This is a genomic window from Proteus hauseri (assembly GCF_040139125.1).
Classification (GTDB): Bacteria; Pseudomonadota; Gammaproteobacteria; order Enterobacterales; family Enterobacteriaceae; genus Proteus; species Proteus hauseri_B.
The window spans coordinates 115,343-173,013 of record NZ_JBEEUB010000009.1 but is presented as its reverse complement, the minus strand read 5'-3'; the positions used below and the strand labels follow the sequence as shown (position 1 = coordinate 173,013).

Sequence of the window (57,671 nt, the reverse complement as noted above, 5' to 3'; positions counted from 1 at the left end):
AATTGCTCTAATGAACCTGTTTGAGCTTGAGTGGGTACTAAAGATTCAACTCGCACTTGCTCTGGTTCAATATCGTAACCCGCTTCTCGCGCCAGAATAATCAATTTGCGCATCACATCTTGCCCAGATAAATCGATGCGGGGATCGGGTTCTGTTAATCCTTGCTGCCATGCTTGTTCAACAAGTTCGCTAAAAGGTACAGAGCCATCAAATTGTAAAAATAACCAAGATAATGTACCGGAGAATATACCGCTAATGGATAAAATCGTATCGCCACTTTCACGTAGATCTCGCACAGTATGATTAATCGGTAACCCTGCGCCCACCGTTGCATTATATAACCAATGACGACCCGTTTTTGAAAAAGCATCTCGTGTTGCACGATAACGTAAACTCGACGCTGAACCGGCTATTTTATTGGCGCTAATAACATGGAAACCATAACCCGCAAAATCTTCATAAGATGCGGCAAGTGACTCATTAGCCGTAATATCAACGACCACTAAATCATCAAAAGGGTGAGCTCTCATCCAAAGATAAAGCGCTTCTTCATCAAGCTCCATTGCTTCTTCATCAAAAAAAGCGAGAGCACGACTAGGATTAATGCCTTGGTAATCTAATAAACTACGGCGACTATCCACAACACCCGCAAGAATAAATTCAAAATCGCTACGCGCTGATAATGGCTCTTGCTCACGAGCAAATAACTCTAACCACCGAGAACCAATATTTCCTTTACCAAATAGCACTAAACCAATCTGTTTTTCTGCTCTAAATAAGGTTTGATGTAAACCTTGCAGCAAGTGCTCGGTATAATTACGCAATACTGCCACTAAGCTGATGTTATCTTCTGCATGCCAAATAAATTCTACGGGTTGATCTTTTAATTGCTGATAAAAACGGTGGCAATGCAGTGGATTTTTACATACACCAGCACCCACTAATGCCACTAATGAAAAACCTTCACGTAAGTGTAACTTACCCGGTAATCCTGCATCTTGTAGAACATCTAATGCACTATTAGCCACTTCACTGGTATAGCAAAGTTGTAAAAGATGGCTATCGCGATCAACACCTGTTGCTAATGGGCGGATCTGTGCACGTTTTAGGAGTTCATCGACTTCTTTAGCTCGGTGTTCAAAATTTTCATGCGTCGCTAACTGAAGCTCAATTAGGCAAACATCATCATGACTAGTGACTATTTTAGCGCCCGTTCCTGATGCTAAAACGCGTTCTATTCGTGTAGAACCTTGTTCTGGCTGATAACTACAACGAAGCTGCAAATCAATATTACTACCAGATACGGGCTGTAATGTACGTGTATGTAAAACAGGTGCCGCTAATCGCGCTAATTCACTGGCTTCATCTAACCGCAATAGTGGCAATAAACACGCATCTTTTACTTTACGAGGGTCGGCACTGTAAACCCCAGCAACATCACTCCAAATAGTGACTTTACCGACATCAGCTAACGCCCCTACTTGCGTTGCAGAATAGTCACTACCATTGCGCCCTAATAATACCGTTTCACCTTGCTGATTACGGCTAATAAAACCCGTTACCACAAAGCGGCTTTCAGGATGTTTGGCTAATAATATTTGTAATAAAGGGCGAGATAAAGCTTCACTTACCTGCGGTTGCGCCGCTCGTTCTGCACATAAAAACTCTCGAGCATCAAGCCAAACACTTGGTAAACCTTGTTCTGTTAATAAATTTGCCATTAAGCGTGCAGACCAAATTTCACCATGCCCAACAACCTCTGCATAAGTCGCATCAGTAATTGGCTTATCTAGCAAGTAACTTAGTCTTTCGAGATCAGCCACAAAAGCTTGAGAAAGTTGTTCTGCATTCTCTTTTGATAACAAGCCTTCAATTAAAGACAACTGATAACGTCGTAACGTTTGCTGAACTTGATGTGCAGAGATACGATCACTTTGACTCAGTTTAAGCCAACTAATTAGCTGATTGGTTGTTGAACCTGCCGCAGAAACCACCATTAAATCATTTGGCTGACTATAATTTGTCATGATATTCACGACTCGTTGATAACATTTTATGTCTGCAAGACTGCTACCACCGAACTTATGTAACTGACGGCAAATTGGTTCCGCCTGTTGTTTAATCGCTACTACACTCATGATCTACGGTTACCTTTTGGTTGCTGCATCAAACGCAATTTGCAAATCGTTAATTAAATCCTGGCTATCTTCAATACCGACAGAGATGCGAAGCAATGAGGCGCTGATCCCAGCTGTTTTTCTTGCCTCTTGTGACATTCCTGCATGAGTCATGGTTGCAGGATGACAAATCAACGTTTCCACCCCACCTAAAGATTCAGCCAGCGTAAAAAGGGTTAAGTGAGATAAAAAGGTTTTTATGACGGACTCTGCACCTTTTAACTCAAAACTTAACATTGCACCGAAACCTTGCTGCTGTTTTTTCGCTATGTTATGACCAGCATGATTTTCCAGTGCAGGATAATAAATTTTTTCGACTAAAGATTGGGTTTGTAAATAATCCACCAGCGCTTGCGCATTTTCTTGCTGAAGTCGAATGCGAGGAACCAGTGTTCTTATTCCTCTCAGTAATAAATAACTGTCAAATGCACCAGATGTGACGCCAATATTATTTGCCCACCAGCTTAAATCCTCAAGTTGTTTCCTGCACTGACAGATAACAACACCCGCAACAATATCAGAGTGCCCATTGAGATATTTTGTACATGAATGCACAACAATATCAGCACCTAATGTCAGCGGTTTTTGTAATACAGGGCTCATAAAAGTGTTATCAGCGACAACCAGCGCCCCAACTTGATGAGCAAGTTGAGTTATTTTTTGAATATCAGTGATCCGCAATAATGGATTACTGGGTGTTTCAATAAAAACAATTTTGGGATTTTGCGCTAATGCCTTCTGTAATGCAGTCTCATCATTTTGATCAACAAAAATAACCCGATAAGCACCGCGCTCCTGTTGACTATTAAATAAGCGATAACTTCCACCGTAGCAATCGTGAGGGGCAACAATAACATCCCCAGGCTGAAGAAAAACCGTACAAATTAAATGGATTGCAGACATTCCACTACTTGTGACGACCGCACCAATGCCACCTTCTAACTCAGCTAACGCTTTTTGTACCATATCTCGCGTGGGATTGCCTCGGCGCGAGTAATCATGTTCGCGTGGTTGATTAAATTCTGGAAAATTATAGGTGCTGGAGAGATAGATAGGCGGTACAACACAACCGAATTGAGTATCATCATTCAGCCCATTATGGATGGCAATTGTGGCGGTTTTCTTTGTCATACAGGACACCTTGTGACTACGATAAAAGGATAAGTCACCGACAGCATATCTAATTAGACACTAAGACGTCAATACATCTAGACATCTAAACTCCTTTACGGATAGATTAAGTAATGGAATAATATTGTACTTAACAGTATCGCCAGTGACCTATTGCTTTTTCTCACACCTTCAGCCAGAAGAGTCGGTGGTTTTAGAAAAGTCATGATAAACTGGCATGGCTCATCAGAATATAGATTCAGCTCTATTCTGACTTCAACTAAATATTTTTAATTAAGGTAATCCATGGCTGAATGGAATGGTGAATATATCAGCCCTTACGCTGAGCATGGTAAAAAGAGTGAGCAAGTCAAAAAAATAACAGTTTCAATCCCATTGAAAGTGTTGAAAATTTTGACTGATGAACGCACTCGCCGTCAGGTTAATAACCTAAGACATGCAACCAATAGTGAATTATTGTGTGAAGCCTTTTTGCACGCATTTACCGGACAGCCTCTGCCAAATGATGAAGACTTACGTAAAGAACGTAACGATGAAATCCCTGAAGAGGCAAAAGAAATCATGCGTCAGCGGGGTGTTGATCCCGATACGTGGGAATATTAATCAAACACAAAATCTCACTTGATTTTTGATTAATACGAAACAAAAAAGCCCAAAGCAAAAACTTTGGGCTTTAGAATCATGCCCCCTTGATTTTAACGGGGGGAGTTCTTTAGACACATCGAATATTTTTCCATCAATCACATGCGCAAGAACCCGCGATACTTCATCTAGTTTGAGATGAGACAATCAGGCTAATGAGTCTATTTGTCATTATCCTAGGCGAGATATACGCGAACTTGCTTCATCAAGATGACTACGTAATGCTTTAAGGCATGGAGAAAAGTTGTCGGAAAAATAATTACAGTCATTAGCTAGAGTATAAAACTGTTCGGCTAACGCTAACATTTCCTGCCAAATTTTGCCGCTAATCCCATCGAGTAATATCACTGGACGAAGTGTATTTACTATTTCACCACCAGACTTAGGCGCAAACCCCATTGGTAAAATATCGTAGGCAGGTGCGAGTTCATATGGGCGACCATAACGACTAATAAACGATAAGTTGCCATGATGCATATCAGTATTTCCAATCAACGTACCAAATGCCCATCGGCGTGCTGTGCTAGTTGCGGCATCAGGATGAACATGTTTTTGCTTAATTAACTCATTAACTAACACGGACCAACAAGGCTCGGTTGCCCGTCCTATAAACTCAGCGTCTAGTGCTTGTAAAGAAAAAAGTCCTATACGACCGAGTAAACCCACACGGTCAAATCGTGGAATTTCAAGAAAGCGTTGCCCTTCAAAATCAAACACCTCTGTTTCAACGCCAAGCACTTTTAATGCAAGATGCTCAGCTTGAAGTAGATCACGCCAACGCTCACTGACCGCGTTATCGTCAGAAACCGTGAATTTAACGATAACATGACCTCGCTCTGTATAGGTGCAAAACTTTGGTTGCTCCCCACCAGCGGATGAGCCAGGATCCCCCCCTGAACTAACGGCTTGAGCTAATACAGGGTAAGCTTTAGTGCGATCAACAGGTTTCGGTGTTTCCATATCCAAAAATCGGTTTCTTGCCTGCTCGCCTATTAGCAGATTTCCCACTGCATCATGCCCGTAAGCAAGTAACGCTCTGATTATATCGGTATCAGACCAACGTTCTGGATTATGAGATAAACCAAGCTCAGCTGAATAGGCACAAGCATAAGCGCGCCCAAGATATCCTTGGGGGCGCATATCAAATAACCACCACGGTAAACCTTCACTATGCAAGCTCACATTATCAGCCTGCTCCATAACAAAGCCTTCTGGATAAACTGGCGTCAATTTACCTAGTGCCTTAACTTTACCTTCTTCATTTATGCGATAAATAGGAACAGAATTGAACCCACGGAAGCCATCACGCAAAGCATATTGAATAGAACGCCCCGAACCAATTCGAACAATATCATCACCCAACGTGTTTAATGCCCGTGACAACGTTGGCTGACTAATATTCATAATATTAGTAAGTTGCCTTGCTGACTCAGGTCCATTACGTAGTATTTTTCGTATCATCTCAGAGCGTATTGTCATGACATTAATTACTTATGAATAGGTAAATGAATAGATAAATGAATAGATAACTTATCAGTTGCAATCAGGCTTGTCACTATCTAAAAAGAGAAGACGTTACCCATAAACAAAAATGCCCAAAGCTTTCACTTTGGGCATTTTTTCAATTCCGAACTGTCTACAAGCATTCAGGCTAAGCTGAAAACCTGTGACAACAAATATCTTATTTGCTGCCTGGAATTTTGAAACGTTTGTTGAACAGATCAACACGACCACCGGTTGCAACATCACGTTGTTTACCAGTATAGAATGGGTGGCATTTATCACAAACGTCCAGATTCAGGTTGTGACCTGCAGTGGAGTTGATTTTCATAACGTTACCGCAAGAGCAAGATGCAGTAATTTCTTCGTATTTAGGGTGGATATCTTTTCTCATGGAAAACCTCTACTAAGGCCGTGTCGCCATTCAGCCCACAGCCGAACACCACACGTCGTGTTGATTGAAATTAATTGTTTGGTAATTTAACTACCAAAGGGGGCGGATCATACAGAATATCCACTAAACGCGCAATGAAATCTGAACACTTTTTGTGATATTCTTAAAGACATCTTTTTGCTAAAACCTTCGGAAACCCTGATATGACTATAGTTCAGGTAATATTACCTGTACCACTGTTTTCCTCCTTTGATTATCTGTTACCAGAAGGAATGGACACGCCAGTAATAGGTAGTCGAGTGATTGTCCCTTTTGGCAATAAACGCCGCTCTATTGGTATAGTCAAAGGATTAAGCTCACAGAGCGAATTTCCGATAGAAAAACTTAAACCCATAGACGAAGTTCTCGATAATGAGACCCTATTTCCCGGTGTCCTGTGGGATTTACTTAATTGGGCATCAGCTTATTACCACTACCCGTTAGGTGAAGTGCTTTTTCATGCTATGCCTATTTTACTCCGCCAAGGAAAACCCGCTGAGTTCACACCACTATGGCAATGGTATGCAACTGAAGAGGGGTTAAATGTCGATCTAAATAGTTTAAAGAGTGCTAAAAAACAGCAACAAGCCTTAGCCGCACTTCGTCGCACCCCATTATATCGCCATCAGCTAGAAGAGCATGACATCACCACTGCCATACTTAACAGCCTTAAAAAGAAACAGTTCGCCGATTTACGTCCTATTCAACCCGCCCCTATTCGCTGGCAAAACGAGTACGCGGTTCAAGGTGAGCGCTTTAAGCTAAATAGTGAACAAGCTATTGCTGTGGGTGCAATTACTGCACAATCGGATCAATTTTCACCTTGGCTATTACTGGGCATTACAGGCTCAGGCAAAACAGAAGTTTATCTTAGCGTATTAGAAAAAATTCTTGAGCAAGGTAAGCAAGCACTGGTGCTTGTGCCTGAAATTGGTTTAACACCCCAAACTATTCGCCGTTTTAAAGCCCGCTTTAATGCCCCTGTCGATGTTTTACATTCCGGGTTAAATGATACTGAACGATTAGCAGTATGGTTACGTGCTAAACGAGGTGACAATGCGATAGTGATTGGCACTCGCTCTGCATTGCTCACACCATTTCAAAATTTGGGCATTATTATTATTGATGAAGAGCATGACGGCTCTTATAAACAGCAAGATGGTTGGCGCTATCATGCTCGCGATTTAGCTGTTGTTCGGGCGAAACAGGAAGATATTCCTATCGTTATGGGAACAGCAACGCCTTCAATAGAAACGAGCTATAACGTTGAGCAGAAAAAATATCAGCAACTCACACTATCCCAACGAGCAGGAAATGCAAAACCTGCGACAGAGCATTTAATCGATTTAAAAGGGCAACCTTTAGTTACAGGTCTATCACCTATTTTAATTGGCGCAATTAAACAGCATCTTAATGCAGGTAATCAGGTGATGCTGTTTTTAAACAGAAGAGGATTTTCACCTACCTTACTCTGTCATGAATGTGGTTGGATAGCCGAATGCCCTCGTTGTGATCACTATTATACACTTCACCAAAAACACGGTATGTTGCGTTGCCACCAATGTGATAGCCAACGTCGCATTCCATCACAATGCCCACAATGTGGTTCAACAAACTTAATTCCGGTAGGATTAGGAACAGAGCAGCTAGAACAGAGCATTGGAACGCTATTCCCAGATACCCCAATAACCCGCATTGATAAAGATACCACTAGTCGAAAAGGCGCATTAGAACAGCAACTAGAAGATATCTATCAAGGGGGGTCACGCATTTTGATTGGTACACAGATGCTTGCAAAAGGGCACCATTTTCCTGATGTTACGCTGGTCGCGTTACTTGATGTTGATGGCGCACTATTTTCAAGTGATTTTCGTGCAGCAGAGCGCTTTGCTCAGCTTTATACGCAAGTTTCTGGTCGTGCAGGCAGAGCAGGTAAACAAGGTGCGGTGTATCTACAAACACACCAGCCTGAGCACCCTCTTTTATTAACACTGCTCGAAAAAGGCTATGACGCTTTTACTAAAGAAGCATTACAAGAGCGACAAGCGACTTTTTTGCCGCCTTATTCCAGCCATATCATGGTTCGCTCTGAAGATAATAATAATCAACGTGCACCACAATTTTTACGCCAACTAAAACAGTTTTTTGAACAACACCCAATGCGTGATGCTAATTTATGGGTAATGGGACCACTTCCGGCAATTCAAGCAAAACGCGGTGGTAATTACCGCTGGCAATTATTACTTCAGCATCCATCGCGAGGTTATTTACAAAAGCTAATGTCAGTGACTTACCCACAAATGGTTGCACTGCCAGAAAGTAAAAAAGTGAAATGGAATATCGATGTTGACCCAATAGATTGTTGATCATATTTATATTTAGAAATTGAATATTTTTTAATTAAAACCATCTCGATAATAAAATGGCTCGCAATGACTAGTTACGTAGTAAGACTATTTATCAATTTTGCGAACTAACTCATAAAAACGATTGGTATCACACTTTTTATGCAAACTAGGTAACAGTATCTATTTAAAAAGCGGGTAGAATAACAATTTAGAATATTTCTTGAATGAAAACCGTCGATATTTTCTTTTTTTGAACAGCGACGGTTTTTTTGCAATAAAAAAGCAATCGTTTAACCAAACCATCAGAAGGGAGGTATGGGGTTTGCAACAGAATAATAAAGATAATACGCAAGCAACAATGAAAGATGTTGCACTTGCAGCTGGCGTGTCAACAGCAACCGTTTCACGTACATTAATGAATCCGGAAAAAGTATCCTCACAGACGCGTCAGAAAGTTGAGCAAGCTGTTCTAGATGTTGGTTATTATCCTCATAACCTATCTAAGAACCTTAAACGTAATGAGTCAAAGACTATCTTAGTGATTGTCCCAAATATCAGTGATCCTTTTTTCACTGATGTTGTTTGTGGTATTGAAGAAACTGCCGCTCAACATGGCTATTTAGTCCTTATTGGCGACTGCAAGCATCAGCAAAAACACGAAAATGCCTTTATCAATTTAATTATTACTAAACAAATTGATGGCATGTTGCTTCTGGGTTCTCATATCCCTTTTGATGTATCCAAAGAAGAACAGAAAAATCTACCGCCAATGATTATGGCGAATGAGTTTGCTCCTGAACTTGAGTTGCCAACAGTACATATTGATAATTTAACGGCTTCTTTTAGAGCGACCCATTATTTACAACAAATGGGGCATAAACGGATTGCATGTATTACTGGTCCTGAAGATATGCCTTTATGTCGCTATCGCCTACAAGGTTATATTCAAGCAATGCGTAGAACAGGTGTACCCCTGCGCGAAGACTATATTATCAGGGGTGATTTTACGCATGAAAGTGGTGCAGAAAGTCTGAAAAAATTAATTTCTTTACCTGAGCCACCGACGGCTGTTTTTTGTCATAGTGATATCATGGCAATTGGTGTGATGTGGCAAGCGAAAAAACTAGGATTGCAGCTACCAGATGATCTCTCTGTTATTGGTTTCGATAACCTTGATATCACACGTTATAGCGAGCCAGCACTCACCACGATGGAGCAGCCTCGTTATCAAATTGGTCGTCAATCTATGTTGTTATTGCTTGATCAATTACAAGGGCGACCAGTACCGCCGGGTTCACGCTTATTAGATTGTGAGCTGATTGTAAGAGAGAGTGTCTGTCGGCTTAAAAGCTAGGCAAAACTCACTATGTTAAGTAACATATCGTTTGTGATACCCATTCCTTTAATTATCAGCGAATCGAACTGTGGCACAACGAGACTATGTGGGACGAGGGCAGACATCTGCTCGTCGTAAAAAGACAACGAAAAGTAAAGGTAAAAAGGCCGCTAAAGGGTTGCCTTTGACAACACTTATTGCGGCAATTGCGATTGTGGCGCTGTTTATCGGCGGCCTCTATTTTATTACACAAAATAAAAAAGAGTCAGTGCAAACAACGTCACCAGCAACTGGACAACATCCAGCAAACACCCTTCCACCAAAACCTGAAGAGCGCTGGCAATATATTAAAGAGCTAGAAAATCGTCAGGTCGGTACCCCTTTACAGCCAAATTTACCCTCTGCTGGTAGCCAGATTAATCCGAAATCTACGCTATCACCTGAGCAATTGAAATTTCTACAGCAAATTGAAGCAGATAAGCGTCAACCTGCTGTACAACTTCCTGAAGTACCTTATAACGGTGAAGTTCCTCGTTCTCAGGTTGCGGTAACACCACCTGTAACAATACCATCATCAATACCACCACAACCTGCTCCTGTCATTCAAGAGCAAGCACCTGCGATAGTTACCCCCGCGAAACCAATCACTGAAAGCCGTTTTTTAGTTCAGTGCGGCTCATTTAAAAATACAGAACAAGCAGAGTCTGTAAGAGCGACATTGGCATTTTCAGGGGTTGAAAGCAGAGTAACAAAAGGAAGTGATGGTTGGATCCGCGTATTATCAGGTCCTTACAATAAAGAACAAGCCAACACAGTTAGCAGACAAGCAGCAGGCGCTGGCGTATCAGGTTGTATTCTTCGCTCTTCTGGGGGTTGAAAAATAAAATTTATCCCCCACCTATAATTCTAATTCACATTACGGGTAGTGCTGGGTCATTAAATGCACTCTCCGTATTCTTTTTATTGATTAAACCAGGGGCTGACTCATGACTACAATCGTAAGTGTTCGCCGTAAGGGCCAAGTCGTAATCGGTGGTGATGGACAAGCGACGATGGGTAACACCGTCATGAAAGGCAATGTCCGCAAAGTACGCCGTCTTTATAACGATAAAGTCATTGCGGGATTCGCCGGCGGCACTGCTGATGCATTTACTCTTTTTGAACTATTTGAACGTAAATTAGAACTCCATCAAGGGCATTTAACTAAAGCAGCCGTTGAACTCGCCAAAGATTGGCGCACAGATAGAATGCTGCGCAAACTTGAAGCATTACTTGCTGTTGCAGATGAAAACACATCATTGATTATTACGGGTAATGGTGATGTTGTTCAGCCAGAAAACGATCTTATTGCGATAGGTTCTGGTGGTCCTTATGCACAAGCAGCTGCACGAGCAATGCTAGAAACAACAGATCTCAGCGCACGCGAAATTGCTGAAAGAGCACTTAATATTGCTGGAGATATCTGTATTTACACCAACCATAATGTCAACTTTGAAGAACTCTCTTCAAAAGAGTAAGGATCTGAGCGCATGTCCGAAATGACTCCTCGCGAAATTGCCAGCGAACTCGATAGATTTATTATCGGTCAAGATAAAGCAAAACGTGCTGTGGCGATAGCCCTACGTAACCGCTGGCGTCGTATGCAGCTTGATGAGGCGCTGCGTCACGAAGTTACCCCTAAAAATATTCTCATGATTGGACCTACAGGGGTAGGTAAAACCGAAATTGCTCGTCGTTTAGCAAAATTAGCTAACGCGCCTTTTATTAAGGTTGAAGCAACTAAATTCACCGAAGTGGGTTATGTGGGTAAAGAAGTTGATTCAATTATCCGCGATTTAACCGACTCGGCAGTTAAAATGGTTCGTAGCCAAGCGATTGAAAAAAATCGTTTCCGTGCTGAAGAAATGGCAGAAGAACGTATCCTTGATACCTTAATTCCACCAGCAAAAAATAACTGGGGTGTGGCAGAACAAGCTTCTGAGCCTTCAGCAGCACGCCAATCTTTCCGTAAAAAATTACGCGAAGGACAATTAGACGATAAAGAGATTGAAATTGAGTTATCAGCAACACCTATGGGTGTTGAAATCATGGCTCCTCCAGGAATGGAAGAGATGACTAACCAATTGCAATCGATGTTCCAAAATTTAGCGGGTCAAAAACAAAAAGCTCGCAAAATGAAGATCAAAGATGCGTTTAAGCTAATTGTTGAAGAAGAAGCCGCTAAATTAGTCAATCCTGAAGAGCTAAAACAGCAAGCGATTGATGCCGTTGAACAACACGGTATCGTATTTATCGATGAAGTTGATAAAATCTGTAAACGTGGTGGACAAAGTTCAGGTCCTGATGTTTCTCGTGAAGGTGTGCAGCGTGACCTCTTACCACTGGTTGAAGGTTGTACAGTTTCAACAAAACACGGTATGGTAAAAACCGACCATATTCTGTTTATTGCATCAGGTGCATTCCAAGTCTCTAGCCCATCAGATTTAATTCCTGAATTACAAGGGCGTCTGCCAATTCGTGTCGAACTTCAAGCACTGACAGCAGAAGATTTTGAGCGTATCCTGACCGAACCAAATGCATCACTGACTAAACAGTATGAAGCATTAATGGCAACAGAAGGCGTTTCTATCAGCTTTACACAAGACGGTATTCGCAAAATTGCTGAATCAGCATGGCGTGTAAACGAAACCACTGAAAACATTGGTGCTCGTCGTCTTCACACTGTATTAGAACGTTTGATGGAAGAAATTTCCTACGATGCGAGTGAACGCCAAGGGCAATCCGTGTTAATTGATGCGGAATATGTAAAAGAGCATCTTGATGAGCTTGTAGCAGATGAAGATCTGAGTCGATTTATTTTATAATCAACTTATGCGATCATTATCAGCAATATTTACGTGGGAGGCTTGCCTCCCATTCTTATTTTTATAATAACAACGAAGACGAGTATTGAATTTCAGCATGAGCTCTCTAAATTCCACCAGCCGGACTCAGGCCTGGCTTGAAAGTTTACGACCCAAAACATTGCCTTTAGGGTTAATCGCGATAGTGACTGGTTCTGCACTGGCTTACTGGATGGGTCACTTTGAGCTACCTATAGCACTGCTGGCAATTTTAACGGCAGGGACTTTACAAATCCTATCAAACCTCGCCAATGACTATGGTGATGCCGTAAAAGGAACTGACACAGAAGAGCGTTTAGGTCCACTACGTGGAATGCAAAAAGGTGTAATAACACCCGCGCAAATGAAAAAAGCGCTCATTTTAAATGTCATTATTTCCTGTATTGCAGGTATTGCGCTTATTATCGTCGCCTGTAAAAAACCTGAAGACGCCATTGGATTTCTAATGATGGGTTTGCTGGCAATTGTTGCAGCAATTACTTATACCGTTGGAAAACGCCCTTATGGTTATATGGGACTAGGCGATATTTCAGTATTAATCTTCTTTGGTTGGCTAAGTGTAATTGGCACTTATTACTTACAAGCAAACACCTTGGCTATTGTGACACTGCTTCCTGCAACTGCATGCGGATTACTTTCTGTCGCTGTTCTTAATATCAATAATATGCGCGATTTAGAAAGTGATATTCAAGCGGGCAAAAATACCTTAGCTGTTCGTTTAGGTGCTGCGGGCTCTCGTACTTATCATACCTGCGTTATTTTTCTCTCTATTGCCTGCCTTATTTTCTTCACACTACTTTATATGCACCGTTGGACTGCATGGCTATTTTTATTAGCCGTACCCATGTTACTACTGCATATTAAACGTGTTAATGCGAACCATACTGGTGAAGCAATGCGCCCACTACTTGAACATATGGTCAAAGCCGCACTACTTACCAATGTATTATTCTCTTTAGGTTTAGTTTTAGAATAATTTTAGCGGATTGTTGATTTGACTCACTGAATTACCAGTGAGTCTTTTGCCAACAGCCCCTGTTAAGAGATATACTGGCTTTTCCTGTGGCAACCTGACGTAAATCCTATGAATTATGATACTTCTGAACTCTGTGATATCTATCAAGAAGATATCAATGTCGTAGAACCGCTCTTTTCGAACTTTGGTGGTCGTAGCGCCTTTAGCGGACAAATCATCACCGTAAAATGTTTCGAAGACAATGGCCTGCTTTATGACTTACTAGAAGAAAACGGCAAAGGTCGCGTTCTTTTGGTCGATGGCGGTGGCTCTGTGCGTAAAGCCTTAGTTGATGCTGAGCTAGCACAACTTGCTGTTCTCAACGAATGGGAAGGTATGGTTATTTATGGCGCTGTACGCCAAGTGGATGCGCTATCTGAGCTTGATTTAGGTATTCAGGCAATGGCGGCGATACCAGCAGGTTGTCCTAGTGAAGGAATTGGCGAAAGTGATATTCGCGTTAACTTTGGTGGTGTAACGTTCTTCTCTGGTGATTATCTTTATGCAGATAATACTGGAATTGTTTTATCAGAAGAGCCCCTTGGCTTAGATGCCGATGACGGATCACTAGAAGTTTTATAATCCTTTACTGCGCTGCATCTTTACTTCTACACCTCTATTGCTCTTTTCAAGAGATATAAAAGCCACCCTAAAGTGGCTTTTATTTTAACTAACAACAAGGTTAAGCAATTACTGTACGTCTTCCATTTTGCCTAACAGTGCGCGTAAACGCTCTTGCCAACTTGATTGCTCTTGTTTTAGTTCATCATTTTCACGAACTAGCGCTTCTCTTGACTCTTTAGCACCTTCAACTTCTTGGCTCAGCGCGTCATTCTTCTCTTTTAACTCTTCAATTTCCATCTGTAATAACGTGATGGTATCGATAGCTTGTTGTACTTTTGATTCTAACTTCTCGAAAACTTCAAATGACATACTGTAATCCCCCATATAATCGATACTTCCGATTGTAAGTAGCCTATCAACAACTGTCTAGCATCTTCCGTGGAATTACATTTTTTTTTCATTTTATCAAAAACACTGGTCTGATCACATTACAAATGTCGAACAAGTCACTATTTAAGAGCGTTTTCACTCATTTTCTTGATGAGACACACAAAATTCAATTTCGCTTATTCTCGTTTACGCTCATTAACGATAAATTCACAGTTATCTTTTCAAATCGAAAAGAATACTAACAATAAATAACCCTCTTTCAGGATAGAATATATGAGCCAGACGAAAACCTCTCTTACGGGTCAATGTATTTCCGAGTTTATCGGAACCGCATTGCTAGTCTTCTTCGGTCTTGGTTGTGTAGCAGCAGCACGTATTGCTGGTGCTCAGCTAGGTCTTTGGGAGATAAGCATTATCTGGGGGCTAGGTGTTGCCTTAGCCGTTTATCTTACCGCTGGTACCTCCGGTGCTCACCTGAACCCGGCAGTGACTGTTGCATTTTGGTTATTTGCCTGTTTTGAGCGCAGAAAAGTATTACCTTATATCATTGCACAAATGTTAGGCGGCTTCTTTGCTGCACTTATTGTATACTTTATGTATTACAATTTATTTACCGACTATGAACAAGTAAACTCAATTATACGAGGCTCTCAAGAAAGTCTCTTTACCGCCGGTGTTTTCTCTACATACCCAGCAGCACAAATCTCTGTTGTACACGCATTTTTTATCGAAGTTATTATCGCCATCATTCTGGTTGGTCTTATCTTAGCACTTACTGATGATGGTAACGGTGTTCCTAAAGGTCCATTAGCCCCTTTACTGATTGGTATCTTAATCGCAGTTATTGGCGGTGCATTTGGTCCATTAACTGGTTTCGCCTTAAACCCTGCTCGTGACTTTGGTCCAAAATTAGTCGCTTACTTTGCTGGCTGGGGCGATATAGCACTCACTGGTGGACGTGATATTCCTTACTTTTTAGTACCTCTGATTGCGCCATTTATTGGCGGTATTATCGGTGCGCTTGCTTATCGTAAATTAATTGGCCGCCACTTACCTTGTGATACCTGCAAAATCGAAGACGACAAATAACAACTACATCAATATTGTTGATTATCAGAACGGATTATTATTATGACAACTGAAACAAACCAATTGAATACTGAGAAAAAATATATTGTCGCCCTTGATCAGGGAACAACCAGTTCACGCGCCGTGGTGATTGACCATGACGCCAATATTGTCAGTATTTCACAACGCGAGTTTACGCAAATTTATCCTAAACCAGGTTGGGTTGAACACGACCCAATGGAAATCTGGGCAACACAGAGTGCAACCTTAGTTGAAGTTTTAGCAAAAGCAGATATTCCATCCGATCACGTTGCCGGTATTGGTATTACAAACCAACGTGAAACTACCATTGTTTGGGACAAAGAGACCGGCAAGCCTGTTTATAATGCCATTGTATGGCAATGTCGCCGTACTGCGGATTTCTGTACCCGTTTAAAAGATAAAGAAGGCGTAGAAGAGTATATTCGCCAAAATACTGGATTAATGGTTGACCCGTATTTTTCAGGCACAAAACTCAAATGGATCCTCGACAATGTTGAAGGAGCGCGTGAAAGAGCAGAAAAAGGTGAACTACTCTTTGGTACTGTCGATACTTGGTTAGTGTGGAAAATGACACAAGGCCGTGTTCACGTCACTGATTTCACAAATGCTTCTCGTACTATGCTGTTTAATATCCACTCTTTAGAGTGGGATCAAAAAATCCTCGATTTACTCGAGATCCCACGCAATATGTTACCAAAAGTGGTGGCGTCTTCTGAAGTTTATGGTCAAACCAACATTGGTGGTAAAGGGGGTACTCGTATTCCTATCGCTGGTATGGCGGGTGACCAACAAGCGGCTCTGTATGGTCAATTATGTGTACAAAGTGGCATGGCAAAAAATACCTATGGTACAGGCTGTTTCTTGCTGATGAACACAGGTAAAGAAGCCGTGCGTTCTAATCACGGCTTGTTAACCACTATTTGCTGTGGTCCTCGTGGTGAAGTGAACTACGCATTAGAAGGTGCGGTATTCGTTGGTGGGGCATCTATTCAATGGTTACGCGATGAATTAAAACTTATTGATGAAGCAACGGATTCAGAATATTTCGCAACTAAAGTTAATGACACCAACGGTGTCTATGTTGTTCCTGCATTTACTGGTTTAGGTGCACCGTATTGGGACCCATATGCTCGCGGTGCAATTTTTGGCTTAACCCGTGGTGCTAATCGTAATCACATTATTCGTGCAACCTTAGAATCTATTGCTTATCAAACGCGTGATGTTCTTGATGCAATGCAAGCTGACTCTGGTGCTCGTCTACAATCACTGCGTGTTGATGGTGGTGCGGTTGCTAATAACTTCTTGATGCAATTCCAATCTGACATTTTAGGTACTCGTGTAGAGCGTCCTGTGGTACGTGAAAGTACTGCGTTAGGCGCGGCATTCCTTGCCGGTCTTGCTATTGGTTTCTGGAATGACTTAGATGAAGTGAAAAACAAGGCGGCGATTGATAAAGAGTTCCGCCCTGGTATTGAAACCACTGAACGTAACTATCGTTATAACGGTTGGAAAAAAGCCGTTGCACGTGCTCAAGAGTGGGAAGACCGCGGTTAATTACGACTAAATATTCTTTAAAAGAGTTAGAGAGAGAAGTAGCTTAGGCTACAAAACTAAAATGCCGATAGTTCAAATAAGCACTATCGGCATTTTTCTAAGATAAATATTAAGGCAATAAATCAGCCACCAAGATTATCTTAATAAAGATCTATTTCGCTAAACAGTATGCTCTTCATGACTAAAACGATGCGCCAACGGTAACCAACAGAGCACAATCGCGACAGACATAACAAACATAATCATCCCTAAGCTAAATTGGTTATGTTGTGGCAATAATGCCGAAAACCATGTTGCTATACCTGAACCTACATTTTGTAAGCCACCAACTAATGCCCCTGCAGAACCAGCTAAGTAAGGAAAAGGCTCCATCGCCCCTGTCGTTGCCAATGGGAATAGCATTCCTGCGCCAAAGAAAAACAGAGAGGCTGGCACTAACAGTGTCCAGATATTAATAATATTTAGCCAACCGGGGATCCACATTAAAATACCCGCAGTTAAACAACAAAATACAGAGTGCCACATCAATTGAACAAAGGTTTTACCTTCACGCCCTGCATACCAAGCACCAAAAAAAGCAGCAGGAATAGGCAGAATAAATAGGATACTAATCGTAATACTATTTAATCCTAATACTCCCCCCATTAACACACCACTACAAGCCTCGAAAACCGCGATCCCCGATAATGCACAAATCAACATAATCAAAAATGCACTAAATGTACTGTTAGATAACAGTAAGTAAAAAGAAGATAACATTTTGCGTTTTTCAGCTTGTACAGGACGTGTTTCTGGCATCCAACGATACATGCAAAATAGAACACTCGTGCCTAATAATAATAGGAAGATATAACAGGCATGCCAGCCAAAGAAGTGCGCCACCACGCCACCAATCATTGGTGCTAATAATGGACTAACAAGAACCCCCATATTTAGCAAACTATTGGCATAACGAAGTGCGGTTCCGGTATATAAATCACGAGGCTGGGTACGAGTCATTACACCGGCAACACCTGTTCCCATGCCTTGCAGTGTACTTGCGATAACTAATGTCGTTAGATTTTTTGAAAAAATCGCCACTAGCGTTGCTAAACAGAAAATTGTCATTCCGATCAAAATAACCGGGCGACGCCCTATTCTATCGGAAATAGGACCATAAATAAGTTGTGAAAATCCGTAAGAAAAAAGATAAGCACCCATTACTTGTTGTACAGCACCCGTTGGTTCACCAAAGTAAACTGCCATATCAGCAATAACGGGAACATAAATAGTTTGGGTCATTTGACCTACAGCGACTAGTGCAATAATCAATAACAACAGATTTGCATGTTCTAACTTTCTCATTTCTTTGCTCAAGAATTAACAATTAACAGATTAACGGACAGGAAAACACTTCAGAGAATTTATTTAAATAAACTCCGCAAATGTGTCTCTGCTAAGAATGAGACTAAGGTAACAAATTTAGAAAAATTTGCGAGATAGTCAGCAATTTTTGTATTGATGCTAATGTCAGAGAAATACACCATAATTGTCAATATAAATGTACATTTTATGTCAACAATTAACAAAATTTCAGATTAATAACATCACCACATCTTCTCGATAACTAAAAATCGCCTTCCTCTTTAGAATAAACAGGCGATATAAGCGCGTTTACAAGAAAGGAGATAACATAATATGGCAAACTGGGTCAGTGGAAAAGTTATCCAAGTTCATCATTGGACAGATGCATTAATGAGTCTGGTTGTACAGGCACCTGTTGATAAGTTTACAGCAGGACAATTTGCAAAATTGGCATTAGATATCGAAGGTGAACGAGTACAACGAGCCTACTCTTATGTAAATTCTCCTGAAGATCCTAATTTAGAATTTTATCTTGTTACTGTTCCTGAAGGAAAACTAAGCCCCAACTTATCCGCACTGACAAAGGGTGATGAAGTACTGGTGACACAACAAGCCAGCGGTTTTTTTGTATTAGAAGAAATCCCCGATACAACGACATTGTGGATGCTCTCAACAGGCACGGCTATTGGTCCTTTTTTATCTATTTTACAACTAGGTGAAGATCTAGAACGGTTTGAAAATATTGTCTTAGTTCACGCCGTTCGCTATGCCAATGATTTAAGTTACCTACCATTAATGGAAAAACTGGTTGAGCGTTATCAAGGTAAGTTACGCATACAGACTATTGTTAGTCGAGAAAATCACATTGGATCATTAACAGGTCGCATTCCTGCACTGATTGAAAGTGGTGCATTAGAAAAAACGGTAGGATTAACCATCACCCCAGAAGATAGCCATATTATGTTGTGTGGTAATCCACAAATGGTGAGAGATACCCAGCAACTTCTTAAAGAACAACGGGAAATGCGTAAACATTTACGACGCAAACCGGGACATATCACCAGTGAACAATATTGGTAACGGTAAAATTTATCGTCAAAAAGATAAACAATAAGGGCTGACTTTATTAAAGTGCAGCCCTTATCTTATTAATCTATAAATTTACTTAGTATAAAATTAGCGTAAGCGTTTATAGTCAACGTTTTCAGTCTGTTGCCCAAAATAATTTTCGCCATCAGTACCAACAAATACACCACAATCAAGCAATATCACCATGGTAATAAATAGAGGAAGAAACCGCCCTATTGCCCATTGCCAAAAAGAGTCTAAACCACTGGTGTCTGCTAATCCCAATATCATGGCGAAGATTAAGAGTAAAATCCAAATACCCCGTTTATTTCTATCATGTAATCTTTTCGTAAAAATAGCGCATGTCGGATAAAGAATAGCAAGCAAGACCACCCACATTACAATGGCGGGTAACCTATAATATTCATTAAAAAGTGAGAGCCCTAAAAAGAGCATCAAACAGACCCCAAAACCAGACCAAAAATCACGACGCCCAATTCGACCTTTGAATGAAAACGCCCAATGTTGTAATGTCATTAATATTTTCTCAATAATGTACTTATTTAGTGAGTTTACACTGTCCATTTAGCATCGAATAATACAGACTGAGTTTATTTTCGCCTATAGCAGAACAGACAAATGGAGAACAGATGATAAAAAAAAGCACTTATCTCACGTTAATCCCGATCATTATCAGCATTGCTCTTTGTTTGCCAACTTCAGTTTTCGCAACAGTGGTGGTATCTGTCGCACAAAAACAACCAAGTAAAGATGATATCTCTTACCTTAAACAAGATGCGCCTATTTTTGAAGTCACTATTCCTATATTGCGCGCAAAGTTTAACCAGCAGAACCCGTTACTATTTTTAAATGAATACAAAATTATTACTAATAACGACATTACCGTTCCACTGGTTAGAGCCGCAACGCGAATAACACCCTATTTGTATTCATCTGCGGTTTTAGAACGTGGTAGCGAAAAAATAAAAAGCCTACAACTTACGCTTATCCATACGCCTGAATCACCAGAAATAGAAAAACAGAATCGTGAAATGGCTATAAAATATATTATGTCATTCGTGGCACAATTTGATGTTTCTATTACCTCTGCTCAAATTCAAGAGGTACTAGATTTATTCGCTTTCAAAGATAATATTCCTGTTTATATTAGCCATAATGTGGGTGCTATTCGTTATATTATTACTAATGAAGGAACCCAATTAACCACCTTTGCAATTGAACCCATTAAGCTCTCACTAAATAGCAATATCGATTCAGCTATTCCGTGATAAAAAACAAAGCTATTCTATTCAATGTTCTCTATACTGTTGTGTATCAACATAATTGTATGTATTTATCAGCAAATTTAATTTAAACCACTCGGTTGGAGGAAAAGTTATGCGCCATCCATTAGTCATGGGTAACTGGAAGCTCAACGGCAGCATTAAAATGGTACACGAATTAATCGCTGCGTTACGTAAAGAAGTCAGTGGTGTTGCAGGTTGTGACGTTGCGATTGCACCACCAACAGTTTACCTATGCCAAGCTCGCCATGAAGTTGGTGGCAGCCGTATTGCACTAGGTGCTCAAGATACTGGTGTTAACCTATCTGGTGCTTTCACTGGTGAAACTTCTGCAGAAATGCTGAAAAATGTCGATGTTAAATACGTTATCATCGGTCACTCAGAGCGTCGTACTTACCATAAAGAATCTGATGAGTTTATCGCTCAAAAATTCGGTGTATTAAAAGAGTTAGGTTTAACACCAGTATTATGTATTGGTGAAACTGAAGCTGAAAACGAAGCAGGTAAAACACAAGAAGTGTGTGCTCGCCAAATCGATGCTGTTTTAAATGCACATGGCGCGCAAGCATTTAAAGGTGCCGTTATCGCCTATGAACCAATTTGGGCTATTGGTACTGGTAAATCAGCAACGCCAGCACAAGCTCAAGCTATTCATAAATTTATTCGTGACCATATCGCGAAAAAAGATGCGGCTATCGCTGAACAAGTTATCATCCAATATGGTGGTTCTGTTAACGATAAAAATGCTGCCGAACTGTTTGGTCAACCCGATATCGATGGTGCATTAGTTGGCGGAGCTTCCCTAAAAGCGGACGCATTTGCCGTTATCGTTAAAGCTGCAGCACAAGCAAAAGCGAAAAAATAATTTTTATCTTAATGGCTTATGTTGTTAATAGATAAAAAATAGAGAAAATCACCTTACTGAATTAAACAGAAGGTGATTTTTTTGTCTCTTGTGTTGCCATTTTTTATTAGCGACGGCTAATTTCATCAAACACACCACCCGTAGCAAAATGCGTTTTCTGCGCGGATTGCCAACCACCAAAAACCTCATCAACCGTAAATAACGTCAATTTAGGAAAATATTGTTGGTATTTTTCAGCTATCGCACCCTCTCTTGGGCGATAATAATTTCGAGCGGCTATTTCCTGCCCTTGAGGTGAGTAAAGATATTCTAAATAAGCGGTTGCGATTTCACGAGTACCTCGTTTATCAACCACTTTATCAACGACTGCAACGGTAGGCTCAGCTAAAATAGAAATCGAGGGTGTTACTATCTCAAACTTATCAGCCCCTAATTCATTAATAGCCAGCAGCGCTTCATTTTCCCAAGCAATCAATACATCACCAATTCCTCGCTCAACAAAAGTATTTGTTGCTCCTCTCGCGCCAGAATCGAGTACCTCAACATGTTGATAAAGTGCTTTCACAAACTGTTTGGCTTTTTCTTGATCTTGCTGATTGGCTTTTAAGCCATATCCCCATGCAGCAAGATAGTTCCATCTTGCGCCACCGGAAGTTTTAGGGTTTGGCGTAATGATAGAAACACCCGGTTGAATCAATGAGTCCCAATCTTGAATTTGTTTGGGATTTCCTTTTCTAACTAAAAATACGATGGTGGATGTGTAAGGTGCCGAGTTATCAGGTAAACGTGTTAACCACTGTTTATCTATACGCCCTCTTTGTGCAATCGCATCAATATCATAGGCAAGTGCTAATGTGACAACATCCGCCTCAATACCATTAATCACTGAAGTTGCTTGTTTTCCTGAGCCACCATGAGATTGACGAACAGTAACTTTATCACCCGTTTTCTGTTCCCACTGTTGGCTAAAGGCTTGGTTATATTGTTGATACAGTTCACGAGTGGGATCATAAGAGACATTCAGTAATTGGATCTCTTTTGCCCATAGTGAGTGAGAAAAAATCAGTGTAAATAAAATTGTTGATAAGGTGCTCCAATGTTTAAACATGACCATCCCCTATTATTGAGTTTCATAACAGGCTGACAGAAAGCGTTATAACGATGAAATAATAAAAAATAACTCGTTAGATAAAACAAGCATATAAGAGCAAATATAAGGGAGTAAGAGAGTTACTAGCGAAAAATCCGTGTGAAATTAGAAAACCAAATGAAATGTTTTCATCGAGAAGCTGCTCTGATGCACATCACATATATCAGAGCAGTTCACGAATAAGGATATCAGCTGAAAAAGGCTTATGCCTTAATACAGTTTTTTCGCTGTTTCATACCAATCAGCTTTAAAGACACGCTTCATATTCATCACCGCATCAATAATATCGTGATGAACTAATTTTTCGTTTTGGATCCCAACACAACGACCACCAAAACCTTCTAACAGCAGCTGCACTGAATAAGCCCCCATACGAGAAGCCAAAATTCTGTCGTAAGCCACTGGAGAGCCACCACGTTGAATATGACCTAATACCGTTGCACGCGTTTCATGTTTAGTTTCAGCTTCAATAAAACGAGCCAATTCATGGACATCACACACATGTTCCGTGATTGCCACGATAGCGTGACGCTTACCGCGTTCAATACCCGCTTTAATTTCTGCCAGCAGTTCATCACGGTTAAAGGGTAATTCAGCTTCAGGCAGAACAACAAATTCACAACCGCCAGCAATTGCCGCAGACAGTGTTAAATCACCACAGTAACGTCCCATCACTTCTACGATAGAGATACGTTTATGAGAAGTTGATGTATCGCGTAAGCGGTCAATTGCTTCAACAGCCGTTTCTAATGCAGTGAAATAACCGATGGTGTAGTCAGTACCAGCAACGTCATTATCGATTGTGCCCGGTAGACCAATACATGGGAAACCCGCTTCCGTTAATTTTTTTGCACCAAGATAAGAACCATCACCACCAATAACCACAAGTGCATCAAGCTCATTTTGTTTCATATTTTCGATGGCAACAGCACGCACATTGTCTTCACGGAATTCAGGGAAACGAGCAGAACCAAGGAATGTACCACCACGGTTGATCATGTCTGACACGCTAAAACGGTCAAGTTTTTTCATGCGATTTTCGTATAGCCCCATATAGCCATCCATAATCCCATAAACTTCTAAACCTTCACTTAGTGCAGCACGAACAACACCACGGATCGCGGCATTCATACCCGGAGCATCACCACCACTTGTTAAAACCCCAATTCTTTTGATCCCATTGACCATGATTACCTCTGATTCTTATTCGATGTAATTATTGCAAAATTGTCGGAATAACTTTTTATATCAATACTGGCTTATCTGGTGTAATTCGCCAATATTGCAAATGCTGAATTGATTCAACACCACCATTGTACGGATATTTTCCATCAGTTCATCATTATCGTACATTTTTTTTCATAAACTTGACGCGCATTAAACAAATCAGACAGCCTGTATAACAATTATGCGGATTAAAAATAGACCACTGGCTACGTTAACACTTTTTATACAGATACTTTACTGCCTTTTTGCATTCATCTCAAAAAAACGCTAATTATGCTAAAAATCATCATCGGCAGTTTTCAATAAAAATTGAATTTACTCTTTTAAACACCGTTTTCACTCTATTTTTTATATTTTGGCGTTCAACCATCTAAACTAAGATAGCCTTATAAAATAACGCTTATTTCCTTCTCATTTGTGACTAATAGCAACATTTGCGCTTTGTTTTACCGATTTTACTTCTAGACTGTTACAGTATAACTAACACAATCATAGGAGGTTTTATGTTTGATTTAACAGGTAAAATCGCTCTAGTTTCAGGTGGCGCAAAAGGTATTGGTAAAGGTATTGTCACTGCATTAAAAAATAGTGGTGCCAAGGTTATCATTGCGGATATTGATGATGTTGCAGGCAACAAAACAAAACAAGAATTGGATGTTGAGTTTATGCACCTTGATGTCACGAATCAATCAGCCTGTGAGCAAGTTATTGATAATGTAGTTAAACAGTATGGAAGACTCGATATTCTGTGCTCCAATACCGGTATTTTCCCTCAAGCAACCATTAAAGAGATGACGGAAGCTGATTGGGATAAAATGCACACCGTTAACCTAAAAGGTATGTTTTTCTTAGTTAAAGCTGCACTTCGCGTGATGGAAAAACAGAAACAAGGTCGTGTAATTATCACCTCTTCGATTACAGGGGCAATTACAGGTTATCCAGGTTGGAGCCACTATGGTGCAAGTAAGGCAGGACAATTGGGCTTTATGCGCAGTGCGGCTCTTGAATATGCACGTCATGGTATTACGATTAACGCTGTAATGCCGGGAAATATTTTAACTGAAGGCTTACAAGCCCAAGGCGAAGCGTATTTAAATCAAATGAAAGCTTCAATTCCTACTCACACCTTAGGTGAACCAGAAGATATCGGCTACGCCGCCGCATTTTTCGCCTCAAATGAAGCAAAATATATTACCGGACAAACCATTATCGTTGATGGTGGACAGATTTTACCTGAATCGCCAGAGGCGCTGTTGTAGGTTATCTAAGGATAGTATGCTTAATTCTATCCTTATTAACTGAGAATAAATTGTATTAGATTCTTTGATTTATCACTAATTACTAGTGTGATAGAATTTTCTTATATAAGAAGATATATAGGTTTAGCATCATGAGAATACTACATTTAATTAATTTACAAGGGTTTGGTGGTGCAGAACGTTTGTTTATTGAATATTTAAAAAACAGTTCATTTAATAATGAAATATTATGTGTTAGTAACAACATAAATAAAAACATAGAACCAGAGTTAGCTAGATTTAAAATTAACTTTGTAAACAAATTTGCTTTTACATCTATAAAATATCCTTCTTTTTTAAGAAAATTCATTCTTAAAAAGAAAATAGAAAAAAGTAAATCTGACATTACAATTGTTTGGGACTTTGTTCCTAGAATATCTTACAAACCTAAAAATACAACTTTAGTTTATTATGACCATGGTTGTTCTTGGCAATTTCAAAATAACAATAAAACTCAATATTTCTTTAGTATTTTAGACTCTGCCATAGCTGTTTCTAATGCATCAAAAAGAGTAATGGAGTTAAGATTTAATCCCAAATTTAACATCAATGTAGTAGTTAACAGATTACCATATATTCTCAACAAAAAAATACATTATTTGAAAGATGGTATCATTACATTAGGTGTAGCTGCTCGGCTTGTTGGATTAAAAGGTATTGGAATTGCAATTATTACTTTAAAAGAACTACAAAATAAAAATATCAAAGCAAAGCTTATTATTGCTGGTGATGGTGAACAAAAAGAAAACTTAGAGCGACTATCTAAAAACTTAGGTATTCAAGACAGTATTGAGTTTTTAGGCTATCAGTCTGATATGACATCTTTTTATTCTAAGATAGATATTTATTTAAGCACTCCTATATTAGAAGCATTTGGATTATCTTGCATAGAAGCATTATCTAATGGAGTACCTGTTATATTTCCTATATTAAATGGGCAACCTGAAGCAGTAAAAGATGGTTATTGTGGTGTAGGCATTACACCTACATTATCAATTGATGAATATCACCGATTAACAGGATTAAATATAGATTTTTCATATGATGTATATGATCCTATATTAGATAAATTAACAGAACCAAAATTTATTTCACCTCATGAATGTGTAAATAACATCATAGAAATCATGAATAATTATGAGTCATATAGTAACAATGCAATAAATTGGTCTAAAAAAGCTACAGACTATAAATTATTTGTGTATGAATTCGAAAACTGCTTAAATAAATTACCATCACAAACCAAATAGTGGGAATATACCCACTATTTAAATAAACTTAGTGTTAATGCCTTACTCTTTTGACCCATGTGCGAACAAAAATACGCCACAATGTCATTCGAACTTTTATAAATAAATTTCTTTTCTTATATTGCTCATTATAAAAAGAAATTCTTTTTTGTAACAAAATAGCTCTTTCTTCTTCTAATGTTGATTGTTCAGCATGAGTTGTTAATGTTATCACTGGTGGTATCACTGCTTTCAATTTTACAATATTTCTTTGCTGCATAAAACGCCATGCATCAGCTTCAAATCTAACAGGATAAAGATATTGGAGTAAACTCTTTGCTCCCTCATTATTAATGATATAACCATATGCATAATCAGCATCAATAACATTAACCAAAAAATAGTTTTTATATAAATTCTTTTTAAAGGTATCTATATATTCATTGACCTGACTCAATAAATAAACCAATGAATTATTTTTATGTTTTCGCTTAATTTAGCATTATCCTCTAAAATTAAAGCCAGAGCGATTTTTTCAGAAACTATTTTTTCATACACTTTTAAATGACTTAAAGAACATCCCAAAACACCATGAGTCATTCCATTGAGATAAAAATCGTGACTAAGTTCATTTATCTTCTCTTCTGACAATAATTTGCCATTTATCGCCTCTATGAATTCGACTTATAACCCTAAAGAATCATCCTGTTTCCGTATTGTAGCCTTTCTTTCCTGATCATTTTTCAGGTTAATAACAAAAATATTCATTTTTATTTACACCAAAGGGTGATTATTATAGTCTAAAATAATCTATTAAAAATCATTTAATCATAGAATAAGTAATTATAAAATTGTGGATACCATAAAAAATATATATTATAAAAGAAAATACATTATCATATAAAGTTATTAATTTATATCCTTATGAAAACAAAAAACAAAACTGAAATAATAAATATAATTACTGAAGATTTGCTCCGTTATACATCAGCAAGTAACTTTAAATCTCTATTGAAAACGTTCAGAAAAAATGAATCATTTAATTTTTCATTCTGGTTTAGATTATGTTCATATGAAAATAAATGGATAAGAAGGTTAGCGAAAAAAATATACAAGAAAAAGTGTAAACAATATAACATCTACCTTCCCGTTGAAACAAAAATTGAAGGAGGTTTATACATTGGACATATTTCTGTTGGTGGAATTTGTATAAATCCTAATACAATTATAGGAAAAAATTTTACATTAAGTCATCAAGTTACTATCGGTTCCAATAAAAAACATCCTGCAACTATTGGTGACAATGTTTATATTGCCCCACATGTTTGCATTGTAGAAAATGTAATTATTGGAAATAACATAAAGATAGGGGCTGGGGCCGTTGTTATACACAATATTCCCGATAATGTAACAGCAGTTGGTGTGCCAGCCAGAGTAGTAAAAAAATAAAAAAAAAGCCCCTCTCCAGAGGGGCTGCAAAAGACAGGGATGGTGTCTATGGCAAGGAAAAAACTTCGTTGTTGCTACTTACTCTCTAACTAGGTACTGCTCTACTACACTCTAACTCAATTACTTATTTGTACTGCCATCAAAAGACGACATACGTTGCTGATAATTTTTCTCCAACTGTGCTTTTTGCTCAGGAGTCAGCAACTGATACATTTGGTTATGAACTTTTGCCATCTCGACATGACGCTCGATAGCTTGTTGATCCATATTTTGCACTTGTGCTCTTACTGCGGCTTCATCAAACTGAGATGCAGTAACTAATTTATGCATGCTCTCATGATTTTGACGGTAACTACCGTTATATCTGTCTTGATGATGCTGACGCATTAAATCGCGCATTTGAGTACGTTGTTGTTCAGTTAATGTAATACCATAAAACATATGGGATTCATCATAATTACGGTTCATCATATGACCACGTTGTCCGCCATGACCTCTATAGTCGCGACCATCGTGCATACCGTTGCCGTTATAACCGCAATGATAATTTCCGTAGTATTGTTGTTCAGCAGGCGGATTAGTATTTGCTGTTTCAGCTAATACTGCCGTCGGAGCTACCAAAAATATTGATGCTAATGCAACCATTGCTACTTTACGCATTGCCTTCACTCCTAATTCGGTTATTTCATACCGACCTAATAACGCTTACCTAAATATGTGTAATTTGTTGCTATGTGGATTACTATACAGCTACACCTGCAAACTAGCGTCAGAGCGTGTAAAAGAACGTAAAGTCATGGATCCGCGCCATTTATTATCGTATTTTTCTCTTGGAGGAATTGACGAATGCATAAAATCTTATTAGTGGATGACGATCGCGAATTAACATCGCTATTGAAAGAACTACTTGAAATGGAAGGCTTTAATGTTGTAATCGCCTCTGATGGCGAACAAGCACTAAAACTTATTGATGCTTCTATCGACTTGTTATTACTGGATATTATGATGCCACGTAAAAACGGAATCGAGACGCTAAAAGAGTTACGCCAAAATTTCCAGACCCCTGTCATTATGTTAACAGCGCGAGGAAGTGATCTTGACCGAGTGCTTGGTCTAGAGTTGGGTGCTGATGACTATTTACCTAAACCTTTTAATGATAGAGAACTCGTTGCTCGTATCCGAGCTATTTTACGTCGCTCTAACTGGAGTGAACAAAAACAGACGGATAGCAACACATCACCAACGTTACAAGTTGATAAGTTACAGCTAAATCCGGGTAGACAAGAGGCAAGTTTCGACAACGAACCTTTAGAATTAACGGGTACTGAATTTACATTGCTCTATTTACTTGCTCAACATTTAGGACAAGTGGTGTCTCGTGAACACTTAAGTCAAGAAGTCCTTGGCAAGCGTTTAACGCCATTTGATAGAGCAATTGATATGCATATATCTAATTTACGCCGTAAATTACCAGAGAGAACAGATGGACAACCTTGGTTTAAAACATTACGTGGCCGCGGTTATCTAATGGTTTCCATAACGTGATAAATAATTTCTATGATAAATAGTCTGTCAGCACGTATTTTTGCAATCTTCTGGCTGACGCTAGCATTAGTTCTTGTGCTAGTTATGATGGTACCTAAGCTGGACTCGCGCCAGCTTACCACTCTATTAGAGAGTGAATACCGTCAAGGTGTTATGCTAGAACAACATATAGAAGCTGAATTAGCGCAAGATCCTGCTAATGACTTGCTTTGGTGGCGTCGTTTAATTCGCGCTATCGATAAGTGGGCACCACCGGGTCAGCGCCTTATTATTGTCACCAGTGAAGGTCGAATTATTGGTGCACAACGCAATGAGATGCAGGTTGTCAGAAACTTTATTGGTCAATCTGATAACGCAGATCATCCCAAAAAGAAAAAGTATGGTCGTTCTGAGATGTTAGGACCATTTTCTGTGCGAGATGGTGAAGATCACTACCAACTTTATTTAGTACGCCCATCAAGTAGCCCTCAATCTGACTTTATCAACTTATTATTTGATAAACCTTTACTGCTTCTTATATTTACTATGCTTATTAGTACACCACTATTAGTATGGTTATCTTGGAGCTTAGCAAAACCGGCAAGACAACTTAAAAATGCAGCAGATGACGTTGCTAAAGGTAACTTGCGCCCTCACCCTGAGCTTGAAACGGGTCCCCAAGAGTTTTTAGCGGCAGGCACCAGTTTTAATCAGATGATAAGTGCACTTGAGCGCATGGTTGAGGCACAACAACGGCTGATTTCTGATATCTCTCATGAGTTACGCACACCATTAACACGCTTACAATTAGCAAGTGCATTATTACGTCGTCGTAGTGGAGAAAGTAAAGAGTTAGAGCGCATTGAAACTGAAACGCAGCGCCTTGACGGTATGATTAATGACTTACTGGTTCTTTCACGTAATCAACATAAAAACGAGTTATTACGCGAAAACGTAAAAGCTAATGAGCTATGGGACGATATTTTAGATAATGCCAAATTCGAGGCAGAGCAAAGCAATAAAACATTACAAGTCACTGCACCTCCAGGACCGTGGGCGGTTTATTGTAATCCTTACTCTCTTGCCAGTGCTTTTGAAAATATAGTGCGCAATGCACTGCGCTACTCAAATTCACGTATTGAAGTGGCATTTAAAGAACAGAACCAAGGTATCACCATTATTGTTGATGATGATGGTCCTGGTGTTAGCCCTGAAGATAGAGAACACATTTTCCGACCTTTTTATCGTACTGATGAAGCAAGAGATCGTGAATCTGGTGGTACAGGGCTTGGTTTAGCCATTGTAGAAACGGCTGTGACTCAACATCGAGGCAATGTAAAAGCAGATGACAGCCCACTAGGTGGGTTAAGAGTCGAGATTTGGTTGCCAAGGGCTAGTGGGGCTGTTAATAAGCCAACAAACACGTAAATTGAGTAGCGAAATTACTCTATCCATATATCCTGCCATCTATTGAAGAATAGGTGGCATATTCTTTTCACTAGCATCTTCTGATGTAATTCAGAATGATCTGGCTGAATCGCCCCTTATTCCGATATTTATATATCTACAATCAATGCTAAAATAGCGTGCTATTACTTGACCCACTGGTTCGTAGAGTCTACTCTCAGTGCGGTTTTGGCATATTGTTAAAGTATGCTTATATAATAAAATCCTTATAATACACATAGATAAGGGTTTTTCGAGATGAATTTTGGCGCTCTGGGGGCCGTAAACCTAGTGCGGTAGCTTTGGATAATTAACTATCAATGACACTTATATTATTGAAATAATCTTAGACGTTTAGTTTTTTCTAAACATTAGTAATGTTACTAATACAAAAATTATATTTATTCTTTTCAAGGAATAACAAAAATAAGTTTTTAAAATAATTATGAATAAATCTATGCTACAAAAAACAATTGCGATTACTTCAAATACAAGTTGGTATCTATATAATTTTAGAAAAAACACCATCACACATCTCATAAAAATGGGATTTAAAATTATAACTATTGCACCGTATGATGATTATACTGAAAAACTTGTCAACTTAGGTACTAAACATATTAATTTAAAAATTAGTTCTAGAGGAATTAATCCCCTAAAAGAGCTTATAACCTTATATCATTTTCATGTCATTTATAAAGAGAATAAAATAGATATAATCCTAAACTTCACCCCTAAAAATAATATTTACAGTTCCCTGATGGGAAAATTTCATAAAATAAAAGTTATAAATAATATAGCTGGATTAGGAATTATCTTTAGCAAAAAGAACCTATTAAATAAATTTGTTACTTATTTATATAAAAAAAGCACGGCTGATTTTGTATTTTTTCAAAATAAAGACGACTACTCCCTCTTTAAAAAAAACAATCTAATAAATGAAAAAAACACTCAATATGATATTTTACCCGGTTCTGGTGTTGACATAAAAAACTTCACGCCAATATATAAAAAAGAAGAAAATGAGATTATATTTATACTTATAGCAAGAATGTTATACGAAAAAGGAGTTACTTATTATATTGATGCAGCTAAAATCATAAAAGAAAAACACGGTAATAACGTATCTTTTCATTTATTAGGTCCAATAATCGATAATAAACAGAAAGATATTTCTTTAGAGAAATTTACTTCTTTAGAGAAGCAAGGAATTATAAAATATTTAGGTTTTACAAGTAATGTGAGTGAATATTTAAAGAAAGCTGATTGCGTAGTATTACCATCATTTTACAGAGAAGGAGTTCCTCGTTCGTTATTAGAAGCAGCAGCAATGGGAAAACCTATAATTACAACTAATAGTGTTGGTTGCAAAGAAGTAGTTGAAAATGGTTACAATGGGTTTCTATGTCAAGCAAAATCCTTAGAAGATCTAGTTTATTGCATTGATAGTTTTATAAAATTAGATTATAAAGAAAAAATCTTAATGGGAATGAATGGTAGAAAAAAAATTGAAAATGAGTTTAATGAAAGTATTGTAATAAATAAATACGTTACTGCCATTAACAGCCTACTAAATATAAGTGAAAAATGATGGTACATTTCATCGCTTTATTCTTATCATTTCAATCTATTTATATTTTTATAAAGTCCATATCGTTTATATTAAAAAAAAGATACAATGCTGCCATATTATATTATCCAATATTTTTTTTCTTCTTTCCCGCCCATACTATATTGGATTATTTAGTCAGCTATCCAAATTATAAGAAAGACATACAACGATTAACATTTCCTATGCAAGATGATACAACAAATATAATATATTACTTTTTTATAATAACTATCAATTTAGTTTTATTATACCATTTAAATAAAAGTAAAAAAAATATAAAGTATAGGAAAATAAAACTCAATAAAAATATAAAAACAATAAATACTATTTTATTAACATTAAGCTTATTTGGACCAATTAGTATACTTTTAACATCAACACCCGATGTATATATACACTATGGAAATATAAGAAACTATATTGGCACACCTATATATGACGAATATTCAATCGTTTGGCTATTAACAATTACATCTAGCTTTACCATCTTAATAATAAGACTATGCCATGGTGAAAATATATCATTTATGAAATCCATAGTATTAATATTAATTCTTACTCTTGATATCTATTTCAATAACAAGAGACTTATATATGGAACAATTATTATATATACACTTATTAGTTTCTTTTATAGCAAATCAACTATATTAAACTTTATTAAAATAACACTCTGCATTATAATATTCTCCTCCGCATATATAAATTATTCATTCAACCACAAATATAGTTATGAAGTAAACAATGAAAATGTATACGCTTCTTTAAGGCATGAATTGGGAAGAGATGATGTTACAAAATTTGCAATTAATAAGGTAATTATAAATGACGAAAAAATTGTAGAGTATACTGGACAATCATATGTAAGCATTGCACTAGCATGGATCCCGAGAACATACTGGAAAAATAAGCCTTATCCATATTCTCAATATTTGACGAGTAAAGTAATAAGGAATAAAACTGCTCCAGCATTAAATACCTGGACTATAACATCAAGTTTTTATGACGAAGCTATTGCTAATTTTGGTATTTTTGGTTTTATCTTATCTATTATAATCCTCATATTCTTCTTAAAAAACTTTGATAACAGCCAAACAATCATAGGTCAAGCATTTCCATTTTCTATTTTAACATTATATACAATGACTAATATGAATTGGTTCTTATCAATATTTTATATCTACATACTCTATCTGTCATATAGTTTGTTAAAATCACATATTAAACATTATAAAAATGCGATTAATTAAATCTTTTAGTTATACATTCATATCATCAATGGTTTTTGCCATAACACAATGGTTAATAATATCACTAATTGGTCATTTTCTTGGTATAGAAAAAATAGGGTTTTATGCCTTCGGATTAAGCCTAGTAATTCCAGTTAATATTTTTTTCAACTTTGGTGTTAGACAAATTATTTGTTCTGAAAAAAAAGTTATTAATTTCCACTCTTATTTCATTCCCATTATTAGCTTTCAGTTATTAGGATTATTTCTTATTACAGTTATTTGCTACTTTTTTTATATTGATTATTTACATCTTTGCATCCTTATATATTTAATCAAAATATCAGAAACTATAACTGAAATTGCTTATGGATTAAATCAACGAGTTGAAAAGTTTGATAGAATTGCATATTCCAAAATAGCCAGATCAATTATCAGTATAATTTTCTTTATTACTTTAATTTCAACTACTAAAAATTTATACTTTGCTATACTAGCACAATGCCTTTCATTATATATATGTAATATCTTTTTTGACTACCTACCTTTAGAAAATAAAAATATATTTCACTTAGAAAAAAGTAAAATATACATTATAGGATTCCCTCTTGCTATTGCCGGTTTATTACTATCATTCAAAAATATGCTTCCTAGGTTTTTGATTGAAAATGACGCATCATTAGAGTCATTAGGTATTTTTGCATCAATAACATACTTAGTTAGTGCTGGAGGTTTACTAATAACTGCAATATCGCAAATTATTATTCCAAAAGTTGCTCAAAACGATAACCTCAAAATAAAAATAAAATATATTTATACAGGTTTTTTCTTAATAATTATCAATATCGTTATATCCTCTTTAGCTATTATTCTTTTAGGTGATATAATATTCAATCTACTTTATGGAAAAAGCATTAAACTAACATCTTTAGAATATAGCTTTCTAATACTTATGTTTATAACAACATATATTTCATCATATTTAGGATATATGGCAAGTGCCTTAAGACAACTAAAAAAACAACCAACTATTTATATAATTAATATTATATCTATGGTAATCTTATATTTTCTATTTAAAAATATCCTTACACCGATAAATTCAGTATATCTAACAGTGATACTAGGTGGAATTCAACAAATATTCTTTTTATATATATTAGTAAAAAAAGGATTAAAACCTAAGGTATTATAAGTAATGAAAAAAATTGCACATATAATAAAATCATTAGATCCAGGTGGTGTAGAGACTTGGTTAAAAGATTTATCCTATATTAATAATCATGAAGTCTATAAATTATTTTTTTTATTACAATCTACTGACAAATCTTTTTATGAAGATGAAATAGTTAGAAATAAAGGGATAATAGAAAAAATTAATCTAGAAGAAGGCATCTTAAAATATAGTTTAAATTTATTTAAATTTTTAAGAAGAAATAAAATTGATATTATACATGCTCATGTTAATTTATCTTCTGGGTGGATATTATTTATTGCATTTCTTGCAGGAGTAAAAAAAAGAATAGCTCATTGTCATAATGATAAAAGGAAAGACTATAAACAGAGAAGTCTAATAAAAAAAATATATTTTTTTACTATGAAGCTATTTGTCAATATATTTTCCACAACAAAAATATCCGTTAGTAAGACCTGCGCTCCATCTATGTTTTACTCTAATACTTGTTATAAAATAATTCCCTGTGGTTTAAGTTTTAAAATTAATAACAGTAATATTGAACGAAAAAACTTAAATCTAAATAAGACTGATATTGTTATTTGTCATATTGGACGTTTCACAGATCAAAAAAATCATGAATTTTCATTAAAAATAATGAAAAAACTACACAATAAGAAATACAAACTATTACTTATAGGTGATGGTGAAAATAAAAATAAGATATTAACATTAGCGAATACATATGATATATCAGATCAGATTATATTTTTAGGTTTACGAAATGATGTAATGGATATTTTGATAAACATAGTTGATATTCATATTTTGCCTTCAAAATATGAGGGGCTAGGTCTTGTAGCTATAGAATCGCAGATGGCAAAGAAATATACTCTTGTCTCTAACCATGTTCCTACAGATACAAAAATATCAAATTTAATCGAATATCTACCTATTGATTCTGAATGTGATATTAAAAAATGGTGCGATAAAATAGAAAATCATTCTCTTAATACTAATTTAGATATAAAAGATATTCATACCCAAAACAAATTTTCAATTGAAGAAAACTATAAAAAAATAATACGGATCTATAATAATGACAGGCCGAAGAATCTTTAATCTAGTATATCCAATAATAATTGGGATATCTTTCTTACTAAAAATGTTTCCTAGAAAAATAAATATGTTTTTATTCCAAATCAGTAGTGGAATACCTACATTTATAGGAACGGGAATAAGATATATTTTACTAAGGGCTCTTTGTAAAAAAATCGGAAGAAACGTTTATATTGGGCGGTGGTGCACAATTAAAAACCCACAGAATATAATTATTGAAAATAATGTAAGTATCCATGAATATTGTTATATTGATGCAATAGGTGGTTTGATTGTTCGTAATAATACATCCATAGCTCACAATTGTAGTCTGCTTACTTTTACACATACCTATGAGAACAACAAAGTACCAATCAAATACCAAAAGATAAGTACTAATTCAATAGTCATTAATGAAAATGTTTGGATCGGGTGTGGTGTAAGAATATTGATGGGTATAGAAATAAATAATTGTACTATTGTTGGGGCAAATAGTGTTGTCAATAAAAATATTGGTCCAGGTATATATGCAGGCGTCCCAATAAAAAAAATTAAGGAATTATGATGAAACTATTATTTTGTCATGACCATTATTTTTATACTAAAAATGAAGATTTTTACTCCCCTGGGAAATTTACTAACAACTCATTTAATAGATATTTTTCTTTCTTTAGCAGAATAACAATTCTGTCTAGAGAGAAAAAATATACAAATAATTATTCTTTTAATAAAATTGATAATGAAAGAATAAACTTCATTCCTTTTGATAATTTATCTTCATTAAAAAATAGATTTATTCGACGTGAAAAATATAGAAAAAAGGTAATGAATCTTATAAAGAATTACGATGGAATCGTAGTTAGACTCCCCAGTGAGATTGGTTTTTTAGTTGCTGAATGTTGTCTTATTACAAAAAAACCATATTTAGTAGAAGCTGTAGCATGTCCTGTTGATGCAATGAATGCATTAAAGAGCTTTAAGTCAATATGTTATACTCCCATTATAAAAAAACAAATGAAAAAATGCATTCTAAATGCATCAACGGTTATTTATGTTACAAGTAATTTTCTACAAAATAGATATCCGACAAAAGGCTTTAGCATATCTGCATCTAATGTAGAGTTAAATAATATAATATTAAACTTTAAATCTACAGGTTTAAAATATAAAAAAGAAATAAATTTAACGTTAATTGGAAACTTAGATAGTCATCATAAAGGATATTCTATTTTATATAAAGCCCTCGATCTTCTTGAAAGAGAAAATCTTGATTATATATTTAATATTTATCTCATTGGTGCTGGTGAGCTTTATAAAAAACACATTTCATTAAAGAATATAAATGTAATTTATACTGGTGCTTTATCAAAAGATAAAGTAACAGATATACTAAAAATAACAGATATATACCTACAACCTAGTTCACAAGAAGGTTTACCAAGAGCTACGATTGAGGCCATGAGTCAAGCAATCCCATGTATTGTTAGTTCCGTGGGTGGGCTTCCTGAACTTATTGATAAAAAATGTATTCATAGTCACAATGATTATACTAGGTTAAGGACATTGATTGTCACTTTAATTAATGACACCGAATTATATATAGAACAATCTAAATTAAATTTATCTAATTCTACTTGTTATAAAAAAGATATTCTTACTGAAAAACGAAATAATGCATTTGAATATTATGTGAATGAAATATTGAGGAAAAAATGAAAATCACCATCTCTGGAACCGGCTATGTCGGTCTATCTAACGGAATACTTCTTTCCCAAAATAACAAAGTTATTGCGTTAGATATTAATAAAGAAAAAGTCGAACTCTTAAATAAAAAAATCTCGCCAATCTCAGATAAGGAAATTGAAGAGTTTTTAGCAACTAAAGAACTCGACTTCACAGCAACTTTAGATAAAACAACTGCTTATCAAGATGCTGACTTTGTTATTATCGCAACACCAACCGATTATGATCCTAAAACTAACTACTTTAACACCTCATCAGTCGAGTCTGTTATCCGTGATGTTTTAGAATATAATCCACATACCACTATGATTATTAAATCAACAATTCCTGTTGGTTTTACTAAAGAAATGAGAGAGAAATATAATACGGATAATATTATCTTTTCTCCTGAGTTCTTACGCGAAGGTCGTGCGCTTTACGATAATCTTTACCCTTCCCGTATCGTTATTGGTGAGCAATCAGAAAGAGCACAAAAATTTGCTGAACTTTTACAGCAAGGTGCGTTAAAGAAAGATATTGATGTGCTTTTCACAGACTCAACTGAAGCAGAAGCAATTAAACTATTTGCTAATACCTACCTTGCATTGCGTGTTGCTTATTTCAATGAATTGGATAGCTATGCACAAGCTTACAATCTAAATGCCAAGCAAATTATTGAAGGTGTCTGCTTAGATCCTCGCATTGGTAATCACTATAATAACCCATCATTCGGTTATGGTGGCTACTGCTTACCAAAAGATACTAAACAACTATTAGCAAACTACGACTCTGTTCCTAATAATATTATTAGTGCTATCGTTGAAGCTAACCGTACCCGTAAAGATTTTATTGCAGACTCAATTATTGCTAAATCACCAAAAGTAGTTGGTGTTTATCGCTTAATTATGAAATCGGGCTCTGATAACTTCCGCTCATCATCAATCCAAGGCATTATGAAACGCATAAAAGCCAAAGGTATTGAAGTCGTGATTTATGAACCAGAGATGAAAGAAGATACCTTCTTTAACTCAAAATTAGTCAATGATTTAAATGAGTTTAAAACTATTTCTGATGTTATTATTACCAATAGAATGGCTTCTGCATTAAACGACGTAGAAGAAAAAGTTTATACTCGTGACCTTTTTGGTAACGATTAATTATTAAAGTGTGGGTTAATTAAATCATGAAATACTTAGTCACTGGCGCAGCCGGATTTATTGGCTTTCATTTAATACAAAAGCTAATTCAACAAGGTGAAACTGTTGTAGGCATCGATAACCTAAATGATTACTACGATGTTTCTTTAAAAGAATCTAGACTTAACCTATTAAATAAATTAGATAATTTTTTCTTTTCTCTAATTGATGTTGCTGATAGAGAAAAAATAGCACAGCTATTTGAAACTGAAAAATTTGATAAAGTCATACATCTTGCAGCACAAGCTGGCGTAAGATATTCATTAGTTAACCCATTTTCTTATGCTGACAGTAATTTAACTGGTTTTCTAACCATCTTAGAAGGTTGTCGTCATAATAATGTAAAACATCTTATTTATGCTTCATCAAGTTCTGTTTATGGCTTAAATGACGAGTTGCCATTTTCACCTCATGATCAGGCTAATCATCCTGTTTCATTATATGCGGCAACTAAAAAAGCTAATGAATTAATGGCGCATAGCTATTCTCATCTCTATGGTATTCCAACAACAGGGTTACGCTTTTTTACTGTTTATGGTCCTTGGGGGCGTCCTGATATGGCTTTGTTTAAGTTTACCAAAGCTATTATTAATGATGAGCCTATTGATATTTATAACAACGGCGAAATGCAACGTGATTTCACTTATGTTGAAGATATTGTTGAAGGAGTAGTTCGTATTGCTGATGTTATTCCTTCGCCTGAAAAAGAGTGGAAAGTAAGTACAGGAACACCAGCTAATAGCTCTGCACCTTATAAAATTTATAATATTGGCAATGGTTCACCTGTGAAACTGATGGATTATATTAGTGCATTAGAAACACAGTTAGGTAAAACAGCGATTAAAAATATGTTACCAATGCAACCTGGCGATGTTTATACCACATGGGCAGATACTGAGGATTTATTTAAGGCAACAAACTATAAACCTCAAACCAGTGTGAATGATGGTGTAAAGCAATTTGTTGATTGGTATAAAAATTACTATCAAGTTAAATAAACCATGCTCAATATCGTCTTATTTGAACCCGAAATTCCACCAAATACGGGTAATATCATCCGCCTGTGTGCAAACACAGGCTTTCATCTTCATTTAATCCAGCCACTGGGTTTTACTTGGGATGATAAACGCTTACGTCGTGCAGGGCTTGATTATCGTGAGTTTGCTGATATTAAACAGCATCATGATTATTATGCTTTTTTAGAAAGTGAAGGACTAAGCCCTGATAATGCACAGTCGCCTACTGGTGCTCGATTATTTGCTTTAACCACAAAAGGTAAACCTGCGCATAGTAATGTGAGTTATAAAGATGGTGATTACTTATTATTTGGTCCTGAAACTCGCGGTTTACCGCCTTATGTATTGGATAATATGCCAATGCAGCAAAAAATCCGAGTACCAATGCTTGCAGATAGCCGCAGTATGAATTTATCAAATACTGTTGCGGTGGTAGTTTTTGAGGCATGGCGGCAGTTGGGTTATCCCGGTGCATTACTTAGAGATTAAATCTAATCAGTGGTGTAAGCAGTGTTTAAATAAAACTTATTTTTATTACAGGTTTACTTCTCTTATTTAATTTTATCTTTATAAAACAAGAGTAACAAAAAGGCGCGATATCATCGATATTGCGCCTTTTTTATGTTCTATGACTCATACTAAATAATTGTTTTCTTGTTTTTTATACAGCCATTAAATCCCATCACCACACTCAAAACCAGACACAGAACCATTAAAGTGTTGATCCATATCTAGTGAAGGTTTGTCACTTGTTGGACGTCCAACAATACGGGCGGGTACACCAGCAACGGTAGTATGTGCAGGAACTTCATGTAAAACCACAGATCCAGCGCCAATTTTAGCGCCTCGTCCAATCTCAATATTGCCAAGAATTTTAGCACCGGCACCAATCATTACACCTTCGCGTACTTTAGGGTGACGATCACCGCCCGTTTTACCTGTACCGCCTAATGTAACGGACTGCAAAATAGAGACATCATTCTCAACAACAGCGGTTTCGCCAATCACAATGCCTGTTGCATGATCGAGCATAATGCCATGCCCAATACGCGCTGCAGGATGAATATCTACCCCAAAAGAGACTGAAATCTGGTTTTGTAGGTAAATCGCAAGTGCTTTGCGCTCTTGTTGCCATAACCAATGAGCAATGCGATAAGCCTGTAAGGCGTGAAAACCTTTTAAATAAAGTAGTGGAGTGGAGTATTTATCAACGGCAGGGTCGCGTAAACGAACGGCTGAAATATCATAAGCAGCAGACTCAATCATGGAAGCATCGCTACGATAAGCATCTTCAACAATCTCACGCACAGCAATCGCTGGCATGGTTGGCGTTGCCAATTTATTGGCTAACATATAGCTTAACGCACTACCAAGATTCTCATGTTTAAGCAGTGTTGCATGAAAAAAACTCGCCAAAATAGGCTCGCAATCCGCTAACGCTCTTGCTTCACATTTAATATGATCCCAGACTCGTTTTAGTTCTTCTAGCGACATACTCACTCTCATTATTTTTACATTAAAGCCCAAGTCTGGACTTAGGCTTTAATGAGTATTTATAGGCTTACATTTAGTATGGATATACCTTGATACCTTAGAACAACCCGTGCTTTAAAATAAGCTTAGAATAACGAGCTGTCTACTTCATCTTTGGTTGCCCGTCCTAATAAAGCTAATGCAGCCTCTTTCACATCTTTATGCTGATATAAAATCTGGTAGATCTGCTCAGTTATAGGCATTTCAACACCAACTTGCTCTGCGAGTGCACGCACTTCTTTGGTATTGCGATAACCTTCAACTACCTGACCAATGGCTTCTTGTGCTGCATCTACATCAACACCTTGACCCAGCATCATACCAAAACGGCGGTTACGTGATTGGTTATCGGTACAGGTTAAAACTAAATCACCTAAACCTGCCATACCCATAAAAGTCGCCGCATCTGCACCTAATGCTTTACCTAAACGACTCATTTCAGCAAGGCCACGAGTAATTAATGCAGTACGCGCATTGGCACCAAACCCCATACCATCAGACATACCCGCACCAATGGCGATAACGTTTTTAACTGCACCACCTAATTGCACACCGATAAAATCAGGATTTTTATAAACACGGAAACTTTTACCACAATGGAAAAGTTGCTGTAGTTCATCAGAAAATGCATTGTCCGTTGAAGCAACAGAAATAGCAGTAGGTAAACCCGCAGCAAGTTCTTTAGCAAAAGTAGGACCCGATATTACTGCTAATGGGATTTCATTACCTAATACTTCACGCGCCACATCTTGCAACAAGCGCCCAGTATGTGCTTCAAGTCCTTTCGTCGCCCAAACTACACGCGCATCCTGACGTAAAAAGGGTTTGATCTGTTGTAATACATCTCCAAAGACATGGCTTGGGATCACAATCAGAATATTACGGCTCGCTTCTATCGCTTTTTGCAAAGAAGCTTCCATATGTAAACTATCAGGAAAGGAAACATCCGGCAGAAAAGCCTGATTACAGCGTGCCTGCTCTAATGCGGCAACGTGTGCAGATTCATGACCCCACAGAACAACATCATGACCATTACGTGCCAGTGTAATCGCTAAAGCGGTGCCGTATGAACCGGCACCGATAACTGTCATAGAAGCATTGTTCATTAAGCTTCTTCAGCTCCTGCATTTGGAGCATCCTGTTGCTGTAAATAGTTCATAAACAGCGCATCAAAGTTAACAGGTGCTAAATTCAGTTGTGGGAAAGTACCACGGCTAACTAAGTTAGTGATACATTCACGAGCATAAGGGAACAGAACATTTGGGCAATATGCACCTAAGCAATGAGCCAGCTGCGTTCCTTCAATACCTTCAACAGTGAAAATACCTGCTTGTTGAACTTCACACAGGAATGCAGTTTCGTTATCCATTGTTGCAGTAACCGTTACACGCAGGACAACTTCATACACATTTTCAGCCAAAGTATTAGAAGAAGTATCAAGGTCTAATTTAACTTCTGGTTGCCACTCTTTTTGGAAAACTTGTGGGGCATTAGGCGCTTCAAAAGAGATATCTTTTGTATAGATACGTTGAATTTGAAAAGTCATCTCTTGGTTTTGCTGTTCTGACATAATAATCTTACCTTTTTATATCCTTATTAATTGAATAGCAGTAAGTATAGAACTCAATCTGCCCGCTCGTTATTTTTTGCCCTTAGCAAGTGGTAAATTCTCACCACTCCAGCCTGAAAGGCCATCTTTTAAAATAAAGACCTTTTCAAAACCGAGTTTAATTAGGCTTTCGGCTGGTTTTGCACCTTCCATACCGGATGGAGAAACAACGATAACTGGCTGTGATTTATACTTCTCCAGCTCAGCAATATTGTTATCTTTGATTTCAGAAGGTGTTAAATTGATAGAATCAATAATGTGCCCTTTACGGAACTCATCACGGCTACGGATATCAACACACACCGCACCCTCTTTATTTATCAAAGAAATAGCTTCTGTACGGGAGATATTTTTCGTTTTTGAAAATAGCCCTTTAAAGGTCAGCACAATGACCGCCACCAGCAGCGCAACCCAAGCAAAACTTAACAGGGTGTGCCGGTTGAAAAATTGCATTACTTCTTGCAGCATAGGATGCAATCACTCTCGTTGGTTAAAAATAGTATCAAAGGGTCAAAGTATACCTTTGTAATGGCGCAATTACAGCCTATTACTTCTTTTCTCTTGCAGTTTTTGCGGAAAATTTCTCAACAATCATTTTTTTTATTGACGGATTTCTGTACCATTAGCATTGGAAAATCCTATGAAGAAGATTCGGAAGGTTCACTTCTTTCCCTCCACAGGATCCCTCTTCAGGCAAGCTATTAAAAAACCAGCATCCACAATAATGGCTATTCTACGAGAGAAAATCACGCTCTCTGTCAGATTTCGCACCTGTCTGAGATAAAACAACTATCTGTTATTTATTTAAAAGTATTGAGAACACGAGCATGTCGCAAACAAATCAAGTGCCTAAAATTGGATTCGTTTCATTAGGTTGTCCTAAAAATTTAGTGGACTCCGAACGTATCCTAACCGAACTGCGTACAGAAGGTTATCAAGTTGTTCCCACCTATAATGATGCTGATTTAGTCATCGTCAACACCTGTGGGTTTATTGACAGTGCAGTACAAGAATCTCTTGAGGCAATTGGTGAAGCACTCGATGAAAACGGTAAAGTCATTGTTACTGGCTGTTTAGGTGCAAAAGAGAACCAAATTCGTGAAGTGCACCCTAAAGTGCTAGAAATCACCGGTCCTCACAGTTACGAACAAGTTTTATCACATATTCATCATTACGTACCAAAACCTGATCACAATCCTTTTGTTAGCCTTGTGCCTGAACAAGGGGTTAAATTAACACCGCGTCATTATGCTTATTTAAAAATCTCTGAAGGCTGTAATCACCGTTGTACGTTCTGCATTATTCCTTCTATGCGTGGCGATTTAGATAGTCGTCCCATTGGCGATGTATTAAATGAAGCGAAAAGATTAGTTAATGCAGGTGTTAAAGAGTTACTGGTTATCTCTCAAGATACCTCTGCTTATGGTGTTGATACCAAACACCAAACTGGTTTTTGGGATGGAATGCCGGTAAAAACCAGCATGACAAGCTTATGTGAACAGCTAGCAAAATTAGGCATTTGGGTGCGATTGCACTACGTTTATCCTTATCCTCATGTTGATGATGTTATTCCATTAATGGCTGAAGGGAAGATCCTGCCTTATTTAGATATTCCTTTACAGCATGCAAGCCCTAAAGTATTAAAATTAATGAAACGTCCAGGTTCTGTTGAACGTACTTTAGAGCGTGTAAAACGTTGGCGTGAAATTTGTCCTGAACTGACACTGCGTTCGACTTTTATTGTCGGCTTTCCTGGCGAAACAGAAGAAGATTTCCAAATGTTATTGGATTTCTTAACTGAAGCACGTTTAGACAGAGTGGGTTGCTTTAAATACAGCCCAGTAGATGGCGCAAAAGCCAACGTATTACCAGACCAAATACCAGAAGAAGTGAAAGAAGAGCGTTATCACCGTTTTATGCAGTTACAGCAGCAAATCTCAACAGAACGTTTGCAGGAAAAAATTGGTAAAACATTACTGGTGATGATTGACGAAGTAGACGAAGAAGGCGCAATTGGTCGTAGTATGGCTGATGCACCAGAAATTGATGGTGCTGTTTATCTAAATGAACAATTTGATGTTGAACCAGGACAAATAGTACGCGTTCTGATTGAACATGCCGATGAGTATGACCTTTGGGGTACTATCGTCGAGTAATATATTTAATCGACAGCGCGATATTCTATTGCGCTGTCACACTGATTGTCTCTTTTTCCTCTCACCGACTATTATTGCTTTATAATCTCGAATTAATTAAATAGATTACTTATTAAGTATTATCTGAAATTACGTCTTTATTTCCTGTTAACTGGTTAGTTGCTGAATGACATGAAATAATCTTACAAACTGTTATTTAAAGGTACTTTGGTCAGATGGCAGAGAAAAAGGTTCTTCAAAAAAAAATGTATCAGCCTTCTCGTGTATTCTCTTTACCGTTAATCACGTTGCTTATTAGCACCTCTTTATTCTCTGCGACCAGCGTTTTTGCCAATACATTAACGGATAACCGTAATCAGCTTAAAGATCTCCAAACCACCATTGCCGAAAAAGAAAAGCAAGTTCAAGAGCAGCAAAAGCAACGCACATCTTTACTTACACAATTAAAAACGCAAGAAACACAAATCTCTCATGCGGGGCGTTCTGTTCATGAAACGCAAAATCGCTTACAGACATTGGGAAAAGAGATAAAAACAATTACGGCGAATATTGCACGTTTGCAAACCCAATATAATTCTCAGCAACAGCTATTATCTCGCCAAATGGATGCAGCTTATCGCCAAGGAAAACACCAAGGTATTGAGCTGCTATTTCGTGGGGAAGAGGGGCAGCGCGAAGAGCGCATTTTAGCGTATTACAGCTATATCAACGATGCGCGTAAAGAAACCATGGCGCAGTTAGCACAAACATCAAAAGAACTTGAAGCTGAGAAAAATGCTCAGCAAGCCAAGCAAAATGAGCAAAAACAAGCGCTCACAAAACAGCAGCAAGAAAAGCAAAAACTGGATAATGCGCTAGCTGCTCGCCAAAAAACACTCACTCAACTTGAATCAACATTAAAAGAAGACCAGCGCAATTTAGCCACAATGCGCGCTAACGAAGCACAATTAAGAAATAAAATCGCGCAAGCTGAGCGTGAAGCAAAAGCTCGTGCTGAACGAGAGGCAAGAGAAGCGGCACGAATTGCGGCAAAACAGCGTGACGCCCAACAACGTGGTTCAACTTACAAGCCAACCGCAGAAGAACAGTCGTTGATGTCTCGAACTGGCGGCTTAGGCAAACCCGCAGGACAAGCAATTTGGCCAATTCGAGGTTCATTATTACATCGCTTTGGTGAATCTATCTCGGGTTCTGGGGAGTTACGTTGGAAAGGTATTGTTATACCTGCGGCACAAGGCACTGAAGTTAAAGCCATTGCTGATGGTCGCGTTTTACTTGCCGACTGGCTACAAGGCTATGGTTTAGTGGTAGTTGTAGAACACGGTAAAGGGGATATGAGCCTTTATGGTTATAACCAAAGTGCATTAGTTAATGTAGGACAACAAGTTAAAGCAGGACAACCTATCGCATTAGTGGGTAACAGTGGTGGACAAGAACGTTCAGCACTCTATTTTGAAATCAGACGTCAAGGGAAAGCCGTTAACCCAGTACCTTGGCTTGGGAGGTAGTTTTGCTATTTTTTAGTGCATTGCAACACGTAACATCTTGGACAACGCGTTTAATATTACTGAGTTTAGTATTAACGACACCCACAATTGCTGCACAGTTGGCAATTGTGATTGATGATTTTGGTTATCGCACTAAAGAAGACAATCAAATATTACAGCTTCCAATCGCGGTTTCCGTTGCGATTTTACCCGACTCACCTCATGGAAAAGAGGTTGCCAACAAAGCGCATGCTCAAGGTAGAGAAATTCTAATTCATATGCCAATGGCACCTATCAGTAAACAACCGCTAGAGCGCGACACATTAAAAACCGATATGGGGCAAGACGAAGTCAATCGTATTATTCAGCATGCTATTAATAATGTGCCTTATGCTGTGGGTATGAATAATCATATGGGTAGTGCAATGACATCTGACAGGCAAGCAATGGATCGAGTGATTAAGGCGCTCAACCACTCTAATCTCTATTTCCTAGATAGTGTGACTATTGGTAATACTCAGGCAGCTATTGCAGCAAAAGCTGCAGGGGTGCCCTCTTTACGTCGCCATGTATTTTTAGACAATGTACAAACTGAAGCTGAAACTCGCCAACAATTAGCACGGGCTATTGCTTTAGCGCGTAAAAATGGCTCAGCGATTGCGATTGGTCATCCTCATCCTTCAACAGTCAGAGCATTGCAGCAACAACTGCCGTTATTACCAGCTGATATTCAACTGGTGGCGCCAAGCGTACTATTAAAACCTCAATCGATTAAACCAACGCAACCCAAAGTACCAGAACAACCCAAAACACCTGAAAAAGAGCCAACAGAACAACCTCAAGCACCAAAACCCGCGTCATGGTTAAAGCCAGCACAACAGGCAATTATCTCGATAAAAAAGAGTACAGTGGTGAAAACATTTTCAGGTATTACGTCACCTAAGCAACAATTACAACAAGTAGTACCTGAATCCAAGCCGCTGCAAAATGATAAACCTGCAGAAATGACTCAATAGAAAAGAGCCCATATTGGGCTCTTAATAGCTCTATTTTGCACCACAACTTACTGCCAATCTAAAATTACTTTGCCCGATTGACCTGAACGCATGATATCAAAACCTTTTTGGAACTCACCGATTGGAAATTGATGTGTAATAATAGGAGTAAGATCGAGACCAGACTGGATAAGTGCAGCCATTTTATACCAGGTTTCAAACATCTCTCGACCATAGATACCTTTAATAAATAAGCCTTTAAAGATAACTTGCCCCCAATCTATCGCCATATCTGAAGGTGGAATACCCAGTAATGCAATACGACCACCATGATTCATAGTACTCAACATAGTACGAAATGCTGGAGGTGCTCCAGACATCTCTAATCCCACATCAAAACCTTCGGTCATTCCCAGTTCTTTCATTACATCAGTAAGGTTTTCTTTACCGACATTCACGGCTCTGGTTACGCCCATTTTTTTCGCTAGATCAAGGCGATATTCATTTACATCAGTAATAACGACATGACGAGCACCCACATGTTTACAAATTGCGGCAGCCATAATACCAATAGGACCCGCACCTGAAACTAATACATCTTCTCCCACTAAATCGAATGAGAGCGCTGTGTGTACCGCATTACCAAAGGGATCAAAAATAGCCGCTAATTCATCAGGAATGTTATCTGGAATTTTAAACGCATTAAAAGCAGGAATAACTAAATATTCAGCAAAACAACCTGGGCGATTAACACCAACCCCAATGGTATTACGGCATAAGTGTGTACGACCACCACGACAGTTTCGGCAATGACCACAAGTGATATGCCCTTCACCAGACACTCGGTCACCAATACTAAAGCCTTTAACTTCTTGTCCTATTGCGACTATTTCACCAATATATTCGTGACCCACAACCATAGGCACAGGAATTGTTTTTTGAGACCATTCATCCCAATTATAAATATGAACATCAGTACCACAAATTGCCGTTTTGCGAATTTTGATCATCACATCGTTATGACCAAGTTCAGGTACTGGCACATCTGTCATCCAGATGCCTTCTTGCGCCTTTAATTTTGACAATGCTTTCATAATGAGAACCTTATGCAATCACATTCAGTTGTTTGCCGATTTTAATAAACGCTGTAACAGCACGTTCAATTTGCTCAGTGCTATGTGCTGCTGACATTTGTGTACGAATACGTGCTTGCCCTTGTGGTACAACAGGATAAAAGAATCCAGTGACGTAAATACCTTCATCAAGTAAACGTGTGGCAAACTCTTGCGCTAATTTCGCATCGCCTAGCATTACTGGAATAATCGCGTGATCAGCTCCCGCCAATGTAAAACCCGCAGCACTCATTTTTTCACGAAAAAGCGCTGCATTGCGCCATAAGCGAGAACGGATTTCGTCACCAGACTTCAGCATCTCTAATACGGCAATAGAAGCTGAAACTATTGCTGGAGCTAATGAATTTGAGAATAAATAAGGGCGAGAACGTTGACGTAACCATTCCACCACTTCTTTACGTGCTGCGGTATATCCACCTGAAGCGCCACCTAATGCTTTACCTAAAGTACCAGTGATAATGTCTACTCTACCCATCACATCACAATATTCATGAGTACCGCGACCTTGTGCACCAACAAACCCCACAGCATGAGAGTCATCAACCATGACTAATGCGCCATATTCATCAGCTAAATCACAAATACTTTTAAGGTCAGCAATGACACCATCCATCGAAAATACGCCATCTGTTGCAATCATAATATGGCGGGCATTATCAGCTTTCGCTTTTTCTAATTGTGCTTTTAACTCAGCCATATCATTGTTAGCGTAGCGGTAGCGTTTTGCTTTACATAAACGAACACCATCGATAATAGAAGCATGGTTTAGTGCATCAGAAATAATGGCATCTTCGGGTCCCATTAGGGTTTCAAACAATCCGCCATTAGCATCAAAACAAGAAGAGTATAAAATGGCATCTTCCATACCTAAGAACTCAGCGATTTTATTTTCTAATGTTTTATGTGAATCTTGAGTACCACAAATAAAACGCACAGAAGCCATACCAAAGCCATGACTATCCATGCCTGCTTTTGCCGCTTCAATTAATTTGGCATGATTAGCTAAACCTAAATAGTTATTGGCGCAAAAATTAATAACATGACTGCCATCAGCGACGGCAATATCTGCACTTTGTGAAGAGGTAATAATGCGCTCATGTTTAAACAGACCATCTTGACGAGTTTGTTCTAGTTGTTGATCAATCTGCTGATAGAAAGAGTGGGTAGACATATTTTCTCCTAAGACTGCTGGCGAAAAGAGGTAACATATAAGGATTGACTATAATCTAGTCAGTTTTGTTTCTTATTTTATGCCTTTGTTCTATTAAAAACGACAAATGTAAATAAATAATGTTATTTATGTAATTAAGATCACTAATATGCACTACGTTTTTCGTAAATTTCAGTCTGTTCTTCCATGATGAATACTACCGTTAAGACTGTTCAGTGTTATTATAGACCTAGAGCTAATTTTTAGATTTTATAGGAAGGGGTAGCCATATGATTATCGTCACTGGCGGTGCAGGTTTTATCGGCAGCAATATTGTTAAAGCATTAAATGATGAAGGTTATACTGATATTTTAGTTGTTGATAACCTTAAAGATGGTACTAAGTTTGTTAATTTAGTCGATCTCAATATCACCGATTACATGGATAAAGAAGACTTTATTGCCAGCGTCGTTGCAGGTGATGATTTCGGCGATATCGATGCCATTTTCCATGAAGGTGCTTGCTCTTCTACCACTGAGTGGGATGGCAAATATATGATGGACAACAACTATCAATATTCAAAAGAGCTACTCCATTTTTGTCTTGAACGCCAAATTCCGTTTTTATATGCCTCTTCTGCAGCAACTTATGGTGGTCGTACTGATAACTTTATTGAAGAAAGAAAATTTGAAGCACCATTAAATGTTTATGGTTATTCAAAATTCTTATTTGATGAATATGTTCGCCAAATTTTGCCTGAAGCAGAGTCGATGATTTGCGGCTTCCGTTATTTTAATGTTTATGGTCCGCGTGAAGGACATAAAGGTGGCATGGCAAGTGTTGCATTCCATTTAAATAACCAAGTCAATGCGGGACAAAATCCAAAATTATTTGAAGGTAGCGAAACCTTCCAACGTGACTTTATTTATGTTGGTGATGTTGCTGCGGTTAATTTATGGTTCTGGCGTAATAATGTATCGGGTATTTTTAACTGTGGTACGGGTCGTGCTGAATCATTCCAAGCTGTCGCTAACGCGGTTATTGCGCATCATACCGATAAAGACCTTTCTATCGAACATATTGAATTTCCTGAAAAATTAAAAGGTCGCTATCAAGCCTTTACGCAAGCCGATTTAACTAATTTACGTAAAGCAGGTTATACCGCACCGTTTAAAACCGTCGCTGAAGGTGTTGCACTCTATATGCAATGGCTAAATCAGGATAAATAATCGTCGTCTATGAAAATCTTTGTGGTTGGTCCTTCATGGGTTGGGGATATGATGATGTCCCAAAGCCTATATCGAACACTAAAAGCATTACATCCAGCAGCAACTATTGATGTGATGGCACCAGCTTGGTGCCGTCCATTATTAGAGAAGATGCCAGAGGTAAATCAAGCCATTCCTATGCCATTAGGACATGGTGCTTTAGCGATAGGTGAACGTAGGCGTTTAGGTAAACAGTTAAAAGAGAGCGGTTATACACACGCGTATATATTACCTAACTCTTTTAAATCTGCTTTAGTCCCTTTCTTTGCAGATATTCCTAAACGTACAGGTTGGCGTGGTGAAATGCGTTATGGGTTATTAAACGATTTACGCCCTCTCAATAAAGAGGCATTCCCGCTAATGGTTGAGCGCTATATTGCATTAGCTTATGACAAGCAAAAAATGCAAAAAGCAGCAGATATTCCTCAACCGCTGTTGTCGCCTAAATTGTCTGTTAGCAATGATGATATCACCACCACATTAAGTGCATTTTCATTGCCAACGCAGCGCCCTGCAATAGGCTTTTGTCCTGGCGCTGAGTTTGGTCCCGCTAAGCGTTGGCCCCATTATCATTATGCTGCATTAGCTCAAAAGCTGATTACTGAGCAAGGTTATCAAATTTTCCTATTTGGCTCGCAAAAAGACAGAGACGCCGGTGAAGAGATAAAACAGTCGCTAACGCCAGAGGCGTGCGAGGCGTGTTTTAACCTTGCTGGTGAAACCTCACTTGAGCAAGCGGTTAACTTACTTGCATCCTGTAAAGCTGTCGTCAGCAATGATTCTGGCTTAATGCATGTAGCAGCCGCATTAGATCGCCCATTAGTGGCACTTTATGGTCCTAGTAGCCCTGATTTTACACCGCCATTATCAGATAAAGCGCGAGTTATCCGTTTAATTACCGGTTATCACAAGGTGCGTAAAGGCGATGCCGAACAAGGCTATCATCAAAGCCTTATTGATATTCAGCCAGAGCAAGTATTTACAGAGCTAAAAAACTTACTTTCGACGGAGCCATCAGCGTGAAGCGGGTATTAATCGTAAAAACATCTTCTATGGGCGATGTATTACATACATTGCCTGCATTAACAGATGCAATAAACGCTTATCCTGATATTCGTTTTGATTGGGCTGTTGAAGAAGGCTTTGCACAAATTCCTAGCTGGCATAGCGCAGTAGATAGCGTTATTCCAGTCGCAATTCGTCGTTGGCGTAAAAATTGGTTTAGTGCCTCTATTCGCGCTGAACGTGCTAAATTTCGCCAAACAATCCAAACTCATCATTATGATGCTGTAATCGATGCGCAAGGCTTACTTAAAAGCGCATTTTTTGTGACTCGTTATGCCAACGGTATTAAACATGGCTATTCACGACAAAGTGCCCGTGAACCTTTAGCCAGTTTTTTCTACGATATTCGCCACGATGTCAGCAAAAAAATGCATGCCGTTGAGCGTATACGCCAACTGTTTGCATTGAGTTTGGATTATCCAATCCCTCAATCTCAGGGTGATTATGGTATTGCACCACATTTTCTCGCACTTCCTGCATTTGATGAACGCCCTTATTTAGTATTTTTGCATGCAACGACGCGTGATGAAAAACATTGGCCAGAATCCCATTGGCGAGAATTAATTGCCCTACTTGCAGATTCTGGATTACGCATTAAATTACCTTGGGGTGCAGAGCATGAGCATCAACGTGCAATACGATTAGCTCAGGGATTTGAGTATGTAGATGTGCTACCTAAAATGTCATTAGCAGAAGTTGCCCAAGTGATTGCAGGTGCTAAAAGTGTGGTTTCTGTCGATACTGGGTTGAGTCATCTTACTGCGGCATTAGATAAACCCAATATCACCCTATTTGGCCCTACCGACCCCGGATTAATCGGCGGATATGGTAAGGCACAAACAGCAGTGAAAGCTGAAGGTGGGGATATTGGGGAGATTAGTGCAGAACAAATTATCAATATTATCGATAGTTAGTCTAATAAAACCCTAAAAATAATTAGTCTTTTAGGGTTTTATTGACGGCATTAAAAACTTCATCCACTGTAATAAGATCCATTGACGCCTGTATTCCCTCATTCGGGCTAGGCTTCTTATTAATAATGGTATGTAAATGAAGATCTTGATAAGGTCCGGTCCATTTAGGATCTGCTGTTGCAAATAAACTCACGGTTGGGCGCTGTAATGTAATTGCTAAATGCAGAGGCCCTGTATCACCTGTTACCAGTACATCCATAATATTGATATGACTTAATAAGTCAGGCAATGATGTTTTACCCACCAGATTTTCAATATTGTTATGATATTTTTCTGGCAATAATACAAAAAACGCTTCAGGTAACTCTAACTCTCTCGATGAACCAATTAGCTTAATTTGTAATAAATTATCGCCATCAATAAGCTTTTGTGCTAATTCAGCAAAATACTTAACCGGCCATCTACGTTCTTGCGTTGAAGCCCCCATTTGAAAACCAACAATACTGTTTTGGTTCTTTTCTAATTGCTTTATTTCACCAGGAATTTCCATCCTTGTATCTGTGCTGTTGATTCCTAAGTAACGAATAATATTAAGTTTACTTTGAATAACATGGCATTTAGGTGGCTGGTGTTCAGCAACAATCCATTTTTTAAACCACTCAGGAATAACATGGAAAGTATTACGCAAAATATATTGGCAACTAGACATCACTGCTAATAAGACATCATAAGGTAGATGAGAGTGTAAAATAACAGCTACCTCTGGTTTATATTTTTTAGCTTGTAGTGCAACAGGCAATAAATTCCTAATTTTATTATCCCAATAAATAACACTATCTATTTGATCATAATTTTCGACTAACAATTTGTTTTTTACACTAGAAATCAAAGTAATATGCGCGTCAGGATAATGTGCTCGAATCGCTCTTATTGCTGGAGTATTAAACATAAAATCCCCCAGTGCTGTAGTTGAAAAAATAAGGATACTGTTAAATTTAATATCTGATGAAAAAGTATCCGTTTTTTTCATCTTGCCAAAAAGAGGATTATAGATATTTAAAAAATTATGTACCCACTTAAGTTTTTTCAACTTCATCTTATTTTACCTGCACCTTACTTTGATAATACTCAGCCAATGTCATTCCTTGTACTTTATCTTTTAAGAAACTAAATAGTGTTTCTAAATCAGCATATAGCCCTTCAATCTCTTTTTCTGTTCTAAATGTTGGGCTACCACCTGGCATAAACTCTGATGAATGCAGCATAAATTCAATATGGTCATTACCTTGTGCTAATGATTGCTTTGTTACCTCAATCATTTGCTGCGCATTTCCACCTTTAGGACGTAACCAATTTACTGAAGGTGCTCGCTGCTTACCTCTAATTTTATCATAACCTTGCTTAATGCTATTCATTAAAGGCGAGTGCTTATATTGAATACTCATCGGCACTTCTAACAAAGACGAACTTCCTTCTTTGCTGATATCTTGTAAATCCATAAAATAAGCATGACTTGGAAAATGAGTATAATTTGTGCCACCAGATTGTGCAGGATCACCTTTGGTAAATTGCCAATTAACTTTAGGTGTAACAGAACAATCAACTTGATAACCAAATTCAACTAAAAGACGCGCATAAATTTCATTAAAAGCCCAGCGACCAGCACGATGACTTAACATTTTAGTTTGTAGTTTATCTTCAAGTAAGTGCGTCATTAATGCGATTTTTTCTCGCATTTGGTTTTCTGGATATTCAATTAAATAAGGCTGATAACGCAGATCATCCTCAGTTAAAGCAGCTAAAGGAGGACTATTCCATGCATGCAAATGCATACCAATTTCACCCGTGTTACGAGCTACCACATCTTTAGCAAATTCGATATAAGCGTCATCCATTACCATCTCATAATTTGTAAGCCAAACAGGCTTAAAATTAAAGCTTTCACAAAGTTGCTGAAAACGGGGTAGAAAATGCGTATTTTTGGTAGTAATTTCGCTATCATTTTCCCAAAGATTATCGCCTTCGGTATCTAATGTGATAATAAATGCTGGTTTTTTCATGCATACCCCGCCAATTAATGGATAATAGGCTGTTCTATTTGTATTTAACACTATGGTACGCAGTAGAAAACCGCAATTCAATCAATATAAATCGGGTTTAGTAGATGCATTTCACCGATTTGTTTACAATAAGACATCTTACTGAAGCTAAAGTAATTATGAATAAATCAAATCAATCATTTAACAAAATACTTGTTATCAAGCTCCAACATCATGGGGATATATTACTGACAACGCCTGTTATACATTCGTTAAAATCAGCTTATCCCAATGCAACGATTGATGTTTTATTGTATAAAGAAACACTCCCTATGCTTCAAGATAATCCATTAATAAATAATATTTTTTATCTTGATAGAAATTGGAAACAGCAAGGAAAATTCACTCGTATTAAAAAAGAGTGGCAACTAGGGCGTTTGCTACAAAAACAACATTATGATTTAGTTATCGACCTCGCTGATCAATGGAAAGCAGCAATTTTTGCACTTGTTACTCAAGCACCAATGCGCTTGGGGCTTGAGTTTGAAAAACGCAAAGAGAGTAAATTTTGGGCTAAATGCCATAATGTGATTGTGCCAACAGCTGATCATGGACAACTACACACAGTAGAGCAAAACCTCAGCATCTTAACGCCACTTAATATTCCCATTCACTCTACTGTTACAATGTCTTATAGCGATTTAGACAAACTATGGGTTGAAGAGTTAATAAAAGAACAGAACATAAGTAACGGCTATATTGTTATTCAACCAACCTCTCGTTGGTTTTTTAAATGTTGGGATGAAGATAAAATGGCATCATTAATCTCCTTATTTCAACAAAATTCTTATTCGGTTATTTTAACTTCTGGACCTGAAGAAAAAGAACTTAAAATGGTCGATAATATTTTAGCTCAATGCCCTAATAAAGAGAATATTACTGTGCTAGCTGGTAAAACATCGTTACCTCAATTAGCCGCGTTAATTGATCATGCCAAGCTCTTTATCGGGGTAGATTCCGTTGCTATGCATATGGCTGCTGCATTAAAAACACCACTTATCGCACTTTTTGGGCCTTCAAAACTAAAACACTGGCATCCATGGCAAGCAATTGGAGAGACAATATGGGCAGGAAATTATGCAGATATCCCACACCCTGACCATATTAAAACAGATACACAACAGCGCTATCTTTCTGCTATTCCTGTTGATGTCGTTTTTCACGCAGCTAAAAGGTATTTAACTCAATGAGCCATCCATTACGATTAGCAATTGTTAGACAAAAATATCGACCTGATGGTGGTGCTGAACGTTTTATTGCTCGCGCCTTAGATGCGCTATCAACTGATGAGCTTGAGTTAAATGTGATTACTCGTGAATGGCAAGGTGATGTAAACCAAGATTGGCATATTCATTTGTGTAATCCTAAAAAATATGGACGAATTAGCAGAGAATCAGGCTTCGCTAAAGCAGCAAGAGCTTGTTGGCAAGAAAACCATTTTGATATTGTGCAAAGCCATGAACGCATTGCAGGATGTGATATTTTTAGAGCGGGTGATGGTGTACATCGACGCTGGTTATTGCAACGCCAAAGAATACTTCCACGCTGGAAAGGCTATTGGTTGTTCTATGACAGATACCACCGTTATGTTATGAATGCAGAAAAACAGATGTATGCAGATCCAGCATTAAAACAAGTTATCTGCAATTCACATATGGTTAAACAGGAAATCATTGAGGATTTTGGGCTTTCTGCCGATAAAATATCTGTTATTTATAATGCAATTGACCATAATGCCTTTACTCCTGCAACAGACACACAAAAAACAGCATTAAAAATACAATTTAAGATCCCTAAAAAATCGTCTTGCTTTATCTATGTTGGTTCTGGCTTTGAACGAAAAGGATTAGCAGCCGCTATTTCGGCAATAGCGAGTACATCAGCTATATTGTTAGTAGTAGGAACAGATAAAAATCAAAAAAGATATGAAGATCTCGCTGAACAATTAGGTTGTCGTGACAGAATTTTCTTTTTAGGGATGCAAAAAGAGACTCTGCCTTTTTATCAAATGGCAGATGCTTTACTGCTTCCCACACTTTATGACCCTTTTCCTAACGTTGTTCTTGAGGCATTATCGTGTGGTTTACCCGTCATCACATCAACTAGTTGTGGTGGTGCTGAATTTATTGAAAATGGTATAAATGGCTTTGTTTGCGATGCCTTAGACATTTCGGCATTAACCGATGCAATTATAATAATTTCTAAGCA

55 protein-coding genes (2 of these 55 running past the window's edge) are annotated in these 57,671 nt (G+C 37.7%); 35 read left to right on the top strand and 20 right to left on the bottom strand.

The window, feature by feature from the left end; genetic code table 11:
* Both ABN099_RS15250 and metB read right to left on the bottom strand, forming a co-directional pair.
* Nucleotides 1–2,138, bottom strand: the 5' portion of a protein-coding gene (locus ABN099_RS15250) for a bifunctional aspartate kinase/homoserine dehydrogenase II (protein ID WP_349464865.1). It extends 301 nt beyond the left edge of the window; the window shows 2,138 of its 2,439 coding nt (coding positions 1–2,138); the start codon lies at nt 2,136–2,138; its stop codon lies beyond the left edge, outside the window.
* Nucleotides 2,139–2,147: 9 nt separating this feature from the next.
* Nucleotides 2,148–3,308, bottom strand: coding sequence for a cystathionine gamma-synthase (gene metB, locus ABN099_RS15245; RefSeq protein WP_349464863.1), 1,161 nt, complete (start codon nt 3,306–3,308; stop codon nt 2,148–2,150).
* 285 nt (nt 3,309–3,593) lie between these two features.
* On the opposite strand from metB, the gene metJ reads away from it, so the two are divergent.
* Nucleotides 3,594–3,911, top strand: coding sequence for a met regulon transcriptional regulator MetJ (gene metJ, locus ABN099_RS15240; protein WP_064718474.1), 318 nt, complete (start codon nt 3,594–3,596; stop codon nt 3,909–3,911).
* Nucleotides 3,912–4,121: 210 nt separating this feature from the next.
* Here metJ and yjjJ read toward each other — a convergent pair whose 3' ends face one another.
* Both yjjJ and rpmE read right to left on the bottom strand, forming a co-directional pair.
* Nucleotides 4,122–5,429: a type II toxin-antitoxin system HipA family toxin YjjJ gene (yjjJ, locus tag ABN099_RS15235; protein ID WP_349464861.1), complete on the bottom strand. Its 1,308-nt coding sequence runs from the start codon at nt 5,427–5,429 to the stop codon at nt 4,122–4,124.
* Nucleotides 5,430–5,631: 202 nt separating this feature from the next.
* Complete coding sequence (rpmE, locus tag ABN099_RS15230; protein WP_064718473.1) at nt 5,632–5,844, bottom strand: 50S ribosomal protein L31; 213 nt, start codon at nt 5,842–5,844, stop codon at nt 5,632–5,634.
* A gap of 203 nt (nt 5,845–6,047) precedes the next feature.
* On the opposite strand from rpmE, the gene priA reads away from it, so the two are divergent.
* The 7 genes from priA (at nt 6,048) to rraA (ending at nt 14,067) form a co-directional block, all read left to right on the top strand.
* Nucleotides 6,048–8,249 carry a primosomal protein N' gene (priA, locus tag ABN099_RS15225; RefSeq protein WP_349464859.1) on the top strand — a complete coding sequence of 734 codons (2,202 nt, stop codon included), beginning with the start codon at nt 6,048–6,050 and terminating at the stop codon, nt 8,247–8,249.
* Nucleotides 8,250–8,553: 304 nt separating this feature from the next.
* A complete protein-coding gene (cytR, locus tag ABN099_RS15220) occupies nt 8,554–9,585 on the top strand; it encodes a DNA-binding transcriptional regulator CytR (protein ID WP_349464857.1) in 1,032 nt (343 codons plus the stop codon).
* A gap of 70 nt (nt 9,586–9,655) precedes the next feature.
* Nucleotides 9,656–10,444 (top strand): SPOR domain-containing protein, encoded by a 789-nt coding sequence (locus tag ABN099_RS15215; protein ID WP_349464855.1) that lies wholly within the window; start codon nt 9,656–9,658, stop codon nt 10,442–10,444.
* Between the two features lie 109 nt (nt 10,445–10,553).
* Nucleotides 10,554–11,084, top strand: coding sequence for an ATP-dependent protease subunit HslV (hslV, locus tag ABN099_RS15210; RefSeq protein ID WP_064718470.1), 531 nt, complete (start codon nt 10,554–10,556; stop codon nt 11,082–11,084).
* Between the two features lie 12 nt (nt 11,085–11,096).
* Nucleotides 11,097–12,431: an HslU--HslV peptidase ATPase subunit gene (gene hslU, locus ABN099_RS15205; protein WP_349464853.1), complete on the top strand. Its 1,335-nt coding sequence runs from the start codon at nt 11,097–11,099 to the stop codon at nt 12,429–12,431.
* 97 nt (nt 12,432–12,528) lie between these two features.
* Complete coding sequence (locus ABN099_RS15200) at nt 12,529–13,446, top strand: 1,4-dihydroxy-2-naphthoate polyprenyltransferase (protein ID WP_349464851.1); 918 nt, start codon at nt 12,529–12,531, stop codon at nt 13,444–13,446.
* A gap of 108 nt (nt 13,447–13,554) precedes the next feature.
* Nucleotides 13,555–14,067 (top strand): ribonuclease E activity regulator RraA, encoded by a 513-nt coding sequence (gene rraA, locus ABN099_RS15195; protein ID WP_349464849.1) that lies wholly within the window; start codon nt 13,555–13,557, stop codon nt 14,065–14,067.
* A 108-nt stretch (nt 14,068–14,175) separates the two neighbouring features.
* Here rraA and zapB read toward each other — a convergent pair whose 3' ends face one another.
* The gene (gene zapB, locus ABN099_RS15190; RefSeq protein ID WP_064718466.1) at nt 14,176–14,418 is read right to left on the bottom strand and encodes a septal ring assembly protein ZapB; all 243 of its coding nucleotides are present in this window, start codon (nt 14,416–14,418) and stop codon (nt 14,176–14,178) included.
* Nucleotides 14,419–14,712: 294 nt separating this feature from the next.
* Here zapB and ABN099_RS15185 point away from each other — a divergent pair, with 294 nt between their 5' ends.
* Nucleotides 14,713–15,528, top strand: a complete 816-nt coding sequence (locus ABN099_RS15185; protein WP_349464847.1) for an MIP/aquaporin family protein — start codon at nt 14,713–14,715, stop codon at nt 15,526–15,528.
* Nucleotides 15,529–15,570: 42 nt separating this feature from the next.
* On the top strand, nt 15,571–17,103 hold the full coding sequence (glpK, locus tag ABN099_RS15180) for a glycerol kinase GlpK (protein ID WP_349464845.1): 1,533 nt from the start codon (nt 15,571–15,573) through the stop codon (nt 17,101–17,103).
* Between the two features lie 159 nt (nt 17,104–17,262).
* Here glpK and emrD read toward each other — a convergent pair whose 3' ends face one another.
* On the bottom strand, nt 17,263–18,447 hold the full coding sequence (gene emrD / locus ABN099_RS15175) for a multidrug efflux MFS transporter EmrD (protein ID WP_349464843.1): 1,185 nt from the start codon (nt 18,445–18,447) through the stop codon (nt 17,263–17,265).
* Between the two features lie 333 nt (nt 18,448–18,780).
* Here emrD and fpr point away from each other — a divergent pair, with 333 nt between their 5' ends.
* Complete coding sequence (gene fpr, locus ABN099_RS15170; RefSeq protein ID WP_349464841.1) at nt 18,781–19,527, top strand: ferredoxin--NADP(+) reductase; 747 nt, start codon at nt 18,781–18,783, stop codon at nt 19,525–19,527.
* A 96-nt stretch (nt 19,528–19,623) separates the two neighbouring features.
* Here fpr and ABN099_RS15165 read toward each other — a convergent pair whose 3' ends face one another.
* A complete protein-coding gene (locus ABN099_RS15165) occupies nt 19,624–20,052 on the bottom strand; it encodes a DUF805 domain-containing protein (protein ID WP_349464840.1) in 429 nt (142 codons plus the stop codon).
* A gap of 113 nt (nt 20,053–20,165) precedes the next feature.
* Between ABN099_RS15165 and ABN099_RS15160 the strand changes: the two genes are divergently transcribed.
* Nucleotides 20,166–20,804 (top strand): DUF1454 family protein, encoded by a 639-nt coding sequence (locus ABN099_RS15160; RefSeq protein WP_349464838.1) that lies wholly within the window; start codon nt 20,166–20,168, stop codon nt 20,802–20,804.
* 109 nt (nt 20,805–20,913) lie between these two features.
* The gene (gene tpiA, locus ABN099_RS15155; protein WP_349464836.1) at nt 20,914–21,684 is read left to right on the top strand and encodes a triose-phosphate isomerase; all 771 of its coding nucleotides are present in this window, start codon (nt 20,914–20,916) and stop codon (nt 21,682–21,684) included.
* 106 nt (nt 21,685–21,790) lie between these two features.
* Here tpiA and ABN099_RS15150 read toward each other — a convergent pair whose 3' ends face one another.
* The gene (locus ABN099_RS15150) at nt 21,791–22,792 is read right to left on the bottom strand and encodes a sulfate ABC transporter substrate-binding protein (RefSeq protein ID WP_349464834.1); all 1,002 of its coding nucleotides are present in this window, start codon (nt 22,790–22,792) and stop codon (nt 21,791–21,793) included.
* A 252-nt stretch (nt 22,793–23,044) separates the two neighbouring features.
* Entirely contained in the window at nt 23,045–24,022 is a 978-nt protein-coding gene (gene pfkA, locus ABN099_RS15145) for a 6-phosphofructokinase (RefSeq protein ID WP_349464832.1), read from the bottom strand.
* Between the two features lie 542 nt (nt 24,023–24,564).
* On the opposite strand from pfkA, the gene fabG reads away from it, so the two are divergent.
* Together fabG and ABN099_RS15135 are read left to right on the top strand one after the other, a co-directional pair.
* Nucleotides 24,565–25,320 carry a 3-oxoacyl-ACP reductase FabG gene (fabG, locus tag ABN099_RS15140; RefSeq protein WP_349464830.1) on the top strand — a complete coding sequence of 252 codons (756 nt, stop codon included), beginning with the start codon at nt 24,565–24,567 and terminating at the stop codon, nt 25,318–25,320.
* A 131-nt stretch (nt 25,321–25,451) separates the two neighbouring features.
* Complete coding sequence (locus tag ABN099_RS15135; RefSeq protein WP_349464828.1) at nt 25,452–26,609, top strand: glycosyltransferase; 1,158 nt, start codon at nt 25,452–25,454, stop codon at nt 26,607–26,609.
* Nucleotides 26,610–26,643: 34 nt separating this feature from the next.
* Here ABN099_RS15135 and ABN099_RS15130 read toward each other — a convergent pair whose 3' ends face one another.
* Both ABN099_RS15130 and ABN099_RS15125 read right to left on the bottom strand, forming a co-directional pair.
* A complete protein-coding gene (locus ABN099_RS15130) occupies nt 26,644–27,045 on the bottom strand; it encodes a hypothetical protein (protein ID WP_349464826.1) in 402 nt (133 codons plus the stop codon).
* Complete coding sequence (locus tag ABN099_RS15125) at nt 27,042–27,239, bottom strand: glycosyltransferase family 25 protein (protein ID WP_349464824.1); 198 nt, start codon at nt 27,237–27,239, stop codon at nt 27,042–27,044. The genes ABN099_RS15130 and ABN099_RS15125 overlap by 4 nt, the downstream gene beginning before the upstream one ends.
* A 273-nt stretch (nt 27,240–27,512) precedes the next feature.
* Between ABN099_RS15125 and ABN099_RS15120 the strand changes: the two genes are divergently transcribed.
* Complete coding sequence (locus ABN099_RS15120) at nt 27,513–28,037, top strand: serine acetyltransferase (protein ID WP_349464822.1); 525 nt, start codon at nt 27,513–27,515, stop codon at nt 28,035–28,037.
* 120 nt (nt 28,038–28,157) lie between these two features.
* Here the strand turns inward: ABN099_RS15120 and cpxP are convergent, their stop codons facing one another.
* Entirely contained in the window at nt 28,158–28,697 is a 540-nt protein-coding gene (gene cpxP / locus ABN099_RS15115) for a cell-envelope stress modulator CpxP (protein ID WP_349464820.1), read from the bottom strand.
* Nucleotides 28,698–28,883: 186 nt separating this feature from the next.
* On the opposite strand from cpxP, the gene cpxR reads away from it, so the two are divergent.
* From cpxR to trmL, 11 genes are all read left to right on the top strand, one after another.
* Nucleotides 28,884–29,582 (top strand): envelope stress response regulator transcription factor CpxR, encoded by a 699-nt coding sequence (gene cpxR, locus ABN099_RS15110; RefSeq protein WP_064718450.1) that lies wholly within the window; start codon nt 28,884–28,886, stop codon nt 29,580–29,582.
* Nucleotides 29,583–29,594: 12 nt separating this feature from the next.
* A complete protein-coding gene (gene cpxA, locus ABN099_RS15105) occupies nt 29,595–30,989 on the top strand; it encodes an envelope stress sensor histidine kinase CpxA (protein WP_349464818.1) in 1,395 nt (464 codons plus the stop codon).
* 475 nt (nt 30,990–31,464) lie between these two features.
* Nucleotides 31,465–32,598 (top strand): glycosyltransferase family 4 protein, encoded by a 1,134-nt coding sequence (locus ABN099_RS15100; protein WP_349464816.1) that lies wholly within the window; start codon nt 31,465–31,467, stop codon nt 32,596–32,598.
* 203 nt (nt 32,599–32,801) lie between these two features.
* On the top strand, nt 32,802–33,869 hold the full coding sequence (locus ABN099_RS15095; protein WP_349464814.1) for a hypothetical protein: 1,068 nt from the start codon (nt 32,802–32,804) through the stop codon (nt 33,867–33,869).
* Nucleotides 33,856–35,043 carry a lipopolysaccharide biosynthesis protein gene (locus tag ABN099_RS15090; RefSeq protein ID WP_349464812.1) on the top strand — a complete coding sequence of 396 codons (1,188 nt, stop codon included), beginning with the start codon at nt 33,856–33,858 and terminating at the stop codon, nt 35,041–35,043. The genes ABN099_RS15095 and ABN099_RS15090 overlap by 14 nt, the downstream gene beginning before the upstream one ends.
* A gap of 3 nt (nt 35,044–35,046) precedes the next feature.
* A complete protein-coding gene (locus ABN099_RS15085; RefSeq protein WP_349464810.1) occupies nt 35,047–36,144 on the top strand; it encodes a glycosyltransferase in 1,098 nt (365 codons plus the stop codon).
* Complete coding sequence (locus tag ABN099_RS15080) at nt 36,122–36,685, top strand: acyltransferase (RefSeq protein ID WP_349464808.1); 564 nt, start codon at nt 36,122–36,124, stop codon at nt 36,683–36,685. Before ABN099_RS15085 ends, ABN099_RS15080 begins: the two co-directional genes overlap by 23 nt.
* Nucleotides 36,685–37,836 carry a glycosyltransferase gene (locus ABN099_RS15075; protein ID WP_349464806.1) on the top strand — a complete coding sequence of 384 codons (1,152 nt, stop codon included), beginning with the start codon at nt 36,685–36,687 and terminating at the stop codon, nt 37,834–37,836. The genes ABN099_RS15080 and ABN099_RS15075 overlap by 1 nt, the downstream gene beginning before the upstream one ends.
* The gene (locus tag ABN099_RS15070) at nt 37,833–38,999 is read left to right on the top strand and encodes a nucleotide sugar dehydrogenase (RefSeq protein ID WP_349464804.1); all 1,167 of its coding nucleotides are present in this window, start codon (nt 37,833–37,835) and stop codon (nt 38,997–38,999) included. The genes ABN099_RS15075 and ABN099_RS15070 overlap by 4 nt, the downstream gene beginning before the upstream one ends.
* A 26-nt stretch (nt 39,000–39,025) precedes the next feature.
* Nucleotides 39,026–40,036, top strand: a complete 1,011-nt coding sequence (locus tag ABN099_RS15065; RefSeq protein WP_349464802.1) for an NAD-dependent epimerase — start codon at nt 39,026–39,028, stop codon at nt 40,034–40,036.
* A 3-nt stretch (nt 40,037–40,039) separates the two neighbouring features.
* Nucleotides 40,040–40,543 (top strand): tRNA (uridine(34)/cytosine(34)/5-carboxymethylaminomethyluridine(34)-2'-O)-methyltransferase TrmL, encoded by a 504-nt coding sequence (trmL, locus tag ABN099_RS15060; RefSeq protein WP_349464800.1) that lies wholly within the window; start codon nt 40,040–40,042, stop codon nt 40,541–40,543.
* A 183-nt stretch (nt 40,544–40,726) separates the two neighbouring features.
* Here the strand turns inward: trmL and cysE are convergent, their stop codons facing one another.
* The 4 genes from cysE to ABN099_RS15040 all read right to left on the bottom strand — a co-directional run bounded on the left by cysE (nt 40,727) and on the right by ABN099_RS15040 (nt 43,664).
* Nucleotides 40,727–41,548: a serine O-acetyltransferase gene (cysE, locus tag ABN099_RS15055; RefSeq protein WP_349464798.1), complete on the bottom strand. Its 822-nt coding sequence runs from the start codon at nt 41,546–41,548 to the stop codon at nt 40,727–40,729.
* Nucleotides 41,549–41,673: 125 nt separating this feature from the next.
* Nucleotides 41,674–42,693 carry an NAD(P)H-dependent glycerol-3-phosphate dehydrogenase gene (gene gpsA, locus ABN099_RS15050; RefSeq protein ID WP_349464796.1) on the bottom strand — a complete coding sequence of 340 codons (1,020 nt, stop codon included), beginning with the start codon at nt 42,691–42,693 and terminating at the stop codon, nt 41,674–41,676.
* Nucleotides 42,693–43,157 carry a protein-export chaperone SecB gene (gene secB / locus ABN099_RS15045; protein ID WP_349464794.1) on the bottom strand — a complete coding sequence of 155 codons (465 nt, stop codon included), beginning with the start codon at nt 43,155–43,157 and terminating at the stop codon, nt 42,693–42,695. Before secB ends, gpsA begins: the two co-directional genes overlap by 1 nt.
* Nucleotides 43,158–43,226: 69 nt before the next feature.
* The gene (locus tag ABN099_RS15040) at nt 43,227–43,664 is read right to left on the bottom strand and encodes a rhodanese-like domain-containing protein (protein WP_349464792.1); all 438 of its coding nucleotides are present in this window, start codon (nt 43,662–43,664) and stop codon (nt 43,227–43,229) included.
* Nucleotides 43,665–44,023: 359 nt separating this feature from the next.
* Here ABN099_RS15040 and rimO point away from each other — a divergent pair, with 359 nt between their 5' ends.
* From rimO to ABN099_RS15025, 3 genes are all read left to right on the top strand, one after another.
* Nucleotides 44,024–45,352, top strand: coding sequence for a 30S ribosomal protein S12 methylthiotransferase RimO (rimO, locus tag ABN099_RS15035; protein WP_349464790.1), 1,329 nt, complete (start codon nt 44,024–44,026; stop codon nt 45,350–45,352).
* Nucleotides 45,353–45,567: 215 nt separating this feature from the next.
* Nucleotides 45,568–46,860: a murein hydrolase activator EnvC gene (gene envC / locus ABN099_RS15030; protein ID WP_349464788.1), complete on the top strand. Its 1,293-nt coding sequence runs from the start codon at nt 45,568–45,570 to the stop codon at nt 46,858–46,860.
* Between the two features lie 2 nt (nt 46,861–46,862).
* On the top strand, nt 46,863–47,855 hold the full coding sequence (locus ABN099_RS15025; protein WP_432807517.1) for a divergent polysaccharide deacetylase family protein: 993 nt from the start codon (nt 46,863–46,865) through the stop codon (nt 47,853–47,855).
* 47 nt (nt 47,856–47,902) lie between these two features.
* Here the strand turns inward: ABN099_RS15025 and tdh are convergent, their stop codons facing one another.
* Nucleotides 47,903–48,928 carry an L-threonine 3-dehydrogenase gene (gene tdh / locus ABN099_RS15020; protein WP_349464787.1) on the bottom strand — a complete coding sequence of 342 codons (1,026 nt, stop codon included), beginning with the start codon at nt 48,926–48,928 and terminating at the stop codon, nt 47,903–47,905.
* 10 nt (nt 48,929–48,938) lie between these two features.
* Nucleotides 48,939–50,138, bottom strand: coding sequence for a glycine C-acetyltransferase (locus ABN099_RS15015; RefSeq protein WP_349464785.1), 1,200 nt, complete (start codon nt 50,136–50,138; stop codon nt 48,939–48,941).
* A 269-nt stretch (nt 50,139–50,407) separates the two neighbouring features.
* Between ABN099_RS15015 and rfaD the strand changes: the two genes are divergently transcribed.
* The 3 genes from rfaD to rfaC are packed head-to-tail and all read left to right on the top strand — an operon-like array spanning nt 50,408 to nt 53,364.
* Nucleotides 50,408–51,346, top strand: coding sequence for an ADP-glyceromanno-heptose 6-epimerase (rfaD, locus tag ABN099_RS15010; RefSeq protein WP_349464783.1), 939 nt, complete (start codon nt 50,408–50,410; stop codon nt 51,344–51,346).
* A 9-nt stretch (nt 51,347–51,355) separates the two neighbouring features.
* A complete protein-coding gene (gene rfaF, locus ABN099_RS15005) occupies nt 51,356–52,408 on the top strand; it encodes an ADP-heptose--LPS heptosyltransferase RfaF (protein WP_349464781.1) in 1,053 nt (350 codons plus the stop codon).
* Nucleotides 52,405–53,364 (top strand): lipopolysaccharide heptosyltransferase RfaC, encoded by a 960-nt coding sequence (gene rfaC, locus ABN099_RS15000; protein ID WP_349464779.1) that lies wholly within the window; start codon nt 52,405–52,407, stop codon nt 53,362–53,364. The genes rfaF and rfaC overlap by 4 nt, the downstream gene beginning before the upstream one ends.
* A gap of 22 nt (nt 53,365–53,386) precedes the next feature.
* On the opposite strand, the gene ABN099_RS14995 is transcribed toward rfaC, so the two are convergent.
* Both ABN099_RS14995 and ABN099_RS14990 read right to left on the bottom strand, forming a co-directional pair.
* Complete coding sequence (locus ABN099_RS14995; protein WP_349464777.1) at nt 53,387–54,313, bottom strand: glycosyltransferase family 9 protein; 927 nt, start codon at nt 54,311–54,313, stop codon at nt 53,387–53,389.
* Nucleotides 54,314–54,461: 148 nt separating this feature from the next.
* Nucleotides 54,462–55,424 carry a polysaccharide deacetylase family protein gene (locus ABN099_RS14990; RefSeq protein WP_349464775.1) on the bottom strand — a complete coding sequence of 321 codons (963 nt, stop codon included), beginning with the start codon at nt 55,422–55,424 and terminating at the stop codon, nt 54,462–54,464.
* A 158-nt stretch (nt 55,425–55,582) separates the two neighbouring features.
* Here ABN099_RS14990 and rfaQ point away from each other — a divergent pair, with 158 nt between their 5' ends.
* Nucleotides 55,583–56,653, top strand: a complete 1,071-nt coding sequence (gene rfaQ / locus ABN099_RS14985; RefSeq protein WP_349464773.1) for a putative lipopolysaccharide heptosyltransferase III — start codon at nt 55,583–55,585, stop codon at nt 56,651–56,653.
* A protein-coding gene (locus ABN099_RS14980; RefSeq protein WP_349464771.1) for a glycosyltransferase family 4 protein crosses the window boundary here: on the top strand, nt 56,650–57,671 show its 5' portion. The gene runs 112 nt beyond the window's last position; only the first 1,022 of its 1,134 coding nucleotides appear in the window; it begins with the start codon at nt 56,650–56,652; its stop codon lies beyond the right edge, outside the window. Before rfaQ ends, ABN099_RS14980 begins: the two co-directional genes overlap by 4 nt.

Bases quoted from the DNA above. Each gene is read 5' to 3' on its own strand.
- rraA (WP_349464849.1), top strand. From the start codon at position 13,555: ATGAATTATGATACTTCTGAACTCTGTGATATCTATCAAGAAGATATC.
- ABN099_RS15085 (WP_349464810.1), top strand. From the start codon at position 35,047: ATGAAAAAAATTGCACATATAATAAAATCATTAGATCCAGGTGGTGTA.
- ABN099_RS15160 (WP_349464838.1), top strand. From the start codon at position 20,166: ATGATAAAAAAAAGCACTTATCTCACGTTAATCCCGATCATTATCAGC.
- ABN099_RS15095 (WP_349464814.1), top strand. From the start codon at position 32,802: ATGCAAGATGATACAACAAATATAATATATTACTTTTTTATAATAACT.
- cysE (WP_349464798.1), bottom strand. From the start codon at position 41,548: ATGTCGCTAGAAGAACTAAAACGAGTCTGGGATCATATTAAATGTGAA.
- ABN099_RS15150 (WP_349464834.1), bottom strand. From the start codon at position 22,792: ATGTTTAAACATTGGAGCACCTTATCAACAATTTTATTTACACTGATT.
- fpr (WP_349464841.1), top strand. From the start codon at position 18,781: ATGGCAAACTGGGTCAGTGGAAAAGTTATCCAAGTTCATCATTGGACA.
- zapB (WP_064718466.1), bottom strand. From the start codon at position 14,418: ATGTCATTTGAAGTTTTCGAGAAGTTAGAATCAAAAGTACAACAAGCT.
- metB (WP_349464863.1), bottom strand. From the start codon at position 3,308: ATGACAAAGAAAACCGCCACAATTGCCATCCATAATGGGCTGAATGAT.
- yjjJ (WP_349464861.1), bottom strand. From the start codon at position 5,429: ATGACAATACGCTCTGAGATGATACGAAAAATACTACGTAATGGACCT.
- trmL (WP_349464800.1), top strand. From the start codon at position 40,040: ATGCTCAATATCGTCTTATTTGAACCCGAAATTCCACCAAATACGGGT.
- ABN099_RS15080 (WP_349464808.1), top strand. From the start codon at position 36,122: ATGACAGGCCGAAGAATCTTTAATCTAGTATATCCAATAATAATTGGG.
- pfkA (WP_349464832.1), bottom strand. From the start codon at position 24,022: ATGGTCAATGGGATCAAAAGAATTGGGGTTTTAACAAGTGGTGGTGAT.
- ABN099_RS14990 (WP_349464775.1), bottom strand. From the start codon at position 55,424: ATGAAAAAACCAGCATTTATTATCACATTAGATACCGAAGGCGATAAT.
- ABN099_RS15075 (WP_349464806.1), top strand. From the start codon at position 36,685: ATGAAACTATTATTTTGTCATGACCATTATTTTTATACTAAAAATGAA.
- glpK (WP_349464845.1), top strand. From the start codon at position 15,571: ATGACAACTGAAACAAACCAATTGAATACTGAGAAAAAATATATTGTC.
- ABN099_RS15185 (WP_349464847.1), top strand. From the start codon at position 14,713: ATGAGCCAGACGAAAACCTCTCTTACGGGTCAATGTATTTCCGAGTTT.
- rimO (WP_349464790.1), top strand. From the start codon at position 44,024: ATGTCGCAAACAAATCAAGTGCCTAAAATTGGATTCGTTTCATTAGGT.
- rfaQ (WP_349464773.1), top strand. From the start codon at position 55,583: ATGAATAAATCAAATCAATCATTTAACAAAATACTTGTTATCAAGCTC.
- ABN099_RS15200 (WP_349464851.1), top strand. From the start codon at position 12,529: ATGAGCTCTCTAAATTCCACCAGCCGGACTCAGGCCTGGCTTGAAAGT.
- priA (WP_349464859.1), top strand. From the start codon at position 6,048: ATGACTATAGTTCAGGTAATATTACCTGTACCACTGTTTTCCTCCTTT.
- rfaD (WP_349464783.1), top strand. From the start codon at position 50,408: ATGATTATCGTCACTGGCGGTGCAGGTTTTATCGGCAGCAATATTGTT.
- tdh (WP_349464787.1), bottom strand. From the start codon at position 48,928: ATGAAAGCATTGTCAAAATTAAAGGCGCAAGAAGGCATCTGGATGACA.
- ABN099_RS15065 (WP_349464802.1), top strand. From the start codon at position 39,026: ATGAAATACTTAGTCACTGGCGCAGCCGGATTTATTGGCTTTCATTTA.
- envC (WP_349464788.1), top strand. From the start codon at position 45,568: ATGGCAGAGAAAAAGGTTCTTCAAAAAAAAATGTATCAGCCTTCTCGT.
- ABN099_RS15070 (WP_349464804.1), top strand. From the start codon at position 37,833: ATGAAAATCACCATCTCTGGAACCGGCTATGTCGGTCTATCTAACGGA.
- cpxR (WP_064718450.1), top strand. From the start codon at position 28,884: ATGCATAAAATCTTATTAGTGGATGACGATCGCGAATTAACATCGCTA.
- hslV (WP_064718470.1), top strand. From the start codon at position 10,554: ATGACTACAATCGTAAGTGTTCGCCGTAAGGGCCAAGTCGTAATCGGT.
- ABN099_RS14995 (WP_349464777.1), bottom strand. From the start codon at position 54,313: ATGTTTAATACTCCAGCAATAAGAGCGATTCGAGCACATTATCCTGAC.
- gpsA (WP_349464796.1), bottom strand. From the start codon at position 42,693: ATGAACAATGCTTCTATGACAGTTATCGGTGCCGGTTCATACGGCACC.
- metJ (WP_064718474.1), top strand. From the start codon at position 3,594: ATGGCTGAATGGAATGGTGAATATATCAGCCCTTACGCTGAGCATGGT.
- ABN099_RS15120 (WP_349464822.1), top strand. From the start codon at position 27,513: ATGAAAACAAAAAACAAAACTGAAATAATAAATATAATTACTGAAGAT.
- ABN099_RS15135 (WP_349464828.1), top strand. From the start codon at position 25,452: ATGAGAATACTACATTTAATTAATTTACAAGGGTTTGGTGGTGCAGAA.
- cpxA (WP_349464818.1), top strand. From the start codon at position 29,595: ATGATAAATAGTCTGTCAGCACGTATTTTTGCAATCTTCTGGCTGACG.
- ABN099_RS15015 (WP_349464785.1), bottom strand. From the start codon at position 50,138: ATGTCTACCCACTCTTTCTATCAGCAGATTGATCAACAACTAGAACAA.
- hslU (WP_349464853.1), top strand. From the start codon at position 11,097: ATGTCCGAAATGACTCCTCGCGAAATTGCCAGCGAACTCGATAGATTT.
- secB (WP_349464794.1), bottom strand. From the start codon at position 43,157: ATGTCAGAACAGCAAAACCAAGAGATGACTTTTCAAATTCAACGTATC.
- rpmE (WP_064718473.1), bottom strand. From the start codon at position 5,844: ATGAGAAAAGATATCCACCCTAAATACGAAGAAATTACTGCATCTTGC.
- rfaF (WP_349464781.1), top strand. From the start codon at position 51,356: ATGAAAATCTTTGTGGTTGGTCCTTCATGGGTTGGGGATATGATGATG.
- ABN099_RS15040 (WP_349464792.1), bottom strand. From the start codon at position 43,664: ATGCTGCAAGAAGTAATGCAATTTTTCAACCGGCACACCCTGTTAAGT.
- ABN099_RS15090 (WP_349464812.1), top strand. From the start codon at position 33,856: ATGCGATTAATTAAATCTTTTAGTTATACATTCATATCATCAATGGTT.
- cpxP (WP_349464820.1), bottom strand. From the start codon at position 28,697: ATGCGTAAAGTAGCAATGGTTGCATTAGCATCAATATTTTTGGTAGCT.
- ABN099_RS15165 (WP_349464840.1), bottom strand. From the start codon at position 20,052: ATGACATTACAACATTGGGCGTTTTCATTCAAAGGTCGAATTGGGCGT.
- emrD (WP_349464843.1), bottom strand. From the start codon at position 18,447: ATGAGAAAGTTAGAACATGCAAATCTGTTGTTATTGATTATTGCACTA.
- fabG (WP_349464830.1), top strand. From the start codon at position 24,565: ATGTTTGATTTAACAGGTAAAATCGCTCTAGTTTCAGGTGGCGCAAAA.
- ABN099_RS15100 (WP_349464816.1), top strand. From the start codon at position 31,465: ATGCTACAAAAAACAATTGCGATTACTTCAAATACAAGTTGGTATCTA.
- tpiA (WP_349464836.1), top strand. From the start codon at position 20,914: ATGCGCCATCCATTAGTCATGGGTAACTGGAAGCTCAACGGCAGCATT.